At 59.4% G+C, this 56,855-nt stretch carries 48 protein-coding genes, 1 tRNA gene, 6 pseudogenes and 1 riboswitch (1 of these 56 running past the window's edge); of the genes and pseudogenes, 24 read left to right on the top strand and 31 right to left on the bottom strand.

Annotation, left to right across the window (positions count from 1 at the left end):
* The 3 genes in view from cobM to cbiE are tightly spaced (each overlapping or abutting the next) and all read right to left on the bottom strand, a layout consistent with a single transcriptional unit that may run on beyond the window.
* Positions 1-103, bottom strand: the 5' portion of a protein-coding gene (gene cobM, locus Q1A44_RS10970) for a precorrin-4 C(11)-methyltransferase (protein WP_299624427.1). Its footprint begins 692 nt before the window's first position; the window shows 103 of its 795 coding nt (coding positions 1-103); it begins with the start codon at positions 101-103; its stop codon lies off the left edge, out of view.
* The gene (locus Q1A44_RS10965; RefSeq protein ID WP_299624424.1) at positions 104-463 is read right to left on the bottom strand and encodes a cobalamin biosynthesis protein; all 360 of its coding nucleotides are present in this window, start codon (positions 461-463) and stop codon (positions 104-106) included.
* Entirely contained in the window at positions 460-1,674 is a 1,215-nt protein-coding gene (gene cbiE, locus Q1A44_RS10960; protein ID WP_299624422.1) for a precorrin-6y C5,15-methyltransferase (decarboxylating) subunit CbiE, read from the bottom strand. Before cbiE ends, Q1A44_RS10965 begins: the two co-directional genes overlap by 4 nt.
* Here cbiE and Q1A44_RS10955 point away from each other — a divergent pair.
* Complete coding sequence (locus tag Q1A44_RS10955) at positions 1,673-2,428, top strand: cobalt-precorrin-6A reductase (protein ID WP_299624419.1); 756 nt, start codon at positions 1,673-1,675, stop codon at positions 2,426-2,428. The genes cbiE and Q1A44_RS10955 overlap by 2 nt on opposite strands.
* Here the strand turns inward: Q1A44_RS10955 and cobJ are convergent.
* The 7 genes from cobJ to Q1A44_RS10920 form a co-directional block, all read right to left on the bottom strand.
* Complete coding sequence (cobJ, locus tag Q1A44_RS10950) at positions 2,401-3,153, bottom strand: precorrin-3B C(17)-methyltransferase (protein WP_299624417.1); 753 nt, start codon at positions 3,151-3,153, stop codon at positions 2,401-2,403. The two genes, Q1A44_RS10955 and cobJ, sit on opposite strands and share 28 nt — an antisense overlap.
* Positions 3,150-3,890, bottom strand: coding sequence for a precorrin-2 C(20)-methyltransferase (locus Q1A44_RS10945; protein ID WP_299624414.1), 741 nt, complete (start codon positions 3,888-3,890; stop codon positions 3,150-3,152). Before Q1A44_RS10945 ends, cobJ begins: the two co-directional genes overlap by 4 nt.
* Positions 3,887-4,516, bottom strand: a complete 630-nt coding sequence (locus Q1A44_RS10940) for a precorrin-8X methylmutase (RefSeq protein ID WP_299624411.1) — start codon at positions 4,514-4,516, stop codon at positions 3,887-3,889. The genes Q1A44_RS10945 and Q1A44_RS10940 overlap by 4 nt, the downstream gene beginning before the upstream one ends.
* 4 nt (positions 4,517-4,520) lie before the next feature.
* Complete coding sequence (cobG, locus tag Q1A44_RS10935; RefSeq protein WP_299624408.1) at positions 4,521-5,657, bottom strand: precorrin-3B synthase; 1,137 nt, start codon at positions 5,655-5,657, stop codon at positions 4,521-4,523.
* Positions 5,654-8,947: a cobaltochelatase subunit CobN gene (gene cobN, locus Q1A44_RS10930; protein WP_299624404.1), complete on the bottom strand. Its 3,294-nt coding sequence runs from the start codon at positions 8,945-8,947 to the stop codon at positions 5,654-5,656. The genes cobG and cobN overlap by 4 nt, the downstream gene beginning before the upstream one ends.
* A gap of 12 nt (positions 8,948-8,959) precedes the next feature.
* Positions 8,960-10,018, bottom strand: a complete 1,059-nt coding sequence (gene cobW, locus Q1A44_RS10925; RefSeq protein ID WP_299624401.1) for a cobalamin biosynthesis protein CobW — start codon at positions 10,016-10,018, stop codon at positions 8,960-8,962.
* Positions 10,019-10,020: 2 nt separating this feature from the next.
* The gene (locus Q1A44_RS10920; protein ID WP_366942603.1) at positions 10,021-10,494 is read right to left on the bottom strand and encodes a DUF1636 domain-containing protein; all 474 of its coding nucleotides are present in this window, start codon (positions 10,492-10,494) and stop codon (positions 10,021-10,023) included.
* Positions 10,490-10,696, bottom strand: a riboswitch (cobalamin riboswitch). It overlaps the preceding gene by 5 nt.
* A 90-nt stretch (positions 10,697-10,786) precedes the next feature.
* Here Q1A44_RS10920 and Q1A44_RS10915 point away from each other — a divergent pair.
* Both Q1A44_RS10915 and cobO read left to right on the top strand, forming a co-directional pair.
* Positions 10,787-11,395, top strand: coding sequence for an HAD family hydrolase (locus Q1A44_RS10915; protein ID WP_299624398.1), 609 nt, complete (start codon positions 10,787-10,789; stop codon positions 11,393-11,395).
* A gap of 70 nt (positions 11,396-11,465) precedes the next feature.
* Positions 11,466-12,077, top strand: a complete 612-nt coding sequence (gene cobO / locus Q1A44_RS10910; RefSeq protein ID WP_299624395.1) for a cob(I)yrinic acid a,c-diamide adenosyltransferase — start codon at positions 11,466-11,468, stop codon at positions 12,075-12,077.
* Here cobO and Q1A44_RS10905 read toward each other — a convergent pair.
* A complete protein-coding gene (locus tag Q1A44_RS10905) occupies positions 12,074-13,096 on the bottom strand; it encodes a DUF4062 domain-containing protein (protein ID WP_299624391.1) in 1,023 nt (340 codons plus the stop codon). The two genes, cobO and Q1A44_RS10905, sit on opposite strands and share 4 nt — an antisense overlap.
* A 79-nt stretch (positions 13,097-13,175) precedes the next feature.
* Here Q1A44_RS10905 and Q1A44_RS10900 point away from each other — a divergent pair, with 79 nt between their 5' ends.
* The 6 genes from Q1A44_RS10900 to Q1A44_RS10875 all read left to right on the top strand — a co-directional run bounded on the left by Q1A44_RS10900 (position 13,176) and on the right by Q1A44_RS10875 (position 21,173).
* Positions 13,176-14,624, top strand: a complete 1,449-nt coding sequence (locus Q1A44_RS10900; protein ID WP_299624388.1) for a cobyric acid synthase — start codon at positions 13,176-13,178, stop codon at positions 14,622-14,624.
* A gap of 118 nt (positions 14,625-14,742) precedes the next feature.
* A complete protein-coding gene (gene ltnD / locus Q1A44_RS10895) occupies positions 14,743-15,642 on the top strand; it encodes an L-threonate dehydrogenase (protein ID WP_299624385.1) in 900 nt (299 codons plus the stop codon).
* Positions 15,639-16,397 carry a TIM barrel protein gene (locus Q1A44_RS10890; protein ID WP_299624382.1) on the top strand — a complete coding sequence of 253 codons (759 nt, stop codon included), beginning with the start codon at positions 15,639-15,641 and terminating at the stop codon, positions 16,395-16,397. Before ltnD ends, Q1A44_RS10890 begins: the two co-directional genes overlap by 4 nt.
* Positions 16,398-16,541: 144 nt before the next feature.
* Positions 16,542-18,950, top strand: a complete 2,409-nt coding sequence (locus tag Q1A44_RS10885) for an FAD-dependent oxidoreductase (protein ID WP_299624379.1) — start codon at positions 16,542-16,544, stop codon at positions 18,948-18,950.
* A 3-nt stretch (positions 18,951-18,953) separates the two neighbouring features.
* Entirely contained in the window at positions 18,954-20,501 is a 1,548-nt protein-coding gene (locus Q1A44_RS10880) for a trimethylamine methyltransferase family protein (protein WP_299624376.1), read from the top strand.
* Between the two features lie 3 nt (positions 20,502-20,504).
* On the top strand, positions 20,505-21,173 hold the full coding sequence (locus Q1A44_RS10875) for a TetR/AcrR family transcriptional regulator (protein WP_299624373.1): 669 nt from the start codon (positions 20,505-20,507) through the stop codon (positions 21,171-21,173).
* Here Q1A44_RS10875 and Q1A44_RS10870 read toward each other — a convergent pair.
* Entirely contained in the window at positions 21,170-22,306 is a 1,137-nt protein-coding gene (locus tag Q1A44_RS10870; protein ID WP_299624370.1) for a pyridoxal phosphate-dependent aminotransferase, read from the bottom strand. The genes Q1A44_RS10875 and Q1A44_RS10870 overlap by 4 nt on opposite strands.
* A 354-nt stretch (positions 22,307-22,660) precedes the next feature.
* Between Q1A44_RS10870 and Q1A44_RS10865 the strand changes: the two genes are divergently transcribed.
* Positions 22,661-23,392 (top strand): GH25 family lysozyme, encoded by a 732-nt coding sequence (locus tag Q1A44_RS10865; protein WP_299624367.1) that lies wholly within the window; start codon positions 22,661-22,663, stop codon positions 23,390-23,392.
* Positions 23,379-24,302 (top strand): hypothetical protein, encoded by a 924-nt coding sequence (locus Q1A44_RS10860; RefSeq protein WP_299624364.1) that lies wholly within the window; start codon positions 23,379-23,381, stop codon positions 24,300-24,302. Before Q1A44_RS10865 ends, Q1A44_RS10860 begins: the two co-directional genes overlap by 14 nt.
* A 149-nt stretch (positions 24,303-24,451) precedes the next feature.
* Here Q1A44_RS10860 and arsJ read toward each other — a convergent pair.
* A pseudogene (gene arsJ / locus Q1A44_RS10855) lies at positions 24,452-25,672 on the bottom strand (organoarsenical effux MFS transporter ArsJ); the annotation flags it as partial.
* A 673-nt stretch (positions 25,673-26,345) separates the two neighbouring features.
* Between arsJ and Q1A44_RS10850 the strand changes: the two are divergent.
* From Q1A44_RS10850 to Q1A44_RS10820, 7 genes are all read left to right on the top strand, one after another.
* Positions 26,346-27,560 (top strand): hypothetical protein, encoded by a 1,215-nt coding sequence (locus Q1A44_RS10850; RefSeq protein ID WP_299624361.1) that lies wholly within the window; start codon positions 26,346-26,348, stop codon positions 27,558-27,560.
* Positions 27,539-28,381, top strand: a complete 843-nt coding sequence (locus tag Q1A44_RS10845) for a hypothetical protein (RefSeq protein WP_299624358.1) — start codon at positions 27,539-27,541, stop codon at positions 28,379-28,381. The genes Q1A44_RS10850 and Q1A44_RS10845 overlap by 22 nt, the downstream gene beginning before the upstream one ends.
* Positions 28,382-28,560: 179 nt before the next feature.
* The gene (locus Q1A44_RS10840; protein WP_299624355.1) at positions 28,561-29,205 is read left to right on the top strand and encodes a YcjF family protein; all 645 of its coding nucleotides are present in this window, start codon (positions 28,561-28,563) and stop codon (positions 29,203-29,205) included.
* 80 nt (positions 29,206-29,285) lie between these two features.
* The gene (locus Q1A44_RS10835) at positions 29,286-30,650 is read left to right on the top strand and encodes a prohibitin family protein (RefSeq protein WP_299624353.1); all 1,365 of its coding nucleotides are present in this window, start codon (positions 29,286-29,288) and stop codon (positions 30,648-30,650) included.
* Complete coding sequence (locus tag Q1A44_RS10830) at positions 30,647-31,783, top strand: ABC transporter substrate-binding protein (RefSeq protein ID WP_299624350.1); 1,137 nt, start codon at positions 30,647-30,649, stop codon at positions 31,781-31,783. The genes Q1A44_RS10835 and Q1A44_RS10830 overlap by 4 nt, the downstream gene beginning before the upstream one ends.
* 13 nt (positions 31,784-31,796) lie before the next feature.
* Positions 31,797-31,985 (top strand): hypothetical protein, encoded by a 189-nt coding sequence (locus Q1A44_RS10825; protein ID WP_299624347.1) that lies wholly within the window; start codon positions 31,797-31,799, stop codon positions 31,983-31,985.
* Between the two features lie 81 nt (positions 31,986-32,066).
* A complete protein-coding gene (locus Q1A44_RS10820; RefSeq protein WP_299624344.1) occupies positions 32,067-32,966 on the top strand; it encodes a YihY/virulence factor BrkB family protein in 900 nt (299 codons plus the stop codon).
* On the opposite strand, the gene Q1A44_RS10815 is transcribed toward Q1A44_RS10820, so the two are convergent.
* From Q1A44_RS10815 to Q1A44_RS10785, 7 genes are all read right to left on the bottom strand, one after another.
* Positions 32,932-33,861 (bottom strand): AEC family transporter, encoded by a 930-nt coding sequence (locus Q1A44_RS10815; protein ID WP_299624341.1) that lies wholly within the window; start codon positions 33,859-33,861, stop codon positions 32,932-32,934. The two genes, Q1A44_RS10820 and Q1A44_RS10815, sit on opposite strands and share 35 nt — an antisense overlap.
* Before the next feature lie 65 nt (positions 33,862-33,926).
* The gene (locus Q1A44_RS10810; protein WP_299624338.1) at positions 33,927-34,730 is read right to left on the bottom strand and encodes an MBL fold metallo-hydrolase; all 804 of its coding nucleotides are present in this window, start codon (positions 34,728-34,730) and stop codon (positions 33,927-33,929) included.
* The gene (locus Q1A44_RS10805; protein WP_299624335.1) at positions 34,727-35,530 is read right to left on the bottom strand and encodes a TatD family hydrolase; all 804 of its coding nucleotides are present in this window, start codon (positions 35,528-35,530) and stop codon (positions 34,727-34,729) included. Before Q1A44_RS10805 ends, Q1A44_RS10810 begins: the two co-directional genes overlap by 4 nt.
* On the bottom strand, positions 35,527-36,645 hold the full coding sequence (locus Q1A44_RS10800) for a DNA polymerase III subunit delta' (protein WP_299624332.1): 1,119 nt from the start codon (positions 36,643-36,645) through the stop codon (positions 35,527-35,529). The genes Q1A44_RS10805 and Q1A44_RS10800 overlap by 4 nt, the downstream gene beginning before the upstream one ends.
* A gap of 143 nt (positions 36,646-36,788) precedes the next feature.
* Entirely contained in the window at positions 36,789-37,445 is a 657-nt protein-coding gene (tmk, locus tag Q1A44_RS10795; protein ID WP_299624329.1) for a dTMP kinase, read from the bottom strand.
* On the bottom strand, positions 37,442-38,605 hold the full coding sequence (locus tag Q1A44_RS10790; RefSeq protein WP_299624326.1) for a D-alanyl-D-alanine carboxypeptidase family protein: 1,164 nt from the start codon (positions 38,603-38,605) through the stop codon (positions 37,442-37,444). The genes tmk and Q1A44_RS10790 overlap by 4 nt, the downstream gene beginning before the upstream one ends.
* Positions 38,606-38,625: 20 nt before the next feature.
* Positions 38,626-39,513, bottom strand: coding sequence for an SPOR domain-containing protein (locus tag Q1A44_RS10785; RefSeq protein ID WP_299624323.1), 888 nt, complete (start codon positions 39,511-39,513; stop codon positions 38,626-38,628).
* 217 nt (positions 39,514-39,730) lie between these two features.
* Here Q1A44_RS10785 and Q1A44_RS10780 point away from each other — a divergent pair.
* Both Q1A44_RS10780 and Q1A44_RS10775 read left to right on the top strand, forming a co-directional pair.
* Positions 39,731-39,820: transfer RNA gene (locus tag Q1A44_RS10780), tRNA-Ser, on the top strand.
* Between the two features lie 121 nt (positions 39,821-39,941).
* Positions 39,942-40,304, top strand: coding sequence for a hypothetical protein (locus Q1A44_RS10775; protein WP_299624320.1), 363 nt, complete (start codon positions 39,942-39,944; stop codon positions 40,302-40,304).
* 12 nt (positions 40,305-40,316) lie between these two features.
* Here the strand turns inward: Q1A44_RS10775 and Q1A44_RS21890 are convergent.
* From Q1A44_RS21890 to Q1A44_RS10750, 5 genes and pseudogenes are all read right to left on the bottom strand, one after another.
* A pseudogene (locus Q1A44_RS21890) lies at positions 40,317-41,321 on the bottom strand (recombinase family protein); the annotation flags it as partial.
* A complete protein-coding gene (locus tag Q1A44_RS10765) occupies positions 41,318-41,533 on the bottom strand; it encodes a hypothetical protein (RefSeq protein WP_299624313.1) in 216 nt (71 codons plus the stop codon). The pseudogene Q1A44_RS21890 and the gene Q1A44_RS10765, both read right to left, overlap by 4 nt.
* 1,030 nt (positions 41,534-42,563) lie before the next feature.
* Positions 42,564-42,668 (bottom strand): annotated as a pseudogene (locus tag Q1A44_RS10760) (IS110 family transposase); the annotation flags it as partial.
* 61 nt (positions 42,669-42,729) lie between these two features.
* Positions 42,730-43,888, bottom strand: a pseudogene (locus tag Q1A44_RS10755) (IS3 family transposase).
* Between the two features lie 151 nt (positions 43,889-44,039).
* Positions 44,040-45,578, bottom strand: coding sequence for a M10 family metallopeptidase C-terminal domain-containing protein (locus Q1A44_RS10750; RefSeq protein WP_299624310.1), 1,539 nt, complete (start codon positions 45,576-45,578; stop codon positions 44,040-44,042).
* 424 nt (positions 45,579-46,002) lie between these two features.
* Between Q1A44_RS10750 and Q1A44_RS10745 the strand changes: the two are divergent.
* Positions 46,003-46,119: pseudogene (locus Q1A44_RS10745) on the top strand (IS3 family transposase); the annotation flags it as partial.
* A gap of 515 nt (positions 46,120-46,634) precedes the next feature.
* Here Q1A44_RS10745 and Q1A44_RS10740 read toward each other — a convergent pair.
* The 4 genes from Q1A44_RS10740 to Q1A44_RS10725 all read right to left on the bottom strand — a co-directional run bounded on the left by Q1A44_RS10740 (position 46,635) and on the right by Q1A44_RS10725 (position 49,659).
* Positions 46,635-48,353 (bottom strand): ParB/RepB/Spo0J family partition protein, encoded by a 1,719-nt coding sequence (locus Q1A44_RS10740; RefSeq protein WP_299624307.1) that lies wholly within the window; start codon positions 48,351-48,353, stop codon positions 46,635-46,637.
* Between the two features lie 82 nt (positions 48,354-48,435).
* Positions 48,436-48,780, bottom strand: coding sequence for an antirestriction protein ArdA (locus tag Q1A44_RS10735; protein WP_299624304.1), 345 nt, complete (start codon positions 48,778-48,780; stop codon positions 48,436-48,438).
* Positions 48,717-48,941, bottom strand: a complete 225-nt coding sequence (locus tag Q1A44_RS10730) for a hypothetical protein (RefSeq protein WP_299624300.1) — start codon at positions 48,939-48,941, stop codon at positions 48,717-48,719. The genes Q1A44_RS10735 and Q1A44_RS10730 overlap by 64 nt, the downstream gene beginning before the upstream one ends.
* A gap of 460 nt (positions 48,942-49,401) precedes the next feature.
* Positions 49,402-49,659 carry a hypothetical protein gene (locus tag Q1A44_RS10725; RefSeq protein ID WP_299624297.1) on the bottom strand — a complete coding sequence of 86 codons (258 nt, stop codon included), beginning with the start codon at positions 49,657-49,659 and terminating at the stop codon, positions 49,402-49,404.
* A gap of 285 nt (positions 49,660-49,944) precedes the next feature.
* On the opposite strand from Q1A44_RS10725, the gene Q1A44_RS10720 reads away from it, so the two are divergent.
* A complete protein-coding gene (locus Q1A44_RS10720; protein ID WP_299624294.1) occupies positions 49,945-50,265 on the top strand; it encodes an H-NS histone family protein in 321 nt (106 codons plus the stop codon).
* Between the two features lie 181 nt (positions 50,266-50,446).
* On the opposite strand, the gene Q1A44_RS10715 is transcribed toward Q1A44_RS10720, so the two are convergent.
* Both Q1A44_RS10715 and Q1A44_RS10710 read right to left on the bottom strand, forming a co-directional pair.
* A complete protein-coding gene (locus tag Q1A44_RS10715) occupies positions 50,447-51,385 on the bottom strand; it encodes a calcium-binding protein (RefSeq protein WP_299624291.1) in 939 nt (312 codons plus the stop codon).
* 886 nt (positions 51,386-52,271) lie between these two features.
* Positions 52,272-52,936: pseudogene (locus tag Q1A44_RS10710) on the bottom strand (IS5 family transposase); the annotation flags it as partial.
* Between the two features lie 388 nt (positions 52,937-53,324).
* Between Q1A44_RS10710 and Q1A44_RS10705 the strand changes: the two are divergent.
* Together Q1A44_RS10705 and Q1A44_RS10700 are read left to right on the top strand one after the other, a co-directional pair.
* Positions 53,325-53,747, top strand: a complete 423-nt coding sequence (locus Q1A44_RS10705; RefSeq protein WP_299624288.1) for a hypothetical protein — start codon at positions 53,325-53,327, stop codon at positions 53,745-53,747.
* Positions 53,748-53,855: 108 nt separating this feature from the next.
* Positions 53,856-56,768, top strand: a complete 2,913-nt coding sequence (locus Q1A44_RS10700; protein WP_299624285.1) for a calcium-binding protein — start codon at positions 53,856-53,858, stop codon at positions 56,766-56,768.
* Positions 56,769-56,855 lie beyond the last annotated feature (87 nt).

The following is a 56,855-nucleotide window of genomic DNA, read 5'->3' as shown; positions in this document are numbered from 1 at the left end:
AGCCTGCATAAAGGCAGACGGGGCAGGCTGCGATCAGGTCGCGTCCCCGCAGGGTCAGAAGGTCGGGCGCGCCGGGGCCGGCGCCGATGAAATGAACGGTCATCTAGTCGTCTCCAATGGCGATGGCGCAGGTGGCCATACGGTCGGTGGATATGTGGCGGGGGCCGGTGAGCCGCGCGTTGGGACCTGCGGCGGCTAGCGCTGTGGCCTCCGCCACGCTGCCCAGGGATTTATGGGTCTGGCTGGCCTCGGAACGGGTTAGCGTCGTCTGTGTTTGCGCCGCCTCCGAGGTAACAGGGAGCAAGCGCAGGCCTCGCGAGCGGGCAAACTCTTGTAGTCCCGGCGCCTTGTCTGTCAGCGTGGCCAAGGCCGTCGGGACGCGCCCGTTTGCGGCCCGTGACAGGGCGTCTGCGAGGCTGGCCTCTGAAGCGCCGCTGCGAAATCCGAACCCGGCAACGATCATCGGCTCAGGCTCCATTGCACAACCGGGTAGGAGGCCGCCCAGCCTCGCTTGGACCCCAGTGGTTTGGACTGGGCCAGCGCAATCCGCATCAGGTCGCCGCCGTGTTGTGCTTGGCAGGCTGAGAGCAACGCCTCACCCTCAAGCGTGACGGCGTTCACGACCAGGCGGGCCGGGACCGCTACGATTGCCGTCAGCAGATTTTCGGACAGGCCGCCGCCCACAAAAATCGCATCTGGCGCGGCCAGGGGGGTAAGCGCATCGGGTGCCGCCCCCTGGATCACGGAAAGCCTGTGAGCGACGCCGAGATTGTCCGCGTTCTGGCGGATGCGGTCGGCGCGGTCGGCACGGGGCTCAATTGTCGTGGCTGTGGTGGTCGGGTGTGCCAGCAACCATTCCAGCGCGATAGAGCCGGAGCCGCCGCCGATATCCCACAGGTGTTCCCTAGGCAAAGGGGCCAGTGTTGAGAGAGTGATGGCACGCACAGGACGCTTGGTGATCTGTCCGTCATTTGCAAATGTGTCGTCAGGCAGGCCGGTGGATTTGGGCAGGGACGGGCCGTCTCCCGCGGCGTGGATTGCCGCGCAAACGGGGTGGTCGAAGCTCCCCTTCAGGTTTGCTGCTGTGGCGGTGCTTATCCGTTCGGAAGGGCCGCCCAGATGCTCCATGATCGTGAGGGAACTGGCGCCGAAACCGGTGGTGGTCAGGTAGGCGGCCAGAGCATTGACCGCATCGCCGTCGCGCAGTGTTGCGATGATTTGGACGCCGGGAGCGAGGTCGGGTTTGAGCCGCGAAAAAGGGGCCGCGTGCAGGCCCTCGCAGATGGTTTTGTCGAGCGCCCAGCCCATCCGTGCGGCCGCGAGGGCAAAGCATGAAACGCCAGGCAGGGCCACCCATTCATGGGCTTTGAAATGGCGGGCGATCACACTGCCTGCGCCGAACCAGAAGGGGTCGCCCGAGGCCAGGACAACCACGCGTTGACCGCGCAGCTTTTCGAGGACGGGCAAGCCGTCGGCAAAGGGCACAGGCCAGGGGATGTGTTTTGTCCCCGCGGGGACACTTGTGGTTAACGGCGCATTAACCACTAGATCGAGGTGACGCGGCGGGCCCATGATCACCTCTGCGACGCTTAGGGCCGCTTGACTTGCCGCCGTGAGCCCGTCAATTCCGTCCTCGCCGATGCCGACAATGGTAAGCCAGGGAGCGTCAGACATGCAGCCGAACCTCTTGATCCTGGGGGGCACGACCGAGGCGACCGCATTCGCCAACGCCGCTGCCGAGGCGGGGCTGCACGGCGTGGTCAGCTTTGCCGGCCGTGTGGCGCGCCCCAAGAGGCAGCCCTTGCCGCAACGCATCGGCGGCTTTGGCGGTATTGCGGGTCTCAAGGCCTATCTGCAGGCTGAAAAGATTACCCATGTCATTGACGCCACACACCCTTTTGCCGCGCAGATGAGCCACAATGCGGTGCTGGCCTGCGCCGAGGCGGCCGTGCCGTTGATCGCCTTTGTCCGCGCCCCGTGGACTGCGCAAACGGGCGATGATTGGACCCATGTGCAGGATATTGGCGGCGCTGTTGCCGCGCTCGATCAGCCCGCCGCCCGCGTCATGCTGGCCGTCGGGCGCATGCATTTGCACGAATTCGCGCCCAATCCGCAGCATTTCTATCTGCTGCGGCTGGTTGATCCGCCCGAGACCGCGCCACCCTTTCCCGACCACCATGTGCTGGTCTCGCGAGGGCCGTTTACCGCTGCTGATGACCGGGCGTTGATGCGTGAGCACCGAATTGATCTGGTTGTGTCCAAGAATGCGGGTGGCGGCGGAGCCTATGCCAAGGTCGAGGCCGCGCGCGCGCTGGGCCTGCCGGTGATCATGATTGACCGGCCCGCGCTGCCACCACGGACAGAGGCGTATCGCGTCGCGGAGGTCATGGACTGGATTGGTCATGTGGGCACCGAGCGCGGCGTGTAGACAATGGGGCCATTTGCGCCCTCAATGATCCGCGTCTGGGACGAACCGACAAGGACCATGGTGCGCATGTCGGCCATGTCTGGTGTGGCGTCGGGCAGGGGGACGATTTTGATCGTCTCATCCGGGCGCGACACGTTTCGCGCAAATATGATAGGGCGGGCGTCGCCGCAAGCGTCGCGCAATACTTCAAGTGCGCGCACGAACCCTTCGGGCCGGGACTTTGAGCGCGGGTTGTAGAAGGCCATGGCGAAATCCGCCTCTGCCGCGAGCCGCAATCGTTTTTCGATCAGCGCCCAGGGTTTGAGGTTGTCGGAAAGGTTGATGGTACAGAAATCATGGCCCAACGGTGCGCCGATCCGGGCGGCGGCGGCGAGCATGGCGGTGATGCCGGGCAAAACGCGGATGTCGAGGCTGCGCCACTCTTGTGGGCCAGCTTCCAGTGCCTCGAACACGGCTGAGGCCATGGCAAAGACGCCGGGATCGCCGGAGGAGACCACGACGACCCGTTTGCCTGCCGCCGCCATGTCGAGCGCATGGCGGGAGCGGTCACTTTCCACCCGGTTGTCGCTGGCGTGCAGCGTCAGGCCGGGGCGTTCAGGGATGCGCGCGACGTAAGGAATGTAGCCGACAATGTCGGTGGCTTGGGCCAGTGCGTCGGTCACCTCGGGCGTGACCATTGCGTCACTGCCGGGGCCGAGCCCTGCGATGACGACCCAACCGCTCATGGCCTGCGCCCTTGGCCGTGGACCACGATGATCGAGAAATAGGGGGTCACTTTGCCCTCTGCCTCGGAGAGTTTCTGTACCGTCTGGTTGGGCATTGTGGCGTATTCCACCAGCCAAGCCGCGTCGTATTTTCCTGCGGTCTTCAGCGCTTGGCGCACCTTGTCGATGTTGCGCCCGATCTTCATTACTACCAGCGCATCGGCATCTTGCATGCGGGCGGTCAGTGTCTCTTTGTCGAGCGTGCCCATGAGCACCGTCAGGATGTCGTCACCCCATGTGATCGGCGCACCCGTGGCCGTCCAGGCCCCCGACATGCCGGTTATGGCGGGCACCACATGGGTCGGCACGTCATCCCTGAGCCGTGTGTAGACGTGCATGAACGAGCCGTAGAAGAACGGGTCACCTTCGCAGAGCACGACCACATCCTCGCCCGCATCTGTCAGCGTACGCAGCCGTTTGGTGCAGTCGGTGTAAAAGCTGCTGAGCACCTCGTTGTAGCGCGGATCGCTGAGTGGGATTTCGGTGGTGACCGGGTATTCCATCGGGTGTTCTGTGGCGTTTTCCGGCAGAAGACTGTGCGCCAGCGTACGGGCCTGGCCTGGCCGGCCCGCCTTGCGGAAAAAGGCGATGTGTTTGGCATTGCGCACCAGCCTGTCGGCGCGGACACTGAGCAGATCGGGATCGCCGGGGCCAAGGCCGACGCCGTAGACGGTGCCTGGTTTGGTGGCCGGGCTCATTCCTTGCGGCTCGCGATGGCGTTGACGGCGGCGACGGTGATGGCGCTGCCCCCCAGCCGCCCTTGGACGATACAGCAGGGTACGGGTTGGTCGGCCCAAAGCGCGTCTTTTGATTCCACGGCCCCAACAAAGCCTACCGGGCAGCCGATGATGGCGGCAGGGCGGGGGCAGTCGGGATCTTCGAGCATGTTCAGAAGGTGGAAAAGCGCCGTTGGCGCGTTGCCGATGGCGACGACTGCGCCTTTGAGGTGGGGCCGCCAGAGTTCGAGGGCTGCGGCAGAGCGGGTGTTACCCATTTTCGCAGCCAGTTCCCGGACCCCTTCGTTGTGCAGGGTGCAGATCACTTCGTTGTCGGCGGGCATGCGGGGCCGTGTGATCCCCTCGCTGACCATGCGCGCGTCGCACAGGATAGGTGCCCCGTTTTCGAGCGCCGTCCGCGCGGCGGGCACGAAACCGGGGGAAAAGCGGCAGTACTCTTCGAGCCCGACCATGCCGGCGGCGTGGATCATGCGGACGGCCACCTGTTCCTCGTCGGGGTCGAAGCGCGACAGGTTTGCCTCGCTTCGGATCGTGGCGAAGGATTGCAGGTAGATGGCCGCACCATCGGTTTGGTATTCATAGGGCATTGGGTCAGGCCTTGATGATCATTGCGTCGCGGTCCAGTCCGCGCAGAATTTCGTTCGCGGTCAGGCCGCGTTGGCGGGGGGCATCCCATGGATGGCCGTGCGCCACAAGGTCGTATGCGCCGTTGTTCCCGACCAGTGTGATCGGGGCAAGTCGGGGGTGTGCGCAGCCTTTGGCGCAGCCGGAGATGTGCAGCCCTTTGGGTGCATTCGGAGCGAGGGCGCGGGCCAGTGCGCGGGTGTCCACGGTGGCCGACGCGCACGCGGGCTTGCCGGGGCACGCGTGGGTGTGCAGCAGGGAGTCGTTTTCGTTGGTGACAAAGTCGGTGGCAGGTGTCGCGGTTGCGCCGTCGAGGAGGAAGACCCGCCAGGGGGTGGTGCGCAGTGCGGTGGCGTTTGTGCGGTGCATCAGGTCGACAAGGGCTTTGGCCGCGATGCTGCCAAAAGGCGCGCCATAGGCTTGCTTTCCGGGCAGGGGGCCGGGGTGCAGTGCGGTGCCGGGCGGGCGGGGCGCAGTTGTCGCCCAGCCTTGGGGCAGGGTGTTTGCCGTGAGTGCGGCGACCATGCGTCGGGCTGTGCCCCTGTGATCGCCGAACCAGCGGGCCATGTCGATCAGCGCGCTTATGGCGGTGTCTGTGGTCACTGGTCGGCCTTTGGCGGCGCCGTCAGCGCGCAGAATCAATGTTTCCTCGCCCCGTTCGAAGCGGAAATCGGCGGACGTTTCGCCAAGGATCGGGGCTGTGCCCGTGTCGATGGCCAGACCCATTTTGGCGGGCAGTTCGGGCATGTCATCAAGCCGGGCGCAAATGGCCTCGTGCAGGCGGTGCGTGAAGTCGCCGTCTTGCCAGAGCGGGGTGGTGACGATGTTGCGCCGCGCCTCGGCCTCGGGCGTGGGGTCGAGCAGGTCGAGGGCCAGGAGCGCGTCGAGGACGGCTTGGTGATCGCGCTCTGCGATGCCCCGCAATTGCAGGTTCGCGCGGCTGGTGAGGTCGATGATGCCGTTGCCGTAGCGTTGGGAAATGTCGCACATCCCAAGCACTTGCGCGCGGGTGAGACGTGCCAGACGGGGCCGTATGCGCAGGATCATCCCGTCGCCGGACATCATCGGGCGGTGCGCGCCGGGACACCAGCCTTTGACGGTCATTGCGCGGCCTCAAGGGCAGCGCGGATGGAGTTGCGGCGCGTTTCCCACAGGCCCGCAGCATCAAGGGCCGCAAACTGGTCCTGCATGGCCTGATATGCGCCTGGGTTGGCCTCTTGCAGGAAGGTGGCCACCGCCGGGTCGCCCAATGTGGCATCGTGGTAAAGATCAAAAAGGTGCGGTTTGACCACGCCGGCCAGATGGGCAAACGCGGCCATGTGGTCGAGGGTGGCGGCGATCTCTGCAGCGCCGCGGAACCCGTGGCGCATCATGCCCGCCAGCCAGCCCGGTTGGGTCGCGCGGCCCTGGACGACGCGGGCAATCTCTTCGGGCAGGGCGCGGGCGCGGGGCGCGTTTGGGTTGGTGCTGTCGAGGTGATAGAGGGCCGCGTTGCCCCCCGTGATGGCCTGGGCGGCGGCAAATCCGGCCTCGTGGGCGGCGTAATCAGACGCGAGCAGGACATCGGTTTCGGGCAGGTCTTGCAGGTGGACAAAGCTGTCGGCGGCGGCGACGCGGGCGCGTAGCCCGTCCTCGTCCTTGACTGCGTCCGTGCCGTCCAAAGCGTAGCTGCTGGCGCGGAGCCAGGCGGCCCCTGCAGCGGCGCGACTTTCGTCGGTGAAGGTTTCCAGATCGGCACCCATGCCAAGACCGAACGACCCCGGGGCCGGGCCATAGACGCGCGTGGCCTGCGCCTTGCCTGCATAGGGGTTCCAGTCGGGGGCCTCGTCGCGTGCCGACAAGGCGCGGATGGCTTGACCAAAGAGGGCCGAGAGGGTGGGGAACACATCGCGGAAGAGGCCCGAGACCCGCAAGGTCACGTCGATGCGGGGGCGGTCGAGGTCGGCGATGGGCAGGACTTCGATGCCGGAAACACGTTCTGACCCTTGATCCCAGACGGGGCGGACGCCCAAAAGGTGCAGGGCCATGGCAAATTCCTCGCCCGCCGTGCGCATGGTGGCGGACCCCCACAGATCGACGATGAGGCCACGGGGCCAATCGCCTTCGTCTTGCAGGTGGCGGCGCACCAGTTCCTCGGCCAGTTTGACGCCTTGGGCATAGGCGGCGCGGGTAGGGACAGAGCGGGGATCGGTGGTGAACAGGTTGCGGCCCGTGGGCAGCACGTCGGTGCGTCCGCGATAAGGCGAGCCGGAGGGTCCGCCCGCGATGCGCTTGCCGTCCAGAGCCGCCAGCAAAGACGATTGTTCATTGCCGAACGAGGCCGCATCCCCGTAAGGCGCACTTATGTGTGCGCCATTGGTGACGCCAGAGCCGCGGCCCCAGATATGCAAGCCATCGCCATATTGGCTTTCCTTGATGTCACAGACAAAGCGGTCGATGCGGGTGATGGCCTCGGCCGTCGAAGACGCCCGATCAAGGCCCAGATCGTCCTCGACCCCGAGCGCCTGCGCCTCGGCGCGGATGTCGTCTTGCAAACGGTCGCGGCGTTTGGGGTCAAGCCCGTCCGCGTTGGAAAATTCGTCCAGCAGGTTTTCCAGATGCACCAAGCGGTCAGGTGTGGCGCTGGCCTTCATGGGCGGTGGCAGATGGCCGAGGGTCATGGCCCCGATGCGCCGTTTGGCCTGTGCCGCCTCGCCGGGGTCATTGACGATAAAGGGGTAGATGACGGGCAGGGTGCCCACGAGCGCTTCGGGCCAGCAGGCGTTTGACAGAGCCACGGATTTGCCGGGCAGCCATTCGAGTGTTCCATGCGCGCCGATATGGATCAGTGCGTCAGCTTGGGATTGGAGCCAAAGGTAGAAGGCCACGTAAGCGTGGCGCGGTGTGCGGGCCAGATCGTGGTAGTCGTCGTCGCGGGTCGTCGGCGTGCCGCGTTCAGGCTGAAGGGTCACAAGCGCATTGCCGCGCTGGACCGCCGGAAACTTGAAATACCCCTCTGGAGCCTCGTCAGCCGGGTCACCCCATGCTGCCGCCAGGTCGTTTTGGAGTGATTGCGGCAAGGTGGCGAGTGCCGCGCGGTAGTCGTCCAGCGGCCAGTCGATGGTTTGAGTGCCGAGCGCCGTTTCCAGCGATGCGGTGTCGGGGCCGGTAGTATGTCCGGCTTTGCCCAGATCCTCAAGGATCGCCTCCGCCGAGGCCAGCGCGTCCAGGCCCACGGCGTGGGCCATGTTCCAGTCCTTGCCGGGATAGGTGCTGAGCACCAAAGCGGGGTGGCGCCGGTCCGCGGATCGCGCGGCCAGATCGACCCAGGCTTTGACCTTGTCGGCCACCGCTTGAACCCGTTCCGCATCGGCCTTGTGGGCATAGCGGGCGAATTGAAGGTCGGGGTCTTTGGCCTGCGGCTCTTTGAAAGAAGTTACGCCCGCAAAAAGCCGTCCGTCGACTTCCGGCAGGACCACGTGCATGGCGAGGTCGGCCGGCGACAGGCCCCGTTCGGCCCCGGCCCACATGTCGCGGGTCGCGGTGGAGAGGGCCACCTGGAACACCGGCACATCGCCCGCATCCAGCGGGGAGGTGCCTTTGCTGCCCTTGCCGGAAAAAGCGGTGGCGTTGACGATGGCGCGGGGCTTGAGATGCGCGATCTGGCGGGCGAGCCAGCCTGCGGCATCGGGGGCTTTGAGCGAGGGGGCAAAGAGGCCCAGTGTGCGAAAGCCCCGTTGGTCGAGGGCGTGGTAGAGCGCCTCGACTGCCGAGAGGTCGGCTGCGGCGAGGTAGGCGCGGTAGAAGGTGATCAGGACAAGCGGGCGGTCGTCGGTGAGTGACAAAATCGGACAGGTCAGCCCATGCTGTGGTGTCCATCCCCCAACTGTTGGCAGGGATTTTGCGCCTTTGACAGGGCCCGCGTAAAGCCCTGAGGCCAGCGCCATTTGCGCCAGAGCCGCCTGGGCCGCGACGGCGCCGCCCGTGTCGCAGAGATGCGCAAGGCGGCGCAGGGTGCTGACCGGCAGGGTCGAGATGTCGTCGAGCCGCGTGTCCACCCGCCCGTCTGCGGGCAGGACGGCAAGCGCGATCCCCTTGGCTCGGCAAAGCGCCTCAACCTGTTGCAGCCCGTAGGACCAATAGGGCACGCCACCGATGAGGCGGACCAGGATGCCCTTGGCCCCTTCCAGCGTCTGTTCCACATAGGTGTCGACCGAAAGCGGGTGTTTGAGCCCCACCAGATTGGCCAACCGCACCGTGGGCAGTGTGCCATCCGCCCGGTGATAGGCTGCCGCGAAGGCCCCAAGGTCACTGTCGGAAAAGGACAGCACAACCAGATCTGCGGGCGTTTGCCCCAGATCGGTCGGCGTCTCGGTTTCCTCAAGCCCGTGGCTTTCGCGAAAGACGACATGCATGGCCGTTACCTGTTACTCCGCTGCGGTGGCAGCAGGTTGGACCAACGCATCGCGGATCGCTGTGGCGTTCACGTCGTCATGTTCGGCAATCACGACCAAACGGCCCTGGCGGTGTTCATTCGGACCCCAAGGGCGGTCGAATTGGTGCCGGACGCGGGCACCGACGGCTTGAACCAGCAGGCGCATCGGTTTGCCTTGGACAGCGGCGTAGCCTTTGACGCGCAGGATGTTTTGCGATTTCGCCATCGCCTCGATCCGGGCCACGAGATCGGTGGGGTCTGTGACCTCGGGGATGTCGATGATCACGCTTTCGAAGTCGTCATGTTCGTGGTCGTCGTGCCCGTCATGGTGGCTGGGGCGTGCGTCGATGTCATCCTCGGCCGCCGCCTCCAGGCCCAGCAGAACGCGGGGGTCCACGACCCCTTCGGCCACTTCGACGACTGGCAGCGGGCGGGGGGTTTCGGCGGCGATGATCGCCTTGGCCTTTGCCACACCTTCTGGGCCAGCAAGGTCGGGTTTGGTCAGCAAGATGATGTCGGCGCAGCTGATCTGATCCTCGAACACCTCAGAGAGGGGCGTTTCGTGGTCGATGCTCTCGTCCGCGATGCGCTGGGCATCCACGGCGGCCACGTCCGGGGCGAACCGGCCTGCGGCCACGGCCTCGGCATCGGCCAGTGCGATGACGCCGTCCACGGTGATCTTGCTGCGGATGTCGGGCCAGTCAAAGGCCTTGAGCAGGGGTTTGGGCAGGGCCAAACCGCTTGTTTCAATGAGGATATGTTCGGGCTGGGGGTCGAGGGCCATGAGCGCCTCGATCGTCGGGATGAAATCATCGGCCACGGTGCAGCAGATGCAGCCATTGGCCAATTCCATGATGTTTTCAGCAGGGCAATCGGGGATCGCGCAGGATTTCAAGATTTCGCCGTCCACGCCCACATCGCCAAACTCGTTCACAACGATGGCCAGACGCTTGCCCTGGGGGTTCTGCATCAGGTGGCGGACGAGCGTTGTTTTGCCCGAACCGAGGAAACCGGTGATGACGGTGACGGGGACTTTGTTGAGGTTGGCCATGATCAGAACTCCTGCGGGGGGATGCGGGCGATGCAGTTTTTGCGGAAATGTTCGGGGCGTTCGCGCCAGGGCACGATGCCGTCGGCGGTGGCGGCGTATTTGGTGATGCCGTCGACGACCATGTCGGCGTCGCGGTCCTCCATCAAGTTGCCATAGACATAGGTCCAGCGGCTTGCCCCGCCGCGCACGGCGACCGAGCAGCCGGAGGAGCAGTTGGACAGGCACTCGACGGCTTTCAGGGTCACGCCATCGGGCATGACGCATTCGGCCAGGGCGGCGTGCATCTTTTCACCGGGGCGCTGACCGCCCTCGGGCACGTCCGTTTCACGGCGGCATTTGACACAGACGAGAAGCTCGACCGGGGGCAGTTCGACAGGAGGCAGTTCGGCCATCATTTCATCCCAAAAGGGCGGGGCAAAATGGCGGGACGGCAGCGCCGTTGGACCCGACACCCGGAACACCCCGTCCGGTTTCAATCGTCTCGACGCTGGCAGGTCTCCCGGCTTGCGGATGTCAGAGGGTTGCTCTGTCGGTGGCCCCACCTTCCCGGCAATTGCCAGTGGCGCGGGGCACCTCTCCGGTCACGGTCGCGGGGGCGGCTGCGTTTGGGCCATGAGGCCCGCGGCATTCCCTTTTCACCCAAAGCGAACCTCGGGCACCAGCGCATCCGTAGTGCGCGGGGTCCGAAACAGAGTCAAGCGAGAACGAGATGGAGGCTGACCGCGGCTTGATTTATGTTGGTCCGAACCGCGTGAGGAGGATGACCCCATGCCGGACCGGATCATCGTGTGGGACTTTGACGGCGTTTTGAATGCGAATGTCGTTAACGGGCGCTTCATCTGGGCCGACCGGCTGGCGCAGGATTGGGGCATCGACACACAAGCCATGGTTGCGCACCTGTTTGATCCGGCCCGCATTGGCCAGATCATGCGGGGGCAGATGGATCTGGGTGACGCGCTGGCGCAGTGGTTTCACGCGGCAGGGCATCAGATCGATGTGGAGGCGTTCTTGGCCTATTGGTTTGCGCGCGATGCCCATCCTGATTTCGGCGTGATGACGCATTTGAACCGGCCCGAGGCCCGCCACGTGATAGGCACCAACAACGAGGCGCGGCGCGCAGATTATATTGAGCGTGAGATGGGATTTGGGGCGCGGGTCGAGCGCATCTTTGCCTCTGGCCGGTTGGGATGTGCCAAGCCGGACCCTGCCTATTTCGACCATATCGAGGCGTGGAGCGGGGCGGCGGCGGAGGCCCATGTGCTGATTGACGACACCGAACGCAATGTGGCGGCTGCGCTTGATCGTGGCTGGCACGGGTTTCATTTCACCGATGCCAACCGCTCAGGGCTGGGGGCGTTTCTGGATCAGTTGCCCTGAGTGTGCGATGCCCTCTGGCACATGGTTGAAATTAGTGGCACCAAACCCGCGACACATCCCGGAGGACGCCATGGACGACATCACCACCCGCCACAACGCCAAGATGAAAAAGATCAAGGCCGCCCGCGACAAGATGATGGCGACCAAGACCGAGGAAAAGGGCCTGATCATGGTTCATACGGGGCCGGGGAAGGGGAAATCCTCAAGCGGTTTCGGGATGATCATGCGGTGCATTTCGCATGGGATACCGTGCGCGGTGGTGCAGTTCATCAAGGGGAACTGGGCGACGGGGGAAAAGACGTTTCTGCGGGACCGTTTTTCTGAGGAGTGCCGGTTTTTCGTTTCTGGTGAGGGGTTTACGTGGGAAACGCAAGACCGGGAGCGCGATATCGCGGCGGCCCAGAACGGCTGGCGGATCGCCAAAGAGCAGATCCTGGACCCGGAGATACAGTTCGTGTTGCTGGACGAGATCAATATTGCCTTGCGCTACGACTATCTGGACATCGACGAGGTCGTCGATTTCCTGTTGGAGCAGAAGCCTGCGATGACCCATGTGGTTTTGACGGGGCGGAACGCAAAGCCCGAGTTGATCGAAGCGGCGGATTTGGTGACGGAGATGACCCTGGTCAAGCACCCGTTCAAGGATTTGGGGGTGAAGGCGCAGAGGGGGGTGGAGTTTTAAGTCAAGGATTCGATCGCTTCGCGGTTCTGTACCGCGAAAGCACGTCCTCTGGCCGACAAAGTCCAATCTGTTCCATAGATATATACTTGACTAGGAGTGGGACGCTGGCGTGTCGCAGTTCGCCAAATTGAAAGACGAGATCCTCGCTGTTTGACAGCGATCAAAATCCCTTCTGTTTCCAAGAATTCAAATATCGGGCGGACCTGCGCCAACTTCGTGGGCTTTAATTTTGATTTTCCTCGCTCCCTTTCTTTTCCAGTGACCATGCTGAGCGCCTCGTCAAACTCAGAGGCATATAGGAATCCGCCCAGCAGTAGCTGGGCAAATTGTGCGCCGTTCAAAATTAATGAGTCGTTGGACAATTCGTAAGCTTGTTCTTCGTCATCACTAATTAGAAAATTCATTGAGTTCGGATCGAAGTCCATGAACCGCAATTTGACTCGCAGAGGCGCCAAACTTTCGAAGCTGAGATTTTTTTCTAAGCCCGCGACCGGAGACACGGATGCGGTTGTGTGTTCTCCACGAACCCATCCTTTAGACGGTTTTGCTGTCTTTAAGTGAGTTAAGCTATGAAGAACTTCCCCTCCAAGTGTCTCCGGGCTCTCCCAAAAACGTACAAGGCTGGAAGCCGACAATTTCTTTCTAAATGCGGCTAATTGCGCACGCCCTTTGTCGGCATGCTCGATATGCGCGCCTTTCAACTCATTGAATGGGTCTTTGTGCAGCAACCGGATCACCGGCTTCCCAATCTCCACCGCGTAATCATACTCCATTTCGGTATAGCTCAGCCCCGTCTCCGGGTGGATCGACCCATACCGGCCTGCCGAGATGATGATGTAGTAGTCCGATTGGTCTATCACCGTCTTGATGAACTCAAACTGCTCTTCATCCGCCGCAGGAAACAGTTCCATCCCCGCCGGAAAGCAATCCGCGCGCAAGAGTGCCTGAGACACCTCTTGCCGCGCCCCCTGCAAGTCCTGAAATGTTGATGAGATGAACACCTGGTATCGTTTTTCCATCTGGTTCAATCCCACAAACTAAATTACGCCCGAGCGTGCGAACTTTGGAAGTGATCCTGAACGGCGTCAAGGCGGGGTGATGAGCAAATCTTTGATGATCCAGGGCACCGGGTCCAATGTGGGGAAATCTATGTTGGTGGCGGGCCTGTGTCGGGCGGCTGTCAGGCGGGGCCTTTCTGTGGCGCCGTTCAAGCCGCAGAACATGTCCAACAATGCAGCCGTGACGTCCGATGGGGGCGAGATTGGGCGGGCGCAGGCGTTGCAGGCCATGGCCTGTGGGTTGGCCCCGCATACGGATATGAACCCCGTTCTGTTGAAGCCCGAGACGGATGTGGGTTCTCAGGTCGTCGTGCAGGGCAAGCGCGTTGCGACTGTGAAGGCCCGGGACTATGCGAAGATGAAGCCGGGGTTGATGGAGGCTGTTTTGGACAGCTTTAACCGGTTGAAATCGCAGCATGATCTGGTTCTGGTCGAGGGGGCTGGCAGTCCGGCGGAGGTGAACCTGCGCCCCGGCGACATTGCTAATATGGGCTTTGCCCGTGCTGCTGATTGCCCTGTGATCCTGGCGGGCGACATTGATCGGGGCGGTGTTATTGCGCAGATCGTGGGCACGCAGGCGGTGATTGATCCGGGCGATGCGGCGATGATCCAGGGGTTTCTCGTGAACCGGTTTCGGGGCGATCCGACTCTGTTTGACGATGGTTATGCCATGATTGAAGCCCAGACAGGGTGGCGCGGATTTGGCGTGATCCCGTGGTTTGGCGATGCCTGGAAACTGCCTGCCGAAGACGCGCTTGACATCAAGACGCCGGAGCGGGCGGGGGGCCTTCATGTTGTGTGCCTGAAGCTGTCGCGCATCTCGAACTTTGACGATCTGGACCCGTTGGCACAGGAACCCGGCGTGCGTTTGACCATGTTGCAGGCGGGCCAGCCTGTGCCTGCGGATGCGGATGTGGTGATCCTGCCCGGCAGCAAGTCGACGCGGGGCGATCTGGCCTTTTTGCGTGCCCAAGGGTGGGACGAGGATGTGCGGGCGCATTACCGGCGGGGTGGTCATGTGTTGGGCATTTGCGGGGGGTTGCAGATGCTGGGTCATTCCGTGGCTGATCCTGAGGGGATCGAGGGGCTACCGGGGACGGAAGCTGGGCTGAGCCTATTGGACCTTGAGACGGTGATGACCGGGGACAAGCGATTGACCGAAGTCAGCGCGGTGCATGTGCCGACAGGCTGCGCGATTTCGGGCTATGAGATGCATAAGGGGCGCAGTGAGGGGCCGGATCGGTCGCGCCCTTTCGCACGGATTGATGGCGCGGATGAGGGCGCGATGAGTGCCGATGGCCGCATTGCGGGCAGCTATTTGCACGGGATGTTTCGCAGTGATGGTTTTCGCCGGGCCTGGCTTGCGGGTTTTGGCGTGAGGGCGGCGGAGGCCACCTATGACCACACCGTGCAGGAAACGTTGGATGGTCTGGCCGACTGGTTGGAGGCGCATGTGGATGTGGATGGATTGCTGGCTGCGACGCGCTGATGGGACACGGTACTTTGATTTGAGTATTTTTGGAACAATGAAGCATTGGCCCCCCCTGCGTGATTGCAGTTGTGCGCCGCGTCGTTAGGGTACGTGCCTGAACCTGGAGGGATCGAATATGGGGCAGCGGACGGCAGTTATTGGTTTGGGGTCAATGGGCTATGGCATGGCGCAGTCCTGCCTGGCGGCGGGCCACGAGACCTATGGGTTTGATGTGGCCGACGCACCGATGGCGCGGTTCCGTACGGAAGGAGGTGTGCCGGGTGCTTTGGCCGATGTCGCGGGGCAGTTGGATGCGGCGATGGTTGTTGTGCTCAACGCGGCGCAGACCGAGAGTGTATTGTTCGGGGAGAATGGCATTGCGCCTCTGATGCGGAAGGGCGCGGTGGTTGTGGCCTGCGCCACTGTGCCACCCGCTTTTGCCAAGGAGATGGAAGCGCGCTGTTCTGCTTTGGGCGTGCATTACCTGGATGCGCCCATTTCCGGTGGGTCGATCAAGGCCGCTTCGGGACAGCTGTCGGTGATGGCGGCCGGTACGGCGGAGGCTTTTGCCGCCGCCCATCCGGTGCTGGAGGCGACGGCCGAGACGGTTTTTGAGCTGGGCGATACGGCCGGGCCGGGGTCGGCCATGAAGGCCGTGAACCAGCTCTTGGCCGGAGTGCATATCGCTGCGATGGCCGAGGCGCTGACCTTTGGGATGACCCAAGGCGTCACCCCTGAAAAATTTGTTGAGGTGATCAGCAAATGCGCCGGCTCAAGCTGGATGCTGGAGAACCGGGCGCCCCATATCGTGGCGGGCGATTATACGCCGCACAGTCAGGTGAATATCTGGCCGAAGGATCTGGGGATCGTATTGGACATTGCGAAATCCGCCAATTTCAGCGCGCCCATTACCGCCACCGCCTTGCAGCAGTTCATTGCCGCGGCGGGCATGGGGCTGGGGCACGAGGATGATGCGGCAGTGGCCAAGGTCTATGCCCGCAATGCGGGGCTGACCCTGCCGGGAGAGGGCGAGTGACCCGCTTTTCCGCCAACCTTGGGTTCTTATGGACCGATCGCGCGTTGCCCGATGCCATTCGGGCGGCCAAGGCGGCAGGGTTTGATGCGGTGGAATGCCATTGGCCCTATGATGTGTCTGCCGACGCCGTGCGCGCCGCGCTGGACGACACGGGCCTGCCGATGTTGGGCTTGAACACGCGGCGAGGCGATGTTGCGGCGGGTGAGAATGGCCTGTGCGCTTTGCCCGGGCGCGAGGCCGAGGCACGGGCGGCCATTGACGAGGCTCTGGACTATGCCCGGGTCGTCAAGGTCGGGGCGGTGCATGTGATGGCGGGCTTTGCCAGTGGTTCGGCGGCCCGTGAGACGTTTGTTGAGAACTTGCGCTATGCTTGCGGTGCAGCGGGGGATCGGACCATCTTGATTGAGCCGTTGAACCGGCATGATGCGCCCGGGTATTATTTGCAGACCACCGATCAGGCGGCGCAGATTATCGCGGAGGTCAATGCGCCGAACCTCAAGCTGATGTTTGACTGCTATCATGTGGGCCGGAATGAGGGTGATGTGATCACCCGTCTTGGAGCTTTGAAGACGCAGATCGGGCACATCCAATTTGCCTCTGTCCCGGAGCGGGCCGCGCCGGATCAGGGCGAGCTGAACTATGCGGCGATCTTTGCCGCCATTGACCAGATGGGATGGGACGCACCCTTGGGGGCGGAGTACAAGCCCGGCGGCGATACGGACGCCACGTTGGGCTGGATGCAGACGCTGGTCTGAACACGCCACTTTGTCGGGATTACAGGTTAGGGATGTCGCAAACGGCTCTAGACAGTCCTGTCCAAAGATTTGCAGAGTATTGGACAGAACTGTTTAGAGCCTGCGCACGGCCCACCGCCCGCGCATCTGTCGAGGGGAAAGACCATGAACACTCATTACCGCGTTGTTGTCATCGGGGGCGGCGTTGTGGGCACGTCCGTGCTTTATCATCTGGCGAAATTCGGCTGGAAAGACGTGTGTTTGATTGAACGGTCGGTTTTGACCGCAGGCTCGAGCTGGCACGCAGCGGGCGGCATTCACGCGCTGAATGCGGACCCCAACATTGCGGGATTGCAGGCCTATACCATCGACCTTTTGTCCGAAATCCAGGAAGAATCGGGCCAGGATATCGGCTTGCACATGACGGGTGGCATGACTTTGGCGGGCACGCCTGATCGTTGGGAATGGCTGCAATCGGCGTATCGCACGTTCCAATCTATCGGCATTGACGATGTGCGCCTGATCACGCCGGAAGAGGCGGGCGAGCTGTGCCCGATCATGTCCACCGATGGCATCCTGGGCGGCATGTGGGCTGACCGGGAAGGGTACGTGGACACAACCGGCACCGTCCATGCCTATGCCGGGGCTGCCAAGAAACACGGGGCGACCGTGATCGAGAACAATCGCGTTCTGGAGCTGAACCAGACGGCGGATGGCTGGCAGGTTGTGACCGAAAAGGGTACCATCACCTGCGAGCATGTGGTCAATGCGGCGGGCCTGTGGGCCAAGCAGGTGGGCCGCATGGCCGGCATCGAGCTGCCTGTGTCGCCGCTCAACCACCACTATCTGATTTCGGATACGATTCCTGAGTTGGAGAAGCTGGATTTCGAGGTGCCGATGACCGTCGACCTCGAAGGGTTCACCTATATGCGGCAGGACCAGAAGGGCATCCTGTTGGGCATCTACGAGGTCGATCACGAGCACTGGATGATGGACGGCGCGCCCTGGGAATACGGGTTCGAGCTGCAACAGGAAGACACCGACCGGATCGAACACGAGTTGACGCTGGGCTTTGAACGTTATCCGGCTTTGCAGCATGTGGGCGTCAAGACCTGGGTCAACGGGGCGTTCACCTTCTCGCCCGATGGCAATCCGCTGGTGGGGCCGGTGCGGGGCAAGAAAGGGTATTGGTGCGCTTGCGCAGTTATGGCGGGTTTCCTGCAGGGTGGCGGCGTCGGAAAATCCTTGGCCGAATGGATGATCCATGGAGAGCCTGAAGCGGATGTCTTTGGCATGGATGTGGCCCGTTATGGCGACTATGCGCAGAACAAGCGGTTCATCAAGGAAACGACCGGCCAATTCTATACCCGCCGCTTTGTGATGACCTACCCGAACGAGCAGTTGCCTGCCGGACGGCCCTTGAAAATGGCCCCTGCCTATTCGGATATGACGGCGGCAGGCGCGCGCTGGGGGGCCAGCTATGGCCTTGAGCTACCTTTGTATTTTGCACCCAATGAGGCGTTTGAGGAAAAGCCGACCCTGAAACGGTCGAATGCGTTCGAGGTTGTGGCGGACGAGTGCAAGGCGGTCCGCGAGGCTGTGGGCCTGTTGGACATCACCGCCTTTTCGCGCTTCGAGGTGTCGGGGCCGGGGGCCGAGGCGTGGTTGGACCGGGTGATGGCATCCAAGTTGCCGGCACCGGGCCGCGCCCGTCTGGCGCCGATGTTGTCGCCCACGGGCAAGATGCGCGGTGACCTGACCGTGTTCAACTGGGGCGACGGCACCTGGTGGATCATGGGCAGCTATTACCTGCGCGACTGGCACATGCGCTGGTTCCATGATCACATGTCCGACGCCGTTGATGTGCGAGACATTTCGGACGCTGTGGTGGGGTTCAGCCTGTCGGGGCCAAACAGTCGCAAGGTTATGGAAAAGCTGACGGATCAGCCTGTGGGCGACCTGCCCTTTATGGGCTGTGCGCCGTTTGATCTGGGCCTGATCCGCGCCAAAGTCGGCCGTTTGTCAGTCGCGGGTGAGTTGGGGTACGAGATCCATTGCGCCGCTTCCGAGCATATCGGGCTGCGCAAGATGCTGCTGGAGGCGGGGGCCGATCTGAGCATTCGCGAGGTGGGGTTCAACGCGCTTCTCAGCCTGCGGCTGGAAAAAAGTTTTGGCATTTGGAGTGCAGAGTTCACCCAAGGGTATACGGCGGCGCAGACGGGCATGGACCGTTGGATCGATTGGACCAAGGGCGATTTTGTGGGCCGCGAGGCGGCGCTGGCCGAGCGGGACGGCAATGGGCCTGCGCAGATCGTTGTCCCGCTTGAGATTGACGCGGCGGATGCCGATGCCAGTGGATACGAACCCGTATGGCAGGACGGCCGCAAGGTCGGCTTTGTGACCTCGGGCGGCTATGGCCACACGGTGGGCAAGTCGCTTGCTATGGCCATGGTGGACGTCGATGTGGCGGGCGAGGGGACTGACCTGCAGGTGCATATCGTGGGGGTCGAGCGGCCCGCAAAGGTCATCGCGCCGTCGCCCTATGATCCCACTGGCGCCGCGATGCGAGGCTGAGCCATGGACATCGTGAGCAAACGCCCCGCCCGCAGCGGGCGAAGACGGGGCCGCGAGGGGGCAAGCGCGCCTGCGCGGCAGACCAACTATAGCCAGCTAAAAAATCCGTTTCCACCGATGGAAGTGTTTTCGGCAGATCAGATTGCGAACATGCACGTGACGGCGCTGCGCACGTTGGAAGAGCTGGGGGTCAAGGTGAACCTGGCCGAGGCGCGCAGGATCTTTGCCGCAGCAGGTGCGCGCGTCGATGAGGCGACCGAGATGGTTTTCCTCGGGCGCGATATTGTCGAGGCGGCGCTGGCCTCGGCCCCGAAATCCATCGCGTGCAAGGCGGGTGCGCCGGGGCGCGATGTGCTGTTGGAACTGGGCAGTCTGGTGTTTCAGCCCGGGGCCGGCGCACCCCATGCCACCGATTTGGAACGGGGACGGCGCCCCGGGCGCGGCGTGGACTTCCGCGAGTTGATCCAACTGACCCACCATTTCGACGTGTTCCAGATGATGCCTCCCTTGGTCGAGCCGCAAGACATCGCCACAAACATCCGGCACTATTTCACCATGGACGCGCAACTGACGCTGACGGACAAATTCCCATTTGTCTATTCGCGGGGTACGCCGCAGGCGATGGACAACTTTGAAATGCTTCGGGATTTCAGGGGGGTGTCGGATGACGAATTCGCGGCCCATCCGCATTGCTATACGATCATCAACACCAACAGTCCGCGCACGCTGGACATTCCGATGGCCCAGGGCCTCATTGACTTTGCCCGTGCCGGGCAGGTGTCGATTGTCACGCCGTTCACGCTGATGGGGGCGATGGCCCCGATCACTGTGGCAGGGGCCATCACGCTGAGCCATACGGAGGCTTTGGCCGCCATTGCCCTGACCCAATTGGTGCGCCCGGGCGCGCCGGTGTGCTATGGCACCTTCACCTCGAACGTGGACATGAAATCGGGCGCCCCCGCCTTTGGAACGCCCGCGCATTTTCAGGCCTCTCTGGCCGCTGGGCAATTGGCGCGGTTCACGGGGTTGCCGTGGCGGTCGGCGGCGGGATCGGCCTCGAACCTCAATGACGTGCAGGCGGCGAATGAAAACCAGATGGGCCTCTGGGGTTGTCTGATGGCCGGGGCCACCATCATCATCCATTCGGCCGGATGGCTCGAAGGGGGGCTGAGCGTGTCCTATGAAAAGCTGATCACTGATGTGGAAGTGCTGAACATGGTGGCGGAGTTGTGTGCGGGCGCGCAAGCGGGGGAGGCCGAGATCGGGTTTGACGCACTGTCAGAGGTGGCTCCCAGCGGCCATTTCTTTGCCACGACCCAAACGATGGAACGGTACAGTACCGAGTTTTATGAACCTGTCGTGCATGATTATGCGAACTTTGGCACCTGGACCGAACGTGGCGCGCAGGACGCCAGCACCCGCGCGACGGACATATGGAAGGGCATTCTGGCGGCGGACCAACGGCCCGATGTGGACGGGGACAAGGTTGACCAGTTGCAGGCCTTTATCGCCAAGCGGACCGCCGAGGGCGGTGCGCCGCCGGAAAGTTAAGCGATGAGCCGTCCCGCCCCCCTGTTGCACCGAGATGATCCGGACAAGTCCCCGCTGGTGGGCCATGTCAAAGTCACCCGCGAGGATTGGTTGAATATTGCCCGCGACGTGCTGGTCCATCACGGCGTGGCCGAGGTGAAGATTTTGACGCTGAGCGACCGGCTGCAAGTTTCGCGGTCCAGTTTTTACTGGTATTTTCAGAACCGCGCGGACCTGTTGGCGGCCCTGCTGGATGAATGGGAGGCGCGCAATACCGCGACGCTCACAGCATATTGCGCTCGCCCCGCCAACAGCATCACCGAGGCGTTGTGCAACTTTTTTCGCTGCTTCGTCGATCCTGCCTTGTTTGACACCGGCCTTGATTTTGCGGTGCGCGAATGGTCGCGCCGGGATGCAACGTTGGGCACGCGCGTCCATGCGGCCGATGCGGTACGGTTGAAGGCGGTGACCGGGATGTTTGCGCGCTTTGGCTACCCCCCGGCCGAGGCGGATGCCCGTGCCCGCATCCTTTATTTCATGCAGCTTGGCTACCACGCGCTGGAAGTTCGCGAACCAATGGACATCCGCATGGGCCGCGTAGGCCCTTATGTGCAAGGCTTCACGGGCCGCCCGTTGGACGAGGGCGCGTTGGCCGATTTCATGCAGTTTGTTGAGGGTTTGGGCCTCGACTAGGCGCGGTTGCGCATGATGTGGGCCTCAAGGGCGGCCAGCCCTTCGTCCAGGCCCGTGCGCCCGAACCCAAGCCGGAACCGGTCTGTGGGTGTGTCGCCCAGATCAGAGCGGTAGATTGTGCTGGGCAGGAAAAGAACTCCGCTGTCTTCGACAAGTGATTTGGTGAACGCCTCGACGCCGTCAGCCCCTTTGTAGCGGGGAAAGGCCATGCAAGAGCCATCGGGTCGTTTCCAGTCAAACAGGTCGGGGTGGCGGGTAAAGAATGCGTCCCATTTGGGCAGGTTTTCATCAACGATGGCGCAGTTGCGCGCCAGAATTTGGTCGCGGTGGTTCAGAGCGATCAATGCCAACCGTTCGCTTGGCCCCGAGTTGCAGATCGACAGGTAGTGCTTGAGCCGCTCCATTCGGGACAGCACGTCGCGGTCCTGGCAGGCGATCCAGCCGATGCGCAGCCCGGGCAGGCCATAGGATTTGGACATGACGTTCAGCGACAGGCCCCTCTCGTAGAGGTCAGCAACAAAAGGCAGATGCTGTGCCCCCGTCGGGCCAAGGCCGTTGAAGATTTCGTCATGCAAGATGTAGATGCCGTGGTGACGGCATAGCTCGATCAGCGCGTGATAGCGGTCAAGCGGCAGGATCGCGCCAGTTGGGTTGTGCGGAAAGTTGATGGTCACCAGCTTGGTGTTGGGTTTGATTGCCGCCGCCACCCGGTCAATGTCGAGTGACCAGCCGTCATCTGGGTCGAGCGGTACGGCTGTGGCCGCACAGATGGTGGCGGGCAGGCTTTCGTGGGATTGGTAGTTCGGCGTGACCACGATGGCATGGCTGTCGCGATCCAAAAGCACCGTGTTGGCGGCAAAAATGCCTTCGCTGGCGCCCGCAAAACACAGGATGTTTTCCACCGGTTGCGCCGCGTAGGTGCCAGCGATGGCCGTGCGCAGATCGGTCGCTCCATAGGTTTCGGTATAGCCCAGCCACATGTCGTCGAAACCGGCCCGTTCCTCGGGCGTGGCCATGGCCATCAGATCGCGCAGCGACATGCTTTGCGCGTCGGAGGCGGTCATATGATGGCGGGCTTTGAACTCCCATTTGGCAAAGTGGGTTTCCAATCGAAAATCAGGAAGCGTTGCCATGAGAAAATCCTGTCTTGGGAGGGCTGCAATACCCGCCTGTGCCTACCTGATGCCGGATAAATGTCCAGAGCCATTGGGGTTTTTGCGCAAGGGCGGCAGCAATGTCTGAACCTGATTTCCCTTGGCTTTGCAATCACCGGGCCGTGTCTTTTCCTGGAATGGCGGATGTCAGGCTGAAGCCGGGATTGGACTTTTGAGCCGTCCCTGTCCAAGATACTCAACCACAGGGTGGATCGATTCTGATCAACGGCGCTGATTGCGGTGCTGTCAGCGGGCCTAGCGACCGCCACCGGGACACGATGATTTGAGCCTGCGGCGCGGCCCCTTCCGCGACACATATTGAAAGACACAAAGATGATGAACCATGTTTTGAACCATCACCGCATTGCCGCCCTTGGCCTTGCGATCACGCTGACTGTGGCGGGGTGCGCGGGGATCAGCCTTGGTCTTGGCGGCTTTACCCCTGATCCCGGCGAACGCACACCCGGCTTTGACGTGTCGCATTTTCAAGGCACCAATATCGACTGGAACGCGGTCAAGGCGGGCGGCAGTTCCTTTGTGTTCGCCAAGGCAAGCCAGGGCATCAGCTCCCCCGACAAGGATTTTACCCAACATGTGGCGGGGGCCAATGCGGTGGACCTGCCGGTTGGGGCCTATCATTTTTTTCAGACCGGGGATGATGGCGTCGCACAAGCAGAATTTTTTCTGAAAACCGTTGCTGGTCAGGCGCTGCAACTGCCACCGACGCTTGATCTGGAAGGAACGCTGACCCAGGAGGATTACAAGCAGGCCGTGGCGTGGATGAGCCATGTCAAAGAGGTGACCAACTGTCAGCCGCTGCTGTATATTGACCTCAGCCACTATAAGGCGCTTGCGCCCATGATACCGCCGACGCAGCCGGTGTGGCTGGCCGAATATTCCTCGTCACTGCCGTCCGAAGGGCTGCCGCCAACACTGTGGTTCTGGCAATATGCTGAGACTGGACGCGTGGACGGCGTACCCGGCGATGTGGATGCCGATTGGTTCTTTGGCTCGGCGTCCGATCTGTCGAAACTCCGCTGTGGTGCCCTCGATGCAGTTGGGTAAAGTCCCGTCTTCTGGATGGGCCGCCATCGCGGTTACAATCCTTCTGGTGCTCAGCTTTGTGCCGGCGCTGTCCTCTTTGTCGAACCTGCATCCGTTCGCCTATGTGGAGGCGCAAAATACCGCAACTCTCGAGACCGCCATCAAGAGCAATGCCGAAGATCTGGTGGCATTTACCGAGGCGCTGACGGTGCTGAACGTGACCGCATCAACTGATGTGGGTGTGGCGCTGATCGTTAAGGCGGATATTCAGATTGGCAACGCGGTGTCCGAAGCGCAGGCTCTGTTGCAACGCGCGCAATATGTGGCGATTGGGGCCGCGGCAGTGCTTGAGGGGCTGCGGGTGCTGTCGGATGTGGCCGCGTCGCTTGGCCCCTATATCTACAAGGCGGTGCTGGTGATCATCTTGGCGGCACTGGGTGCCGCGTGGTTATTCCATCAAGGTGCGGCGCATGTGATAGCGCTCGATGTGCTACGCATTGTGCTGATGGTCTTTGTTGCAGTTACGGTGATCTTTCCCCTCAGCCTGTACCTTGCCGGTGGGGTGGTCAGCCTGGTGGATATGCATGCATTGCTGGCGCCCAAGGCGGCGGCGCATGATCTGGCCAACGCGGCGCGCGACACGTTCAAAGGCAAGGATGTGGTTGCCCATTGGGGCGAAGGCGACAACATCAAGGCGGGGCTGAACACGCTGCATGAAACCTTCATGAGCAAGGTGGGGGATTTGTTTGAATATGTCACCGGACTGGTGGTGTTTCACACTATGCACGGGCTGGTTCTGCCCCTGCTGGTTTTTGCAGTGAATTGGACGGTGGCACGGGCGATCATTGCCCATCTTTTTGTGCCAACCATCGCCGCGATGACGGATGAGCGAAAAGCAAGCGCCGGGAAAACACCAAAAACGCACGCCTAACCCGTGGCCATCGCCCCATGGATCCGCCTTTGTCGTCGGGGTGGGCTGCGCCGGATGCGGATGGGCTCGGCTTCGCCTGCGCCCTTGACCGGTTGTTCAACTGGAGCGACCGGAGTGGGAAGGTCGGTCTCTTCTTCGGTGAACGTGTCGCTGAGGCGACGGGCGAAAATCCAGTTCAGCGCGGCCATTCCTGTAGAGGCGGCCAAAACCGTGGGCAAGCCTCCCAGGAAGTAGGCCAGCCCGGACAGCAGCGTCCCGATCAAGCGGCCCGTTGCATTGGCCATGTAGTAAAATCCCACGTCCATCGCCGCCCGCTCATCCTTGGTGAACGCCAAGATGAGGTAGGAGTGCAGCGACGAGTTCACCGCAAAGACGGCCCCGAAAAGCAACAGGCCCAAAACCAGTGTCAGCGTCAGCCATAGCGCAGGCCCGCCCGCCAGTACCGCCGCCAGTGTCAGCCCGGCGGGCACAAGGGCCAGGATTGCCGCCCAGCGTTGGGCCATGTGCACCACATCGCGCAACGGTTTGTCCTTGGCCTTGAGCAGTTTGGGGGCCAGGGCCTGGATCAGACCATAGCCCACCAGCCACAACGCCATGAATGTGCCGATGGCAAAGAAGGCGGCCTGCATGCTTGCAGCAGTGCCGGTGCTGAGCACGGTGTAGAAATAGGCGGGGATGCCGACAACGAACCACGCGTCGCGCGCCCCAAACAGGAATACCCTTGCCGCAGACAAGGCGTTGATATTTTTGTTTTTTGAGAAAACTTCGGAAAATTTTGCATCCTTGCGCCCGATAGGCAAACCACGCGGCATGAACAGCCCGACCGCCAGCAAGACGGCCCCCAGCCCGGCGGCCATCATCAGCACGGATCCGGTGAAACCAAAGAGCGCCAGAAGGGCCGCCCCCAATAGGAAACCTAGGCCTTTGATCGCGTTCTTGGACCCCGTCAGCGCCGCGACCCATTTGAAAAGTGCGCCGGACTGATCCTTGGGGGCGAGCAATTTGACAGCGCTTTTGGAGCTCATCTTGGTGAAATCCTTGGCCACGCCGGCAAGGCCCTGCACCAGCATCACGAACAGGACCGAAAACCAAAGCGTCCAGGTGGGATCAAGCGCCGACAGCGCCACCAAAGCGACGATTTGCAAGACCAGCCCGGTGTAAAGCGTGGCGGTCAGCCCGAACCGCGCCGCCAGCCAGCCCGCCGAGAGGTTCGTGACGATCCCCATGATCTCGTAGAGCAAAAACATGAAGGCCAGTTGGACTGCCGAAAACCCCAACGTGTGAAAGTGCAACAGCACCAGCATCCGCAACGCGCCGTCGGTCAGCATAAAGGCCCAATAGGCCAACGTCACCGCGCCAAAGGCGGCCATGGCGTTGGTCTTGCCGCGCCATTCGCGCAGCCGATCCAGCGTCGAGGGCCCCGTGCCCGCACGCACGGCCCGGCGCGCTTGTGCTTGCGCCTGGACGAGACCGAACTGGGCCAGGGCAAAGGCAAAAAGGCGTTCGGCCTGGGCTGTGATGGCGGTGGTGAAAACCTTGGTTGTACCGACACCTTCGGGCGCGATGGTGGGGCCGATTGCGCTGCTGGCATAGAGGTTTTCCAGACCGGGCAACTTGGTGGGGGGCGTCCAGGCCAGGCGGGCCGGACTGCGCCGTGTGTCCGATTGGGCAGGGCGCGCAGCGGGTGGCGGTCCGCGCATCTCAAGCTCTGCCACGCCGACAGATGGCCCAAACCCGGCCACTTTTTCAATCCGCGTACGCGTCGCGGCAGCGCGCCGTCGGCGTTGCGGTTGGGCTATTGCAGAGGCAGATGCGGTCAATACGTCACTCGAATGGTTTAAAAGGGTTGAAAAAATGCGGGTGGTGCTGCTACGAAAACGAGTATGCGCTCTACCGTGAGGGGAAGGTGCGTGTTGTGTCAAGACGGCAGAAGCCCACGCATTGCTTTTGGGTGAGTTGCGGAATTGAGCGCATTTTTAGAAAGCAATTTGCCGCGTGGCCGATACAATTCACATAGTTGATCGCGGTGCATTCCGGTGGCGCATGGTCCTTCTCTGGGCGCTGCGCGGGGTGTTTGCTGTTCTGATCGGGCTGGCGACACTTTCGGTTTTGCGCAGCCAGGCGGCGGGAGCGCCGTTTCACGACCATATCGTGATCTTTGTATTGTTGGCCATTGGGGCCATCGCCACGGAATCCGTTTTGCGCCATGCGGTGCGCACCAGCCAGATTCTGGCCTGGGTCAATCTGCGGCTGCGGGCCGCTGAGCGTTTGATTGATGCGCCCGGTGATGACACGACCCGGGCCGCGTTGCACGTTTTGAGCCCGGTTGCGGCCATTGGCACGGTAACCACGCTTTTGGGGGCCGGTTTCATCACCCTTGTGCTGCTGATTGGTATGGCCAGCATGTCGCGACTGGCGCTGTTCATTCAGGTGGTGTTTTTGGTTCTAAGTGCTGTGGCGATGCTGTTGTCGCGCTATGCCCCTGATCCGTTACGCCCGTGGTATGAGGTTGGCGCGATCGCGGTTCTGTTGCTTGCGACTTTCGTGCAAGTCCATGCCCTGCCGGTGCTGGCGGGCGGGCTGTCTGCCACCAATCTGGCGCTGATTGCTCTGCTGAGCCTGGCCTGTGTGCTGCCTGCCCATGCGATTATTGCGACCTACCGCGACTTTCCACGCCTCAATTGGTTGCCAAAGGAACCGGGGCCCGTCGCGGAGACCCCCGGTCGCGTTTGGGCCGCACAGAGTGATCAGGTTCTGGATGTGCCGGGGGCGGTGCCCTTTCAGATGGGCGCAGGCCGCGTCGTGCATATTGCGACCGGTGACGCGGCGCAGTGCCAAGCGCTTGTCTCGACGCTGGCGACGTACCGGGGCGATGGCCAACCCTATGTCGCAGGCGTGTTTGACGTGCCGTGGCCGTTCATCCCCCCCTTTGATCCTGTTCGGATCACTTACGCACCGCTCTTGCGCGGTGCAGGGATCGAAGTCACTGACGCCCCATGGGAAGGCGGCTTTGCCCCCGAACTCAGCGCGCGGCGTGGCGCGCATTGGGCGCTGCTCGCCGCCTTTGCCAGTGACGCGCCGGTTGTCGCCGTGGAGGCTCGCGCGGGAGTGTTTGACGGGCCGTTCAAGCTGGATCTGAACGATGTGATGAAGGGCGCCGAGGCGTTGGCAAAGACGCTGGTGGTGGTCCATGCAGGCGCCGCTCGGGATGTCGGCGCAGATCATTTGTTGCTGACATGGACCGGGGCGCGAGCGTGATGCTGGTGTCGATGGTTCAAAACATGATGCTGAGCGCGCCGCGCGCAACGCTGAATCTGTTGGCTCTATCGGCGGCGGCGGCCCTGATCCTTGCCTTGTCGCTGGTGCAGCTCACATGGGCCGTGATCAGCCTGGCGCAACGGGGCATGGTTCCGGGAGGTTTTTGGACGTTTCTGGCCACTTTTGTCCTGTTGGTCTGTGTCACCGCGTTGATGACGCGGGCTTGCAATAAACTGGTGCAAGACCTGACTGAGATGGACGTGCCGGACGCCCCGTGGGCGGCCGCACAGGTGCAAATTGTCAGCGCCATGACATACGTTATCGTGTTTGCCCTTTTGTTGTTTGTGCAGAGCTTTGTCCTTTTTGCCATCACCATCGGGCTGGCGATCGCGTTTTGGCAGGCCTTGGTGCCCAGTACTGTCACCGCGCGGCGTCATGCGCAGGCCGAATTGGCATTGCAGCACCACGTGGCGGCGCAGGCGGCGTCGCTCGGGGGGGCAGGTGCATCTGCCCAGGCGTGGCGTGAAGAGGTGCTGGAATGGGTGCGCCGCGACATGCGCCAGGATTTGGTTACAGCGGGTAAACATGCGGTCGCGGCAGAGCAAACGGCCTGGCGCATGACACTCTGGAGCCGTTTGCGTTGGTATGCAGTGTTGTTTTCTGCGCTGTTTGTGCTGCCGGTCTTTTCGTCCACCCCGCCAGCGTCACTGACACTCGTGGCCTTCGTGATGCTGTTTCTGGACCGGATCGGAGTTTTGCTTCTCAACATCGCGCGCGAAAGCGAGCTTTGGGCGACGAATGGTCAAGAATCAGGCGCTTAACCCCAGCGCGGCCCCGTTTTTTCCACCCATACAAGAATAAGAAGCTAGATGATTCGCGCATTTGGTGTATGGTTGGAGCATTATTTTATGAATGTCTGGGATTGAAAATGGCGAACTCTCCAAAATCAAAGAGCCGGAGCACCAAAAGCAGCGCTGCCGCAAAAGACAGTGGTGATCAGGTGGAAAGCACATCAGAAACAACAGAAGAGACCGAAGAGACAATGGCCGCCGCTGCGCGCAAAGCCGTTGAAGCAGAGGCTGGTACAAACGAAGGCGAAGAGGTGGCCGTTGTCGAACTGCCCTCCGAGGCTGAAATTGAAAGCCTGATCAAGACCTTTGTCATCGGCTCAATGGCCGTGGCACTGGTGCCTGTGCCTGCCTTCGATGCGGCGGCGATTGTCGCCCTGCAGGTCAAGATGGTGCACAGCCTGACCAACCTTTATGGCGTGTCGTTCAACGACAAGCTGGCGCAGCGCCTCATTGTGTCGCTGATCGGGGGCGTGGCTCCTGTCGCGCTGGGCTTGAGCGCGGCCAGCCTGGCCAAATCCATTCCCTTTGTCGGCACGCTGGGTGGCACGGCGGGTATGGTTCTGCTGGCCGGTGCCGCGACTTACGCGTCAGGTAAGGTACTGTCGGCGCATCTGGATCGGGGTGGGGACCTGACAGATGTGGAGATGTCCGCATTGCGCGCGGGTTTCCGCGAGCAGTTCCATAAGGGCAAAGAGGTTGCCAAGGCCTCGCTGTCCCGGGCCAAGGATTTGGTAGCATCGGGCAAAAAAGGGTCTGATGTCGAAGTGGACACCGGCGCCGCACAGCCCGCGTAACACGCCAATAGCTGCCAATCCGGCAAAAGGCTGGGGCTGCCGCCGGGTTCGGCGGCAGCCTTTGATGTGGGGGAAGGCCTGTGAACGTCTCAGAGGGTGAGATTTCGCCGGAAGGCGAGCGACTGCGCGACCGCTATCCGGTCGTGGGATTTTTCGTGCGACTGTTCGAGCGGATCGGGCAGGGCACGATCATTTTCCTGATCCTGTTCATTCTACTATTATCAGCGCTTTATCCAGCGATCGTCCGTATGATCCCCGCCGGCGCGGCAGGCGTGATTTTCAAGCCGCTGAGCGGCGGTACGATGGTTGACCGCGTCTATGGCGAAGGGGTGCATGTCAAATATCCCTGGGACACGCTTTATGTGTATAACATCCGCATTCAGACCATCCTGCACGACTTTACCGTCCTGACGCAGGAAGGGTTGCCCGTGACCCTGCGTTTGGCCATCCGCTTTCGTCCCGAACCAGATATGATCGGCCAGCTACATAAACATGTGGGCCCCAATTACGCTGAAACCATCATCGTTTATCAGATTGAAAGCGTGCTCAGGAAACGGTTGGGGGCCGAACATCCTGAGGACATCTACAATAACGAGGCGGGCATTCTGACCAGTGTTTTGGCGGATGCCGCAGAAGAGGTTGGACAGCGCTACGTCAAGATCAACGACGTGATCATCCGCGAAGTGGTCTTGCCCGCAGAGATTTCGGCGGCCATCACCGAAAAGCTGGTGCATCAACAACGCGAAGCGGCCTACGTATTCCGCCTTGGCACCCAAGAGCAGGAAGCGCAGCGCCTGCGCATAGAGGCCGAAGGGATCCGCGACTATCAGGCGACAGTCAATGAGACGCTGAATGACCAGCTTTTGACGTGGCGGGGTATTCAGGCGACGGTTGATCTGGCCAAATCCAATAATTCCAAGGTGGTCGTGATTGGGTCAGGTGACAAAGGCCTGCCTTTGATCCTTGGCCCTGACACGGTGCAAACGGCGCCGCCGCCTGCCGATACTGCTCTTTTGGCGCCAACGGCCCCGGCTACCGCTCCTGCTGCTATCGCGCCGACCCCTGCGCTGCCTGCGATCCGCGATCAGGTGGCCGATACCGTGCGCGAGATCGAGCAACCGCAGCCCGAACTTGACGGCGATCAGGTTGTCGCCTTTCCCGATGCAGAGGATTTGCTGGAACCCAGCCGCCGCAACCGTCATGTGTTTGAGCAGGACCGCTCTTCGGTCGCAGGTGTTGCGCCGGGTTTTTTCACACCGGGCACCACACCTGCGCCCCGTTATGAGTTGAAGCCCGATCCGCTGTTTGAGCCGCATGGGGTCACGCCGCAACCGATTGAGGGCACGCTTTTGCCGTCAAACAACAACTCGCCTCGGGCCAAAGTTGGGGGACGGGCCTTGACGGCGGCCGAGTTCCTGCAGGCACCGTTGGACATGTTGCCGTGACCCGGCTGCGCATCATTGCAATCGCACTGGTGTCTATTCTGATCCTGCAATGGACGGGGTTGGTCAATTTCGGCCTCAACATTGGCACTCAGAGCTTTTGGGTGAAGCCCGAGCCGCCCCACCTGACGGAGCCGCAAGAGCGTTACGCCATCGGTCTGTTTTATGACGAGGAGACCTATCCCGGCTTTCTGGATGGCGCGCGCCAAGCGGTGGCCGAGGTGAACGCCAGGGGTGGCATCGCTGACAGCCCGCTTGAATTGATCGAGGTCGATGAAACGGACCTGAGTTGGCGCGAGGCGGATCGCAACCTGGCAGCCCGGCGCAAGGTGCACAAGGATCATACCATTGCAGCCATCGGCCACCGCGACAGGTCAGCGTTGAACCTTGCGCGCGCCTTTTTCAATGATGCCGGTATCGTGCACATCAATGCGCTGGTTTTTGACACCGGGGTTGGCAAACCTAGCTTTCGCCACTCCATTTCGACCTTGCCCACACTTGAAATGCTGGGCGCGGGCATTGTGAGCGGGCTGGCAGACCAAGAGATGCGCACGTTGGCGATCCTTGGGGATCGGTCCCGGGCTGGGTTGGAGCTGCGCGTGGCAATTGCGGATGCGGCGGCGGCCCGCGACATCGAAGTGGTGTTCGATCGCACGCGGGCCTCGGCGCAAGGCGGATATCTGACCGAGTTGACCGCGCTGTCCGATCTGGGTGCTGAAGGTCTGGTCCTGCTGCTGGAGGGCGAGGAATTGCAGGCGGCTGTCGATCAGATGGCCCTGATCGGGATGACGCAAGCGGTGGTTCTGGGGCACCCCACGCGCTTTGCCGTGCTTGACCCGGTCACCAACACGCCAAATCTGCGCCTATACGTGCCAGGGTTTGAAAGTCGGATGGACCAGGCTTTTTCGGGAGCGAAGACGCTGTGGGCCGAACAAGGGTTTGATGCGGTGCATATGATCGCGGCGGCCGCGGATGAATTGCGTACGACGGACCCTGCCTTGATCGCTTCGGGGCTCCGCACGATTCTGACATTCGAGGGCGAAACTGGCGCTCACGTGTTTGACGCACATGGGCGCATCACGTCCAAGCCGATCACGATCCGGCGCATCGCCGCCCAACCGCAGGTCACCGACTAAGGGGAGAACACATATGGTTATTCACGTCAGTACGATCTGGATCGCAGTGATCTATATCTCGATTGCCGCATTCTTTGGTCTGTTGGGCCGCAACCGGAAATTGGGCGGCTGGACCTATTTCTTTACCTCGCTGATCTTGACGCCGCTGGTGGGATTGTTGTTGCTGTCCGCCTCTGACCCGCGGCCCCGGCGCATGCGCTAGCCGATCCGGCAAACGGTTTGCCAATTTGGTGGCGGGTCGTCACAATCGCACGCATGTTTACCTCTGTTCGTGCCTTGTTTCATGTCTGACCCCGTTTTGCAGGCCCGCCCGCCTTTGGACCCACGTGTCTGGTGGCAGGCACTGCGGCAACTCTTTCAGATTATTGATGAAAAGAACCTTGGGCTAATTTCGGCAGGCGTCGCGTTTTATGCGATCCTTTCAGTCTTTCCGGGGCTTGCCGCCACTATTGCGCTTTGGGGCTTGGTGGGCGATCCGGCCTTTGCCCTAACGCAGCTAGAGGAGTTTCAGGCGCTGATCCCGGCGGATGTTTACAGTTTGCTGGCGGGGCAGTTGGTACGGCTGGCAACGACTGACGGGCTGACGTTGGGCTGGGCGTCGGTGCTGTCTTTTGGGCTGGCGCTGTGGTCTGCGCGGGCCGGGGTTGCCGCCCTGATCCGGGGATTGAACGCGATCTATGAAGCGCCGAACCGCAGTGGCTTTGCGCATTACCTGCGTGCGCTGTTACTGACGCTGAGCCTGATGGGCGTCGTGCTGGTCGCGATGGCCTGTATTGTGGTGCTGCCCCTCGTGCTGGCCTTTGTGCCCCTTGGCGCCTGGGCTGTCTTTGGGGTCGAGGTTCTGCGATGGGTCGTGGGGATCGGTGTGCTGTTGGCGGGCTTTGCGCTAATCTACCGCTTGGGTCCAAATCTGGGTGCCGCGCGGCCCCGCCTGATCTCTCCCGGTGTTGTCTTTGCTGCGATCGGCTGGGTCGGCGCGTCGGTCGGGTTTTCGGTCTACCTGCAAAATTTCGGGACCTATAACGAGGTCTATGGTTCCATCGGGGCGGTGATCGCGATGCTCATGTGGTTGTTCATCAGCGCCTATCTGGTGCTGTTGGGCGCGGCCCTCAATGCACAACTGGCGCGGGCGCGTCGCGCGCGGCTGTCTATCCCAGAACCATCAACCACAGCCACGCCGTAATCACCGATGCCGCTGTCGCCACCAAAACCGATGACGCAGCCACCCGACGCGCCCGGCCATACATATTGGCAAAAATATAGGCGTTTACGCCCGGTGCCATGGCAGCCGTCAACACGCCCGGATTGAAGACATCACGGGGTACTGAAAGGGACGTTCCCAGCATCCATGTGATTGCGGGATGTGCAATCAGTGAGATGGCGCAGACCATGGCAATGACCCGCGCGTCGCCTTCGGGCTTGTACTGGATCAGCACGCCGCCAAGGGCAAAAAGCGCGGTGGGCAAGGCGGCACGGATCACCAGATCAAGCGCGTCGTTCAGCACGTTGGGCAACACCAGACCGGTAAGGTTCACGATAAAGCCTGCGGCAATCGCCAGAACCAGCGCATTGCGGAACATGGCCCGGGCAACACCGCGCGCCATGACCAGCGGCGACTGGCCCCGATTGCGCGCGATCTCCATTGCCGTGATGCCAAGGCCGTAGCAAAAGGGCGAATGAAATGCGATGATAGCATAGGCCCCGGCCAATGCCTCTTGACCGTAAGCGCGTTCGTTGATGGCCAGCCCCAGAAGGACAGAGTTGGAAAAGAGGCAGCAAAAGCCGATGGCCACGCAATCCTCCCAATCGCGCTTGAAGAGGATCCGAGCGCCCGCAAAGCCCAAGAAAAACCCGGATGCCGCGCCCGCATAAAAGCTGATCAACAGGCGCGCGTCCAAGCTGGCCGACAGGTCAAGCTTGGCGATGGCGGAAAAGAGCAGGCAAGGGATCGCAAATTGCTGGGTGAATTTCATCAGCGCATCTACGCCCGTTGCCGGAAAAAGCCCCTTCCATACGGCGACATAGCCAAAGCCTATCACCAGAAAGACAGGCAGGATGACGTCGAGAAGCGCTTGCATGATCGGGCCTTTGCGCGTGCGGAAGCGGCAAATGCCTCCGGCGGGGATTTTTTGGAACAGAGACGTTACCGGACGGGAAAGCTCAGCTTCATGCCGTCATAGGCGGGTTCAATGTGGTCAGGGGTTTCGGCAAGGACAGTGTCATAGTCCAGATCAATATGCATGTTGGTCAGCACCGCCCGCTTTGGTTCGGCCCGTCCGATCCAGTCCAGCGTGTTGGACAGGTGGCTGTGGGTGGGGTGCGGGTCACGACGCAACGCGTCCACGATCCAGCAGTCCAGCCCTTGCAACTTGGCCCAGCCGGTGTCGGGAATGTCGGCCACGTCGGGCAGGTAGGCCACATCGTTGATCCGAAAGCCCAGGGCGTCGATGCTGCCATGTCCGACTTCAAAGGGTTGGAGCGTGATTGGCCCACCCGTGCCGTCGATGGTAACGTTTCCGTCAATGGTGTTCAGTTCCAGGATTGGTGGGTAGGGCGACCCTTTGGGCTGGACAAAGACATAGCCAAAGCGGCTGAGCAGCGCGTCTTGGGTCGGGCCGTCGGCCCAGACCTGAAGCCGTGCGCGCATGTTGAAGACAACCATTCGCAGATCATCGATCCCGTGCACATGGTCGGCATGGGCGTGCGTATAGATGACCCCGTCGAGGCGTCCGACCTCGGCCGTCAGCAACTGGTTGCGCAGGTCAGGTGACGTGTCGATAAGAACGGAGGTCGTGCCATCGGGCCCGGACCGTTCCACCAAAAGCGAGCAGCGTTGCCGCCGGTTTTTCGGGTTCGCCGGGTCGCAATCCCCCCAATGCCCGCCCAAGCGTGGGACACCCCCGGAAGAGCCGCAGCCCAGGATCGTGAAGGTCAGCGTGTCGGTCATGCGCTTACTTTGTACGCGGCCGCCTTGGAGAACAAGCGGTCGAAGTTCTTTTGCGTCTGTGCCGCAAATTCGGCATAGCCAAGGCCGAAAATCTCGGCCCCTTTTTGGGCAGTGTGCGCCACATAAGCGGGTTGGTTCCGCTTACCCCGGTAGGGAGGCGGTGCCAGATAGGGCGCGTCGGTTTCGATCAGGATCCGGTCGATAGGTGCGCTGGCAAAGATGTCGCGCAGTTCCTGGCTTTTGGGGAACGCGGCAATGCCGGACATGCTGAGGTAAAAGCCCAGATCGAGGGCTGCGTGGGCCAGCGCCTGGGTCGAGGAAAAGCAGTGCATGACACAGGTGTAAGCGCCGTTTTGGTATTCCTCGGACAGGATTTGGGCCATGTCTTTATCGGCGGCGCGGGCATGAATGATCAGTGGCAAGCCCGTTTGGCGGGCCGCAGCGATATGGATGCGCAGCGATTGCTGTTGGATGTCCGCGCTGTCGGCAGTGTAGTGGTAATCGAGCCCCGTCTCACCGATCCCGACGAATTTGCCGTGCCGCGACAGGGTGATCAGCTCTTCCACACTGGCCAAAGGTTCGCTGGCGGCACTCATCGGGTGGGTGCCTGCGGCGTAGAAAACCGGTGCGTGCGCTTCGGCAATAGCGCGCACATTGGGTTCGTTTTTCAGCTTGGTGCAGATCGTGACCATGCGCGTGACGCCTGCTGCGGCGGCATTTTCGATGAACGTGTCCAGTTGCCCTTCGAAGTCGGGGAAATCGAGGTGGCAATGGCTGTCGGTAATCTCGGGTGGGGTCATCGCGGGGGCGCCGTTTGCTGAAGCTTGAACAGCGTATCGAGCACGAGGGCCGCGGGGTCAAGATTGACCGCCCGGCCATGACGCGCCCGTGCCAGCGCGGATTGCGCGGTGTCAGCCCAGGCGCGGGCCTGGGATTGCGTGCCAGCCAGTCGGGTCAGGATTGCGGCCTCGTTTGGTGCTGCCTCGACTGCGGGGGGCTGGCCGGTCGCGCCGGTCCGGGCAAGCCGCGTCAGCGCGATGTCGATCAGCGTATAAAGCAAGTCCAGCCGTTGATCAGCACCGCGCTGCGCCGCCGCCTCTGCCAGCGCCAAAGCGCGCGCTCGGTCCAGGTTTGGCATGGTGCCCAAGAGGGCGATCACTTCGGCATAGATTTTCAACCCGTCCAGCAAGGCCAGGCGCAGCGCGTCGCCCACCGAACCGGCACTCAGTTCTGCCAGTGCGGTGCTGTCGGCGCCGGGGGTAACGCCCGCCTGGGCCATGGCGTGGGTCATTTGATCAGCGTTCAGCGGACCCAGCCGCAAAGTGCGGCAACGCGAGCGGATTGTAGGCAGCAGGCGGCTGGGTTGATGACAGACCAGCAACAGTGTGGTGCGAGCGGGCGGTTCTTCGAGCATTTTGAGCAAGGCGTTTGCGGCGTTTGCGTTCATCTCGTCGGCCGCGTCGATGATCACGACCCTGCGCCCCCCATCGGTGGCCGACAGCTGAAAGAAGCCGGCAAGTGCGCGAATGTCATCAATGGTGATCTGATCGCGCAACCGCTTGGTTTTTTCATTTTCGCTACGGTGCACGGATTTCAAACCTGGCTCGGCCCCGGCCGCGACCCTGTGGGCCACAGGATGTTCCGGGGCGATGTCGAGCGAGGTTGGAACGGGCGCGCCAAACATGTCATCGGCGTCAATGTCCGGCGTGGCAAGCAGGAACTGCGCGATCTTCCAGGCCAAGGTAGCCTTGCCCACGCCGCGCGGGCCGGTCAACAGCCAGGCGTGATGCAGGCGACCGGTGGTGAATGCATCAAGAAAAGCAGCCTGGGCGGCGTCTTGGCCGATCAACGCCTTGGTTTCACGCGGATGCGGTGCGCCGGGCACGCGGGTTGGGTCATTGGTGTCGTCTGCCATGTGCGGGATGTAGCATTGCGGCGCGGCGGGGGGACAGGAAATTCGTATGAACTTTGCAACCCATGTTGTGTAGGGTACGCGAAGTTCATTGCGTGCATTTCGACAGGGTGTGCATTGGGGCCACTCCCCAAAACCTGAGGATACTATTCGCTGAGAGAAGCGGACGCGTCGGTTTTGCGTGCGAGGTGTGTTTGTGCGGCGTTTGTTACGTCTGTGGCGACAGCTTCGATGTTACGCGCGCCGTCTATTACCCGAAAACGGCTGTTGAATTCTTGGGCCAGGGCAAGGAAACCGGCCCGCATCTTGGTTTGCAATTCGGTGCCAAAGTCCTCAAACCGCTCTTCGCTACCCTGTCGCCCCTTGGCGCGCGCCAGACCTTGTTCTGGGTCCATGTCGATCAGAAGTGTCAGATCGGGTTCGCGGCCGATCATCAAGGTATGCAAGGCGTCCACTGTACCGCGCAAGTCACCGCGACTGAGACCCTGATACATTCGCGTGCTGTCTGCAAAGCGGTCGCAGATTACGATCTTGCCCTGCGCCAGGGCGGGCAGGATCAACCGCTCCATATGATCGCGCCGCGCGGCGGTGAAGAGCAGCAATTCGGTTTCGGCGGACCAGCGGTCCGGATCGCCTTGCAGCACCAGCGCGCGGATTTCTTCAGCGCCCGGTGAGCCACCCGGCTCGCGGGTTAGCACGACATCATGGCCTTTGCTGCGCAAGTGATCGGCCAACATGCGGGCCTGGGTGGACTTGCCCGAGCCGTCGATCCCCTCAAAACTGATGAAAGTGCCGGTGCTCACGCGCCGCTTTCGGATGTGGACCTGCTGCTGATCCGGTCGATGAGGGACATGGCTGCCGTTGAGATCCGCGCAAGAAAACCGCCATGCGCCACGTCTGCCTCAGCCACCAGCGCAAAGCGTTGCTCTGGCAGTCCTTCGGGTTGCAGCACCAGTTCGGCCAGTGGTGTGCCCGCGGCAATCGGGGCTTGAACGGGGCCATTATAGACCACTTCGGCGCTGACCTCATTTCCGGCAAGCACGGGAAGCAGCACGGAGATATCTGCGGCTGGAACAAGCCCGACAATCGGTTCCGCGCCTTCCCAGACCTGCGCTGTTGCGATCCGTTCGCCTTCGGTCGCCAAGGTGCGTTCGGCAAACTGCCGGAAGGCCCAGTTGACGATGGCCTCGGATTCCTGCGCCCGCGCGGCTGTGCTGTCGAGGCCCGACACCACAAAAACGACGCGGCGGTCACCCTGTTTGGCCGACCCGGTCAGGCCATAACCCGCCTCTTGGGTGTGGCCGGTTTTGAGCCCATCGGCCCCGATCCCAAGTTTGAGAAGGGGGTTGCGGTTGAACCGGTTGGCCGATTCCGTGGCATCAAAGAGAAACTCGGTTTCCGAAAACATCGGATAGTATTCCGGGAAATCCTCGATCAGGCGCGTGGCCAGCAGCCCCAGATCGCGCATCGACATCCGGTGTCCCGCAGCAGGCCAGCCGCTGGAATTGGCGAAAGTGGAGTTGGTCATGCCCATATCCTGCGCCCGCCGGGTCATCATCCTGGCAAAGCCGCCCTCGGTCCCATCGGGGCTGAGCGCCTCGGCGATCACCACGCAGGCATCATTGCCCGACAAGACGATGATCCCGCGGATAAGCTCTTCGACCGTGACGCGTTCGCCGGTTTTCAGAAACAGGGTCGAGCCGCCAAAGCTGTTGGCATGAGCCGAGACGACAAGCTCGTCCGTCATCCGCAATTGACCCCGTTCAATCGCCTCAAACGCCACATAAAGCGTCATGAGCTTGGACATTGATGCAGGCGGCAGAGGCGCGTCTGCATTCTTGTTCAACAGGACCGTGCTTGTGCTCAGGTCATAAACGTATGCCGCCGTCGCCCGCGTTTCAAACGCGGTGACGGGCAGAGCCGTTGCGATCAGCAAAGCAGTGGCAGCGAGGGTGCGGATCAAGGTTTGGGTCCTCTTCAGGATCAGTTTGAGACAGCGTATGCGTCAGTGAATCCCTCATCCTTGATCTTGCCCAACAGTTGCGTGCGCTCGCCCGATGTGGCGGCAGGGCCGACCACAACGCGCCAGAACGGCTTGCCGTCCCGGTCGAACTGCTTGACCGTTGGGATGATGCCCGCGCCGCGCATCTGCTTGGCGGTGCGTTCGGCATTGGCCTCAACCGAAAAGATGCCAATCTGGATGAAAGGTTTTGAAAGTCTGGACGCCGCCGGCCGCGTTGTCGCGGCCACTTGTGCTGGCGCCGGAGTGGTTGCTGCAGGCTGGATGCCAGGCGTGGGTGCGTCAATCGCGGCGGCGGCACTGGCAATCGGGTCAAGTGTCGTTGATGCAATCTCGCCCGGAGCCTCCACGGCTTCGACCAGTGGCGGCGTTTCTGGGGCCACGGCAACTTCTTCCTTGCGCAAGGCTGTCACGTTCAGCTCCGCAGGCGCACCTGCCAGCATGCCAAGGGCTTCTGCCGCATCCGAACTGATCTGGATGCGCGGGCCGGGGATGTCCCGTTCGCGCCGGAAGAGCGCGCCCACAACAAACTTGTCATTGCTGGGGTTGCGGATGATCACCCGCTCGGGCTCTTTCACGTCGGGATGCGCGACCCAGACGCCGCCAAGCGATGGGCGACCGTCCCAAAGGCCTGCCTCGGTGGCAGAGAACACATCTGGCGCTTCGACATCCCGCTCAACTGTCTTGATGGCGGCAGTTAGGTCTGGCGCGCCTTGCGTGTCGGTGTTTTTGGGCTGGAACGCTTGCATGGCGACAAACTGGCCGCTTTCGTCGCAAGCGGCCAATAGGCTGGTTGCGAGGATCAGCGCCGCGCCTGTGCGCAACCTAGGGGATGTGAATGCTCTGCTCATGGACTGCGTCCTTGCCTGCTATATGCCTGTGTGGCCCGTTTTTTGGGCCGATCGCGCCGTTTGCGACACGTATTTATGGTCCGCCGAAGCGGATGTATGGGATCACCATAGCGCGCGATGGCCGTTCTGAAAAGCGTGGGTCTGCGTGATCGGCAATTTTCCTCGTGCGTTTGCCTATTTGCCGAATCGCGCGGGCGTGCCTAAAGCATGGTTTGACGGAGATTTGGCAGAGTGGTCGAATGCGGCGGTCTTGAAAACCGTTGGGCGTGAGAGCGTCCCGTGGGTTCGAATCCCACAGTCTCCGCCATTTTCCTTTTCGCCCCTTCGATATCGTCTAAGGTATTGAATGGTATGGTGGTTTTTGCGGTTCGAAACCCTGTTTCACGCGCATATGGGATGGGATTGTCAAAAACCAGTTTCAGGACGGTTTGGCGATCACTGCCTCGGCCTGTTTCCCAGAGTTTCCAAGGGTTTGCGAGAAACGCCAGAGCGGTTCGAAATTTTCGCTGGAAGTCATCGGGTTTTGGCTTGGAATAGGCCAGGTCTTCGGCGAGTTTGACCCGCTGTGCTTCGAGTTTGTCGATCTTGGCCTCGAGCGCGCGTTCGGTGGCGGTGCTGGTCGTGTCGATCAAACGATCTGCCGTTTTGCTGATTTGCGCCTCAATCCGCGCCAGTTCGGTCTTTTGCGCTTTCCGCTGGGTTTGCCACTGCGCGATACGCCCGTCCCAGATGTCTTTGAACATCTCAGCGGCGACGGCGATCAATCCACGACTTGGCGTCAGAGACTGTAATAGGCTCTCGAGCGCGTCTTCGATGTCCGCCCGCTTGATGGATTTGCGGCGTAATTCGCAGCCCTTCTGGAAACACTCGTAGTAGGCATAGCGCTTGTTGCGCCCCTTCGCCCAATAACCCGTCATGGGATGTCCGCAGCCGTCGCAGGCGACGTAACCGCGTAAAGGGAAATCGTCGGTGCTGGCGATCTTCTGTGGTGCCGTTGTGGTGTCCTTCATGCGGGCTTGGATACGCTCAAACGTGTCCCATGAGATCAGCGCGTCATGCTTTCCTTTTGTCAGGCCGATGCCCCACGGCTGATAAGCGTAGTAACCCGCATAAATCTTGTTTGTGAGCAGGTTCTTGATGCGCTGCGGGTGAATGTTGCCCTTGGCGTCTCGTGCAAAGATCGGGTGCGGGGCGAGGAACCGTGCCACGTCTGCCTGTGATCCAAAGCGGCCTGAGGCAAAGCCTTCCAGTGCTTCTTGGAGCAGGCTAGCGGCGGGTTCATCGCGCATAAGGACTTTGCCACCGCCCGCCCCTTTGACATAGGCATAACCCGTTGGCACCCAAAAGCAATAATACCCCGTCTTGAGCCGTGCCCTCATCCGGTGCCGCACCTGTTCGGCGTTTTTCTGGCTGTGATGTTGGGACACGCTGGCGAGCATGTTCTCGATCAGGCGGCTGTCGCTGTCGTCGCCAAACTCGATGGAGGGGCTTTCCAGTTGAGCGCCGACCGCGCCGATAGTGGCGCGCAACTTGATATGGGCTTCGAGATTGCGGGCAAGACGCGAGATGTCGTCAATGATGACAACGGGGCTGTCTTTGCGGTGTTTGCGCAGCCATGTGAGCATCTCGCGCATGGCGGGGCGGTTGTCGATGCGGCCTGTGACGCCGCGCTCAAAGAAGACCTTTGCGACGTCATAGCCGCGATAGGTTGCAAAATCGCGGCATCGGGATTCCTGTCCGGCAAGGCCGTCCCCCTTTTTGAGCTGCGCTTTTGAGGAAACGCGGGCGTAAATCACGGCTGTGGTCATGGGCTGGCCTCCTTCTGGTTTGAGTGTAGCGCAGGCGAGGGGTCAGAGTCGCCTTTAGCGTGGGGTGTGGATACGCAAATCGGTGGATAATCGTCGGGGCGGGCCGCAAGGTCTTCAAGAGACGCCCAAAGGGCGAGCAGAGCCTGATTGCTGAGCCCGTATTCGCCTTCCGCCTCACCGATGCGGCGGTATTTGTCGAGATCGGGGGACATGTAAAACACTTTCCCGCGCGCCCCTGTTGGGGCGCGCGTTTCGAAGTTACTGGTTAAGAAAACAAATCCGCACGCGCCAAAGGGCGCGGGCCGCAGCCGGGCGGGCTGCGGTCCAAAATTTGGGCGGATTTCTAGGAATGCAGTCCTAATCATGTCACAAAAATCTGTTTTTGTCCAACGTTTTTAGAGGCTTGCCGGATGGGGTCGCCCATGCGGTAAAGGTGTGCCGCAACGACATGACAAGAGGCAGATGGCCTGATGGTGAGTTCATTCATAATTAACCAGGTTTCGATAGTGTTGGGGTGCTTTGAGCAGGGCCACTAAACTTATCAACGAACTGAAACCAACAAATGTGGGCGTGAAGCCACTTCTCTTCACATGTTAAAAAAAGATGCAAACACTAGAACCGGTGAATAATAATGCCAAACCAGCAAAGCTGGGTAGGGCATTATTTTTCGCCGGAATCTGCCCCTTCCACGTCGCATGGATTTGGGAAGTTGTTTGGTACTTTTCCTCATAAGAGCGCGCTCGATACACCTTAGGCTAGGTAAGCGTCGCTAGGCTCCGTACCTAGCGAGCCGAGACGTCTGCTATGCGCAGAAAGCAGGCTTCCATATTGGGGCGTGTGTCAAGCCCATTGCTGTCGTAACAATAGGGTTCTCGCGTATGAACAGTGCTTCTGGCATTTTACTGACTTTCTTTGTGCCACGTTTGGTTGTGCCATGATTGATCCAAACTGGGGTGATGCTTCCGTCCGTAGTCAGCGCCAGAGCTGCCACATCATGCCTGGTCCCAGTGCAGGTCCCGAGCGCCCATCTTTGCGCGTGCTTGGAGGTGGTTTTCCAGCATCTAGTCCGCTGACAACGTCATCGGGGACTGCGTCCCGGTTGGGACCTCAAAGCACACGCAACTGCGCGTGGGCTTTTTCCCTCTTGGTATCAGATTGCTAGGCTATGATCGGCTCCGCTCGGGTAAACAGGAACGGGGTTTCATCGCGCCACATGCGATGCAGTACCACCCCGATACGCTTCAGGGCGCCCTTAACCTGCCGTGTGTCCATCACGACAGTCTCAAACGTGGCCTCGGCCAGGTGTCTGTAAAGCCACTGGGACAAGGGACCCGCCACAAGACCAACGCAGTTCACAATGCCTTGCCACGCTCGCACACACCTGACCTGCCCCCCGAGGCTCCCTCATTCATAACGAGAGTTTGCGGGTCTGGTTTTCATATTCTTCGTCGTCAGTTTGGGCAAGCGCGCCGGGCGCGGAGCCCTCAAATTGCTCAAGCGTTCGGCGCGCTTCTGCGGGCGTTTGGTTTCCAGAGATGCGTGAGGTCTGACGTTGTTGTAGTCGTATCGCCAGAGCGCCAATTTGCGGCGGGCCTCATCCAGACAGTCGAACATCTCCTCATTCAGAAGTTCGTCTCGCAGGCTGCCCTTGAATGACACGATGAAGGCATTCTGCTGGGGTTTGCAGGGATCAATGTAGCGCCAGTCGACGCCGTTATCGTTGGCCCACTTCAGGATCGCTCAGCTGGTGAACTCGGTTCCATTGTCGCTGACAATGCTGACCCGTTTGCCATAGAGCCGGACGAGCGCGTCCAGATCTCGCGCAACACGGGTACCCGAGATGCTGGTATCGGCCATCAAACCCAGGTTCTCGCGGCAGCAATCATCGTTCACCGCCAGAATGCGGAACCTCCGCGATGCCCCGAAGGTGTCGGACAGGAAGTCCAGCGACCAGCGCTTGCCCAGCCTCAGCGCCTCAGGAATCGGTGTCCGCGAGCCACGCGCCCGTTTCTGGCCCCGTCGTTGTCTGACACCCGGCTTCTCCTCTGTATAAAGCCGATACAGCTTCTTGTGGTTCATTACGTACCCTTCACGTTCCAGCATCACGCCGATCCGGCGATAGCCAAACCGACGCCGCTTGGCCGCGATAGCCTTCATCTCTTTCCGTATCTCTGGGTTGTCAGGCGGGCGTTCGCGCCGGACGGTTTTGGGGTCGACACCAACGAGCTAGCAGGCCCGGCGCTGCGAGATGTCGTGATCCCGCATTGCTCGAAGCGCTGCGTCCCGCCGTTCGCTCTATGTCGTCAGCTCTTTCCCAGCAAGTCCTTCAACACAACGTTGTCGAGCATCTGATCCGCGAGCAGACGCTTCAGCTTGGCATTCTCATCTTCCAGCGCCCTCAGCTTAGCAGCATCAGACACTTCCATGCCGCCATACTTGGATTTGAATTTGTAGAACGTGCCTTGGCTAAGACCGTGCTTGCGGCAAACCTCCGCTGTCGGCATTCCGGCTTCTTGCTCTCTGATCATCCCGATAATCTGCGCTTCAGTGAAACGGCTCTTTCGCATGTGTTTGCTCCTTCGAAAGGTTGAGCAAACTCTACATCAGAACGAGGGAAGTTCCGCGGGGCAGGTCAACCAGTTGGTCCATCGTTTTAGAAGACTATGCGAGTATTTATTCGTATGAACCAGTATGATGCACCAATGAGCCTTGCATACCTTAAAAAACAAAATCCGAAATGGAGAGATCAGCAACACTAATATTCTCAAGTGTCACAACGAGCCCTTTTCCATCACGACCTATTTCCAAACCGTCATATAGGGCGAATATTTCGGCATCGTCGCCATTCTGCACAAAATCCAGTGTTAGGCGGCCAAATGCGAAGTCCTCAAAGCAGGATATCTTTGCGTAGCTATCACCATTGAGATCGAACAATACGAACCCGACATCTTCTAGATGCGCGGACAGGTCAATCTTGTCAGTACCTACCTCGAAGTCGATCACCGTATCAAATCCAGCCTCCCGATCGAACACGAACACGTCGGCCCCAGCACCACCCGTCAAAGTGTCGTTTCCTGAGCCTCCAACTAAAATGTCTGCTCCAACCCCGCCCTTAAATGAGTCATTGCCAGCGCCACCGTTCAAAGTACCATTACCTCCGGCCCCGTGAAGCAAGTCATTGGCCCAGTTGCCATCAAAGGTGTCGTCATGCGTTGTACCACTCATTGCCATTATTGACCAATTGACCGCCACGTTTAGAGCCCCTTCCGCAGTCTGACCACCGGAAGTCTCAAACGCGTAACTCATCGTGACATCTTCTGACTGGTCTCCCAGCAAACGCGAGTAGTCGTTTTGGGGGTCGTACACCAATTGACCGCTGATGATTGAGACGACGCCGCTGCCGCGAATAACTGATCCTTCGGCAAGCCAGGCATCCGTGGCATTGGTCTGATCATTCGCCCGCACATCGACGGAGATCAGGCACTCAGCTTGCGTATCCGCTGCGTTAGTTGTCGCAGAGCGGGCTACTTCAAAGAAGTCGCTCGCAGCAATTGTAGTGTCAAAAGACTCTAGGTACTCTCCATCCGTCAACGTATCGACGCCCTCTTGACCGTCTGCCCGAATGCCAGCGATGTGGGTGACGCTAGGTGAGATTTCGACACTGGAAATCTTCTCAAACTCTCCCCAAGAAAATACGGTGTCTATCCCGGCCTCACCGTCAATCATGTCATTGCCATGCTTGCCGCGCGGGTGTTCGTCGCCAGTGCTGCCGTAGAGCGTGTCCGAACCAAGCCCCCCGAGCAGTTTATCCTCGACTAGGCCTTGGATAAGGTCATTTGCCGTGTCCCCCCAGAGCACGTTATCATCATCTGCACTTGTGATGGTATTGTCACCGTTGTGACCTCGGATTTTGTCACCAATTCCTGCGGGTTGCCTCCCAGTCACATGTACAGAGCTTAGTTGGGCGTACATCGAGTAAACGTTGTTTCCGCAAGGGAGAGTATGTTCAATAAATACGTAGTTGCCGAACCCCGAACCTGTATCGGAGGTCGAGTCAGTGTTGCTAACACAGTCTGTTACCACTCCATTGTTCACAGCGAGAATATCCGTATCCTCCAGAACCGCATAGTAATCTGCGAAATGGTGGAAGGCTGGGAGGGTCTTCAGCCCACCGGTATCTCCCCAACCGTTGTTTCTGTTTGTGTCAGCATGATCATCGCCGACTGGCAAACCAAGATTCCACTCAATACCCGTCATCCTGACGTCTCCCATCGATTTAACTCAAGGCCTGAAGCAACTGACGTTGAAGCAACTACGACCGTTGCCATCAGTCGCATGGTAATCTTGATAAAAACTTTACGACTGCTATGAACCGCTCCGTTCTTGCCGGAAACCCAAAAGTAGTGATACTGGGTTATGCAAAAATAGAACTCTGGAAAGGGATATCCGTACAAATTGCGTTCGCGTGTTGTGGGCATGGTCTTGGATCACGAAAGCGAATATCGAAGCAGGTCAGCCGTGGTCTCATCGTTTTCGCAGAAGGTTGGGTGCCGCTGGGACAGCTTACTCATCTGGACAATACAGAATGAGACCGATACCAGTATACGTGGTGGCATAACGACTGCTCAAGTTCCCCCTTTGAAGTGGTCCGCTCCGATGTTTAGGAAACGGAGAACCAGCAATAGCAACCAAGCGACCCAAGCCCGACGAGATTGTTACGAGGTCACGGCAAGTTTGGGTTCTGACAGGGCAAGGTATGCCGCGCCAGGATGCGATCCGGAAGATCGGTGTGACCGAGTGCATATTCTAGAAGATCGTATATCTTTGAATAGCTTAAAGATGCGACGGGACGACGGTTGCAATGCGGCAACTTAATTAAAAAGCCTCGACGCCAAGGGAGGTCAATTTTTTGAGGAACTATCTCTAAGAAGGATGCGATCTCGTCTCGACCAAAGGGAATATGCATTTGCGATCCGTGATTGTTGCAATGATATGGCGCTGTCATAGACTGAGGTTCGCTTGCAATTTATGCAATTTGATCAACAACGAAGTCTGTGGCTGCATTTGGCTGCCAGCAGTTGTTCGCTTGCTGCCGTTTTCAACACAATTGCCAAGCCATGCTTTGGTTCGCAATAGCAAATTCCAACTGCTTAATTCGGCTACTGATAGGTAAAAAGAAGTTGGCGGCGCGAGCCGTCAATCAGATTGCGGCCTGTTGGGTCGCAGTGCGGCGCAGGGACTTGGCCCCCGCGCCTTTTTTTATCCCCCAACAAAAACCTTGCCGGATGGAATCACCCATCCAACAAAGATGTGCTATGCAGCTTCCGCCTGCGCTTGGTCGGTGTGATCGGAAGCCTCAACGTCACCGTTCGTCTCGTCCACCTCATAGCGATCGCTGCCCATTGGAAACGCCATATAGTCGGGCATCCAGTCTTCGCGCTCTGGTGCGCGGGTTCCCTCCAAACAGGCGGTCAGGATTGCGCGTTGGGTTTTGGCGGTTGCGGTCAGGTTTTGATCCGCCGCTGTTTCACCCGCATATTCCCGCACCATGGCATTCAACACCTGTTTGTCGCGCACAAGGTCGAAGAAGAGCGGTTCTGGTGACCACTGGTTGCGCATGTCGGTTTCCATGGTCTCGCCCAAGGTGCCGATCAGCGGGCTGTGAACGGACAGGCTGTCTGCCATCAGGAAGGTGAGGATGCGGGTGACCTCGGCATCCGACAGGCTTTGGAGTGTGGAAAAGACCTTTGTGATGCAGGGACGCGGTGACCACGCATTCGCGGTGTCCATGAGTGCCGTGTCGTCGTTTATACCGAGCAAAGCTTTGATGTCGGCGCGCTCGGCCTCCATCCGGTGATGGCCTGCATTGCGTTCCAGACTGTCTGCAATCTCGGGCTTTGCCGCTTTTTGCGGATCGGCCTCGACCCGCCAAAGGGATGATCCTGCGATCATGTGCGCCGCGATCAGACGCAAGGTGATCCTGCGTTGACCCAACAGATCACTGCGCACAGCGGCGTGGCGGTGCAGATCGACGTAATTTTGTGCGGCTTTGGTGAGTTCGGGTTTGGGCGGTTTGTCCCCTGCCTCCGCGTTTGCGGCCTTCTCGCGGCGCTTGGCCTCAGCGCGGGTGATATAGCCTTCATGTTCGGTCACCTCGCCCTGATGGCTCACGGTGATGAATACCCGTCCTCCGTCCTTCATGGTCGTCTTTTGATGATCCCATCCGGCGAAATACGCGCCGCGTTCCATGACAACGGTTTCCGCCCAGCCCAGCACTTCATAGCCTGTGGCAATCATCTGGATGGCCTCTTCCTGTTTGACCCAAAACGCTTCGGCATCGGCAAAATAGGCCTCTTCGCCAAACAGGTCGGACACCACGGCAAGACCAGAGGCTTTGACATCAAACTGCGCGTTGGCAACGGGGATATGTGCCCCGCCAAAGAGCCAGCCCTTTAGGCGGTGGCCTGTGGGGACGTAGGCCTCGTCATCCTTCACAAGCGCCCACCAAGCCTTTTGCTGCTTCATTGTCGCCATAGTCAGAATGCGGATGTCGCGGGCGTGGATATCGCCCTTGCGATAGGCGGTCAGAATGGGTGCGTGCAGTCGCCCCAAGGCCAGACGCTGCGACACCATGCGTTCCGTGATCCCAAAGGTGGTGGCAATATCCGCAGGCTCTCGCCCCTCTTTGATCAGCTTGGCAAAGGCCTTGTATTGATCGACCTCGTCCATGGGCAGACGCTCAATGTTCTCTGCCAAAGAGGCCTCGATGGCTTTGGCATCGTCCCCTTCTGCCATCACAAGGCACGGCAGCGGGTCAATGTCCCCGTCCTCGGCAATGATGCGGCACGCATTCAAGCGGCGCTGGCCTGCGATGACTTCAAATCCGTCTACGGATTGGCGCACGAGCAGCGGTTGCAGCACGCCAAGGGCGCGAATGCTGGTCACCAGATCGGCGCAGTCTTTGGCACCGTATTTGCGCACGTTAAGGGGGGACACGGAAAGGTCTTCGATGTTGATATGTTGCAGTGTCATAATAATCTCCTGATTTTTTTGGATTGGCGCGGAATTGCACCCTCAAACCGTCCGCATGGGACAGCTTGGGGCTGCACTCCCGTTATCCGCAGCAATAGATCAGGGGGTGTCCTGCAACGGTTGCTTCCGCGTAATCCATGCTCAAATCACGGGCGATGGCGTCATAATCGATGTAATAGGCAAGAGGTGCTGGGATATCGCCAAAGAGACCGTCTTCGACAAACTGCTCGGCGAGGTCGCGCATCGTGTCGAGGCGGTAGATGTCTACGTCGAACTCGCTGGGCTGGGTGCCTTCGTTGAACTGATACCCACATTCGCCCACGGCGAGGATCACGCGGGTTTTGTCGTTCTCGTCCCACGCATCTACAGCCTCAAGAAACTGCTTGAGATTGGCCTGATTGATCCCGATGGCCTGCGCAAGTCGCAATCAATGGCCTCGCCATCAATAAACTGAATCTCAAACTCTTCGACGGGATCGCCGTAGTCGTTGCGCAGCTTGGTGGCCTTCTGGGCGTAGTCGTCATAGTCCTCAAAACAAAAACCTGTTGCCGCCAAATCATAGGGCTGTGCGTGCAATTGAATGGTCATGGTCTTGTCCTTCTCTTTTGTCCTCCCTTGGGGAGGGGTTGCGCCTGCAACCCTTGGCTCTCGCCGAGAGTGGAGATGGGAGGGGACAAGAAAAATCGGCGAAAGAAGCTCTGTTTTGTTGGGGGCAACCTTTAGGGGGAGCCGACAAAACAAGCTTCTCTTCGATCTGTTTTTCTTGCGGGGAGAGAAGAGGCAACGCCTCTCGGCCTCCCCGACTAAGGTTTAAAAGCGGCGGCACAGCCGCCTCAAATGAATTGAGAAGCCAACGAACCTGGATTTGACTTGCTGCAGGGATAAATTGGATCGGCTAAAGTTCAGCGCAAAGGATCAAAGCCCGTAGGGTTGAAACCGCACTTGCGGGTTCAGTTCACGCGAGCCTGGCCCGAAGGGATGCGCCCAAAAGAAAAGAGGCGCACTCGAACGGCACGCTTCTTCCCCACACAGTGTTTACGCAGAAACTCTAGCCAAGGCCTGACGGCTCTCGTTCAATCACATCGCCAGTCTCTCGGTCGTCTTCCTTTGGCGCTCTAAACACCATCCGGCCATCCACAGGCAGCGCATCAAAGCGCACCTCATAGCCTTCCCCGTCTTTATGCGCCCAGGCGGCCGCAATCTTGCTCCACGAGGATCTCTTGCCATCACCAATGGGGCGCACTGAATACCCCAATAGGCTGGGCTTGCGGGTCGGTGATAATCGGGTGTCTTGTTGGTTACTCATAAAAACTCCTTACTCAATACAGGTTCAACAATTGGAACAAATAAGGAACACACTTCAGCCAATAAATCAAGAAAACCCATCAAACACATACAGTTGTATGCGGTCACCACCCCCCAATTTGACGCGCATCGGCATCATAACCCATTGGTTTAACGCCATTCTGAACGGGCATGGGCACATAAACGCCCGCTCCGCGCGAATAAACCAAACAAATCGTTCTACACGTTGCGACGGACTGCCGATTGTACTAGCGCCATAATTGGAGACGCAAGAAAGGATACAAACATGACCGACATCAACTGGGATGATTTGTCGCTCGAAGAACTGAAGGCCATTCAAAAACAAGCCACCAAAGCCATTGATACGTTCCAGGCACGCAAGCGCAAGGAAGCGCTGGCGGCTGTGGAAGCCAAAGCGGCTGAAATGGGCTTTGCGCTTGGAGAACTGACCGGGGCCACCAAAACCAAAGGCAGCAAAGCAGCCCCAAAATACTGCCACCCCGAAAACCCTGCTATGACCTGGACCGGCAAAGGCCGCCAGCCGAATTGGGTGAAGGACGCCGTCGCAAATGGCGCATCCATGGACGATCTGCTGATCGTCAAGTGATCCAACAACGGGCGTCGTTCAAGTTAAGCCTTTTTGATTTTGACGTCGCCCAGGAAATCGTCCTGCGGAGTATCATGTTTACAGCCCCTGAGGGGAACGCAGGAAGTGACGATGCATTGTAAAAGAAGCACTGCGATGTCAAAGCTTTATTGACACCACGATCCACGGGTGTGACACGCTTCTACAGCGACGTTATGCCCGATGACTGCGCAAGGCTGAGCGGCATAACCGCGATGTGCTCAAGCGACAAAACGGTCCCATTGCCCACATGGGCCACGGCCACGCCGTTCATCAAAACATGTGTGGTTTGCGCGTCGTGCGGGTCGGGTTGCAACGTGATCTCGGGCTCCGCCGCGCCATCTTCATAGACCAGAAGGATATTGTCATCTTCGGCATCGAAATTGATTATATCCGCCGCGTGCCCTTCGTTGATCCAACTGCCGAGGACAATGGTGTCGTTGCCATTGCCGGGGATTACAACGTCATTTTCGCCCGCGATGATCAGATCCTCACCGCTGCCCCCGTTCAGCAAATCGCCGGTATCGGTATCGTCCATTTCGGGAGTGTCTGGATCGTCCTGGACACCGTTTATCACATCGTCGCCATAGCCGCCAAAGAGGCTGTCCTGACCTGCGTCTCCGCTCAGCGTATCGTTGCCCAACCCGCCATGCGCCGCGTCATCGCCCGCGTTGCCGTTTAGGATGTCATCTCCAGCAGAGCCCTGCATCGTGTCATTACCCGTCCCGCCGATCAACGTATCATTATCGTTGTGGCCAAACAATTGGTCAGCGCCCGCGCCGCCATCTATCAAGTCGGAACCATCCTCGCCGTGCAGGGTGTCGTTGCCTGCTCCGCCCGCAATTGTGTCATCGCCTATACCGCCATAGTGGCTATGGCTTTCTACAGTGCCTGTCAGGGTCTCATCATCCGCAGAACCATCGCTCAGATCAGTGTCATCCGGCGCATCAGGATAATCGATAGTGTCGTCGCTGTTCGTGGCCGCATCGCTCTCGCCGGTATTCGTGTTGGCCTCATCGTCCACGTTCGAGCCCCCACCCATATCAGTGATCCCAACCGCGCCAACAACCATGATACTCATCAAACCTGCCAACCAGAGCATATCTGTTTCCTAAACCAACGGACGGCAAAGTGCCCAAGATACCATACGCCCCTGTCGTAAGCGCTGACAAAGCAAATCTGGCGAGTTGGTTAACCGTTACTTACACTAGCCCCAGCGCCGCTAACCAGATGTGCCCCATGCATACCCCAGGCAGCAATTACGTTATGGGCCTATTTCGTTGGAAAACTCTTACTCGAACGGGGAGCAGGTCAGTGCCACTTGAACCACAGTGCCTATATTGTGCAAGGCATTCAAAGTACTTGGGTTCCGGCTTGAAAAATACTGCGTAGGCAACTTTCCAAGTTTTGGTCTCTCGAGTCTTGCTTGAGCAGTTGGAAATTGCATTTCCCAAAAGCCCGAGAGCAGAACGATCTACCCTCACGCAGATCAAAGTGTCAGCAAAAGTTTACAGCTAACCACAACATCTTGAAGTTCCAACCCCCGAGATGAGCTGAATTTTGACCGCGGTCCTACCAGTTTACGTTTTTTTAACACGTCTGAATCAAAAGTATCTCAATTTAGAACAAGGCGCGAGTACGAGGAAGACATATGAAACATATCGATTTGATACTGCTGGTAAGAGCCGTAGCAAATGAATCTAAACTACGAGGATTCCCAAACACTGCAAACGCCATGCGAGAAGTTATTGAAGGGCTCATTGTTTACCTCCATAAACGGCAGTAAAATACCTCACGGCTCTCATTAACGACAGGTTGACGTCACAGAGACGCGTCATCGCATTGGCGATGGTTCGCGCAAACCAGAACGCCTCGCGCGAATTTCTTGTGTTGAAAAGTCCGACCAACCAGGGGGTAACTAATTATTCTGAAACGGCTTTTTTGCACAAATTGGGCGAATGACTTTCTTCCGCTTAACTCAAATACGGTTAGCCTACAGATTCAGTGACGGGTATGCGAAGCGTAGCGTAGCGATTGAGCACGGCGATGCGGATTTGGATCTCCGCTACCTCCCGTCGAAGTCCCGTGCCATGAACGATTAGCCCATCAGTTTCAGACACTACATCTTGGTTGCGATGCGACTTCGGCGATGGCATCCACTTCAGCGCAGCAACACTGTACGCCCCAAGTGCCGCGGCGCATTGACCGCGTCGTTTTAGGCAATAGCTCCGGCGCTTGTCGCTTTCCAGGGCTTGGCGTTCTTGCGCGGCGGGATCGCTGATAAGCGTTACTGGCGGCAATCGCCTCGTGGCATTTGCGCGTATCATTTGCTCCATCGGCTGTCCATGATCCTATGTTCGGATCTGGTGGAGTTTACTTTGGCAATTCTGGCAGCATCGGCGCACCACCTATATTGCTGGTGTTGATCTCTACAGCCCGTACTTCTAGTACTTTTTCCATTCAACCCAATATGCATCTTGCGCCAGATCCGGCATTTCGGGCAGCCATGTTTGCGTGCATTCCACTCGCCTTCGCCCTCCAATTTGATTCCTGCGCTGACGATCAAGAAGTTCATCGAACCAGTTCCCCCGCGATAGGGTAAGTTCACGTTCAAAGACTTCTGGCGACGACACAACGTACTGTAATCGGGCACAATAGCGAGCCTGACAGCCGAGCATGGCGATCAAAAGTTAGTCATGAATAACCCGCCGCATCTCAAACCCTACCGAACAGCGAGCAGCATGGGCATGAAGAAACAGGGTGCGGACGCTTGATCGGACGCACCCATGCAGAGATGAAACACCAAGCTGAACGCGATTTGCGATAGTCAGGGCAGTCCGCCCAACCTGTCCGTCACGGCCGGTCAGGTCAGCGACTACGTTTGCGCACGAGAATTGCGAAGCAGATTGCCAGATTTCGGCTGGCTGTTGAGAGAATACGTAAACGATGCCAAATACTCCAGATAATCGTTAACAGACAAAGGGATACGCTCATGTGCCCCTGGCCAGACCAGCTGAAGAAAACTTTCAAATACCCCTCTCGTGACACTTCTGCATAATACATTGTCGGGAAGAGAACAGGCGTTGATACAAACGGCGCAACCGGGTCGAGATCACGGTAGGCAGGCTCAAGTGTTGCCGACGCGTGGCAATCTGCTGGGACCGCCGCCAGAAGGTTTTCCTCTCGATAATCGACTTCGTAGCAACCATCATATTTTGGGCATGAGCCCTGACTCTAGACAACGAATCGCCAGAGATCAAACGGGCACCAAGCTGACAAGCAGGTACGTCAAATTACAAAAAACACGTTTCCTTGCAATTTGGTTGATGATCAAAAAAAATCGAATTTTAGGTGACTGCCATAATCCAACCATAAGCACTAAACATTGGTTCCCAAAAGCACTCAAAATGAATTATCCATGGGTGGAAAATGTCCAAATTATGGCGGAACAATTTCAAAAATAAGGAACCTCGAGAACTTCAATAGAACATAAATAAAATACCCACTGACGTTACATGGCAATGATGAGATAGCGCAAATACCCCTTTTGAAAAGAAATCTCGGGGGCGCCAATGCCAGAACTAACTTTACAGCAGTATTATGAAACGGGCCATGTGGTATCTTCTGAGCACTTTGGCGGTAACGCTTTATATACTCATAACACAGATAACGGCGTTCCAGACTCAGACTATGTTGACGCAGTAGATGCACTGGACATACAACACATCAGATATCCGGCTGGACAACCAGACATCGCGTATTTGGATGGCATGGTTATTGATGGTGAACTCCCCGCTCACTTGGTGTCTTTTTTAGAAAATGCAAGGATCAATGGGCAAAAGGTCTTAGTTGTAACTCCAACACATGAAGCCTACCCAGGTGCGGAAGAAGTGGGTGAATTTGCCCATTTAATCGCAAGAGACTTTGCAGACGTTGTTCATGCCATCGAAATAGGAAATGAATATTGGAATCACCAAACGGAAACTTCCTATGGTCAAGTTGCTAACGACTCGGTTTTGGAAATATCTGCGGCGTTTGAAGAAGAAGGCGTAGACATACCTATCTGGGTGCAAATGGGCGATGCTGGCGGCAGTATGAGTGAGTTCCATATCACAAATGATGACCGCGGGTGGTTAACACGGACGATTGAAGCAAACGAGACACTTTTAAGTATGTTGTCGCCAGAAGCACGGGAAAATATCGATGGTGTCGTTGAACATTTTTACTTACGCGGTGGATCGCAATTTATTGAGCAGGACTTAGCCAATGACCAAATGATTAGCCTTGACTACGCTATGTGGGTAGAGGCGCTTGGAGATGATATTACACTCAATATTACTGAGTGGAACATCCGCGTATCTAACTTGGACCAACTTGGTATGAGAGCTGCTTCCAGCCTAATTTCCCACTTCACTCACATACTTGAGTTGGGAGCGGACGAAGCATATATTTGGCCGCCTCATGTCAATACATCAAGTGATTTAACTGGACCAAATGAAGTGTTGGTTGATCCTGTCTCAGGCATTGTTATCAATAGCGTCGGTGGAGCGATTTTTGATCTTATGTCCTCTAATCTGCAAGGATTAGAGTTTCACCCAACGGTAGTGACGCAATCCAGCTCGGAAGTTATCCAGCACTTATATGCTGACGATGATCGCGTCGTAGTTTACGTATCATCAAGGTCTCATGATGTTGAAGAAGTAACGTTCAGTCTTGGGGATCTCTTCCTCGGAAGCACTTTAACGTCGGCTATACAAGTTGGGTATGATCAGTCCACCTCGGATGGCATTCACTTTAATTATAGAACGGATTCTTGGGAGGATGCGATATCAATTACTGTCAATGGTGAATTGTACTATATAAATGAACATGATGTTCAGGCGACTGTTACCGTTTTGGACGAAAGCGCTGTCTTGAGTGACGGCGGGTTTACGTTTGAACTTCTACCCTACGAAGTGATTCAGCTTGTCTACGAACTACCAAACTACTCAGAATTTCAAGGAACGGCTCTAAATGATGTTTTGGAGACTGGAAGCAATGACGATATCGTGGATTTGTTAGCTGGTGACGACAGTTTGTCGTCTGGCGAAGGAAGCGATACCGTGTTCGGTGGATTTGGCGACGATTTTGTAAACTCCGGGTCGGGCAATGATGTCGTTCATGGGGACGAAGGCTCAGATAGTCTGCGTGGGTGGGGAGGTGACGACTCACTTTTTGGTGGAGGTGGAGGGGACAATCTAAAGGGATGGGCCGGCTCCGATTATCTTGATGGCGGTTCGGGCGACGACGTAATGTGGGGTGGTAACGGGAGCGACACTATTTTTGGCGATCAAGGAGCTGATCAAATCTGGGGGGAGAATGATAGTGATTGGGTTTCGGGTGGCGACGGTAATGACATGATAGATGGTGGCGCTGGACATGATGACTTGTTTGGGGACAGCGGACACGACTCTGTCTTTGGTGGCCGGGGCAATGACACGATTGAAGGCGGCAATGGCAGTGATTTAGCTGAAGGGGGAGACGACCACGACGTCATCTTTGGAGGCAATGGCGACGACACACTGGATGGCGCGAAGGGCAACGATCAGGTCTGGGGCGGGGTTGGCGACGATCTGGTGATCGGCGGAACAGGTAATGACACCCTGGGCGGAGCGCGTGGCAATGACACGATTGAGGCGGGCAACGGCAATGACGTGGCCTGGGCCAGCGCTGGCAACGACATGGTTTATGGCGGCCTTGGGCACGACACTCTGGGCGGTGGGACAGGCAATGACGTGGTCTTTGGCGAAATCGGCGACGACGTTCTTTGGGGCGGGCGCGGCGCTGATACCATGTGGGGCGGCGCGGGCGACGATGTCGTGGGCGGTGGAGCCGGTCAGGACTTGCTCTATGGCGAGGCGGACAACGACACGATGTGGGCCAATGGAGGCAACGATACGCTCTGGGGCGGATCGGGCGATGACCTTATGGGGGCGGGCAAGGGCGATGACCTGATCTATGGCGAGGCAGGCAATGACGAACTGCGGATGGGGCAAGGCAATGACACCGCCACTGGGGGGAGCGGCGACGACACGCTTCTGGGTGCAAACGGCAATGACGTGCTGGATGGGGGCGACGGGTCGGATGTTCTGGCAGGCGAGGACGGCAACGATCTGCTGCTGGGGGGCGGTGGCAGCGACACTCTCAGCGGAGGGGCTGACAGTGACGAGATCGCGGGCGGCGCCGGTAATGACGTTCTGATTGGCGGAGCTGGGGCAGACACGTTTGTCTTTTTCGCGACAGACTCGGCCTCCGGCACCGATCTGGTAACCGATTTCGAACTGGGTTTGGACACTTTCCAAATCACCGGCGCTGGCTCGACCTCGTTCGTCTACAACAACGAAACCAATGAGATCACCGTCTCTGTGGGCGCCGATGCGGTGGCTGTTCTGCAATCAGTCGGCGACTTGTCAGGTTTTAGCAACGATGATCTCATATTTGTCTAAGTGAACCGCCCCGGGTTTACCGGAGACCTATAGCTTCATTTCACGCGACCATATCGAGCACGTCGCGCTGTGCATAGAAGTTCTGTT

Origin of the sequence: uncultured Tateyamaria sp. (assembly GCF_947503705.1) — a bacterium.
In the GTDB taxonomy this organism is placed as follows: domain Bacteria; phylum Pseudomonadota; class Alphaproteobacteria; order Rhodobacterales; family Rhodobacteraceae; genus Tateyamaria.
The sequence above is the reverse complement of the archived record's forward strand: the minus strand, read 5'-3'. Positions and strand labels throughout refer to the sequence as shown.

What these genes read in the sequence shown, in the direction of transcription:
- Q1A44_RS10965 (WP_299624424.1), bottom strand. Translation starts at nt 463, where the DNA reads ATGATCGTTGCCGGGTTCGGATTTCGCAGCGGCGCTTCAGAGGCCAGC.
- Q1A44_RS10955 (WP_299624419.1), top strand. Translation starts at nt 1,673, where the DNA reads ATGCAGCCGAACCTCTTGATCCTGGGGGGCACGACCGAGGCGACCGCA.
- cbiE (WP_299624422.1), bottom strand. Translation starts at nt 1,674, where the DNA reads ATGTCTGACGCTCCCTGGCTTACCATTGTCGGCATCGGCGAGGACGGA.
- cobJ (WP_299624417.1), bottom strand. Translation starts at nt 3,153, where the DNA reads ATGAGCGGTTGGGTCGTCATCGCAGGGCTCGGCCCCGGCAGTGACGCA.
- Q1A44_RS10945 (WP_299624414.1), bottom strand. Translation starts at nt 3,890, where the DNA reads ATGAGCCCGGCCACCAAACCAGGCACCGTCTACGGCGTCGGCCTTGGC.
- Q1A44_RS10940 (WP_299624411.1), bottom strand. Translation starts at nt 4,516, where the DNA reads ATGCCCTATGAATACCAAACCGATGGTGCGGCCATCTACCTGCAATCC.
- cobG (WP_299624408.1), bottom strand. Translation starts at nt 5,657, where the DNA reads ATGACCGTCAAAGGCTGGTGTCCCGGCGCGCACCGCCCGATGATGTCC.
- cobN (WP_299624404.1), bottom strand. Translation starts at nt 8,947, where the DNA reads ATGCATGTCGTCTTTCGCGAAAGCCACGGGCTTGAGGAAACCGAGACG.
- cobW (WP_299624401.1), bottom strand. Translation starts at nt 10,018, where the DNA reads ATGGCCAACCTCAACAAAGTCCCCGTCACCGTCATCACCGGTTTCCTC.
- Q1A44_RS10915 (WP_299624398.1), top strand. Translation starts at nt 10,787, where the DNA reads ATGCCGGACCGGATCATCGTGTGGGACTTTGACGGCGTTTTGAATGCG.
- cobO (WP_299624395.1), top strand. Translation starts at nt 11,466, where the DNA reads ATGGACGACATCACCACCCGCCACAACGCCAAGATGAAAAAGATCAAG.
- Q1A44_RS10905 (WP_299624391.1), bottom strand. Translation starts at nt 13,096, where the DNA reads ATGGAAAAACGATACCAGGTGTTCATCTCATCAACATTTCAGGACTTG.
- Q1A44_RS10900 (WP_299624388.1), top strand. Translation starts at nt 13,176, where the DNA reads ATGAGCAAATCTTTGATGATCCAGGGCACCGGGTCCAATGTGGGGAAA.
- ltnD (WP_299624385.1), top strand. Translation starts at nt 14,743, where the DNA reads ATGGGGCAGCGGACGGCAGTTATTGGTTTGGGGTCAATGGGCTATGGC.
- Q1A44_RS10885 (WP_299624379.1), top strand. Translation starts at nt 16,542, where the DNA reads ATGAACACTCATTACCGCGTTGTTGTCATCGGGGGCGGCGTTGTGGGC.
- Q1A44_RS10880 (WP_299624376.1), top strand. Translation starts at nt 18,954, where the DNA reads ATGGACATCGTGAGCAAACGCCCCGCCCGCAGCGGGCGAAGACGGGGC.
- Q1A44_RS10875 (WP_299624373.1), top strand. Translation starts at nt 20,505, where the DNA reads ATGAGCCGTCCCGCCCCCCTGTTGCACCGAGATGATCCGGACAAGTCC.
- Q1A44_RS10870 (WP_299624370.1), bottom strand. Translation starts at nt 22,306, where the DNA reads ATGGCAACGCTTCCTGATTTTCGATTGGAAACCCACTTTGCCAAATGG.
- Q1A44_RS10865 (WP_299624367.1), top strand. Translation starts at nt 22,661, where the DNA reads ATGATGAACCATGTTTTGAACCATCACCGCATTGCCGCCCTTGGCCTT.
- Q1A44_RS10860 (WP_299624364.1), top strand. Translation starts at nt 23,379, where the DNA reads ATGCAGTTGGGTAAAGTCCCGTCTTCTGGATGGGCCGCCATCGCGGTT.
- Q1A44_RS10850 (WP_299624361.1), top strand. Translation starts at nt 26,346, where the DNA reads ATGGTCCTTCTCTGGGCGCTGCGCGGGGTGTTTGCTGTTCTGATCGGG.
- Q1A44_RS10845 (WP_299624358.1), top strand. Translation starts at nt 27,539, where the DNA reads ATGGACCGGGGCGCGAGCGTGATGCTGGTGTCGATGGTTCAAAACATG.
- Q1A44_RS10825 (WP_299624347.1), top strand. Translation starts at nt 31,797, where the DNA reads ATGGTTATTCACGTCAGTACGATCTGGATCGCAGTGATCTATATCTCG.
- Q1A44_RS10820 (WP_299624344.1), top strand. Translation starts at nt 32,067, where the DNA reads ATGTCTGACCCCGTTTTGCAGGCCCGCCCGCCTTTGGACCCACGTGTC.
- Q1A44_RS10815 (WP_299624341.1), bottom strand. Translation starts at nt 33,861, where the DNA reads ATGCAAGCGCTTCTCGACGTCATCCTGCCTGTCTTTCTGGTGATAGGC.
- Q1A44_RS10810 (WP_299624338.1), bottom strand. Translation starts at nt 34,730, where the DNA reads ATGACCGACACGCTGACCTTCACGATCCTGGGCTGCGGCTCTTCCGGG.
- Q1A44_RS10805 (WP_299624335.1), bottom strand. Translation starts at nt 35,530, where the DNA reads ATGACCCCACCCGAGATTACCGACAGCCATTGCCACCTCGATTTCCCC.
- Q1A44_RS10800 (WP_299624332.1), bottom strand. Translation starts at nt 36,645, where the DNA reads ATGGCAGACGACACCAATGACCCAACCCGCGTGCCCGGCGCACCGCAT.
- Q1A44_RS10785 (WP_299624323.1), bottom strand. Translation starts at nt 39,513, where the DNA reads ATGAGCAGAGCATTCACATCCCCTAGGTTGCGCACAGGCGCGGCGCTG.
- Q1A44_RS10765 (WP_299624313.1), bottom strand. Translation starts at nt 41,533, where the DNA reads ATGTCCCCCGATCTCGACAAATACCGCCGCATCGGTGAGGCGGAAGGC.
- Q1A44_RS10750 (WP_299624310.1), bottom strand. Translation starts at nt 45,578, where the DNA reads ATGACGGGTATTGAGTGGAATCTTGGTTTGCCAGTCGGCGATGATCAT.
- Q1A44_RS10740 (WP_299624307.1), bottom strand. Translation starts at nt 48,353, where the DNA reads ATGACACTGCAACATATCAACATCGAAGACCTTTCCGTGTCCCCCCTT.
- Q1A44_RS10730 (WP_299624300.1), bottom strand. Translation starts at nt 48,941, where the DNA reads ATGACCATTCAATTGCACGCACAGCCCTATGATTTGGCGGCAACAGGT.
- Q1A44_RS10725 (WP_299624297.1), bottom strand. Translation starts at nt 49,659, where the DNA reads ATGAGTAACCAACAAGACACCCGATTATCACCGACCCGCAAGCCCAGC.
- Q1A44_RS10720 (WP_299624294.1), top strand. Translation starts at nt 49,945, where the DNA reads ATGACCGACATCAACTGGGATGATTTGTCGCTCGAAGAACTGAAGGCC.
- Q1A44_RS10715 (WP_299624291.1), bottom strand. Translation starts at nt 51,385, where the DNA reads ATGCTCTGGTTGGCAGGTTTGATGAGTATCATGGTTGTTGGCGCGGTT.
- Q1A44_RS10700 (WP_299624285.1), top strand. Translation starts at nt 53,856, where the DNA reads ATGCCAGAACTAACTTTACAGCAGTATTATGAAACGGGCCATGTGGTA.